Source organism: Pseudomonas sp. SBT1-2 (genome assembly GCF_028640875.1).
GTDB classification, from domain to species: Bacteria; Pseudomonadota; Gammaproteobacteria; order Pseudomonadales; family Pseudomonadaceae; genus Aquipseudomonas; species Aquipseudomonas chlororaphis_I.
The window spans coordinates 1-55692 of the sequence record NZ_JAQZAA010000052.1; the positions used below are offsets into that span (position 1 = coordinate 1).

Annotated in this window: 52 protein-coding genes (1 of these 52 only partly in view); 32 read left to right on the forward strand and 20 right to left on the reverse strand. The window is 62.5% G+C overall.

Annotated elements, in window-relative coordinates:
* The first annotated feature begins 144 nt into the window (after positions 1–144).
* Genes PVZ78_RS06310 through PVZ78_RS06320 form a run of 3 tightly spaced genes read left to right on the forward strand, consistent with a single transcriptional unit; the run spans position 145 to position 2864 of the window.
* Positions 145–693: an ankyrin repeat domain-containing protein gene (locus tag PVZ78_RS06310; protein WP_273828396.1), complete on the forward strand. Its 549-nt coding sequence runs from the start codon at positions 145–147 to the stop codon at positions 691–693.
* A 45-nt stretch (positions 694–738) separates the two neighbouring features.
* On the forward strand, positions 739–2106 hold the full coding sequence (radA, locus tag PVZ78_RS06315; protein ID WP_273828397.1) for a DNA repair protein RadA: 1368 nt from the start codon (positions 739–741) through the stop codon (positions 2104–2106).
* Positions 2107–2135: 29 nt separating this feature from the next.
* Positions 2136–2864: a hypothetical protein gene (locus PVZ78_RS06320; RefSeq protein WP_102678243.1), complete on the forward strand. Its 729-nt coding sequence runs from the start codon at positions 2136–2138 to the stop codon at positions 2862–2864.
* Positions 2865–2889: 25 nt separating this feature from the next.
* Here the strand turns inward: PVZ78_RS06320 and PVZ78_RS06325 are convergent, their stop codons facing one another.
* Positions 2890–3258 (reverse strand): PilZ domain-containing protein, encoded by a 369-nt coding sequence (locus PVZ78_RS06325; RefSeq protein ID WP_063433094.1) that lies wholly within the window; start codon positions 3256–3258, stop codon positions 2890–2892.
* A gap of 58 nt (positions 3259–3316) precedes the next feature.
* The gene (locus PVZ78_RS06330) at positions 3317–3778 is read right to left on the reverse strand and encodes a methyltransferase family protein (RefSeq protein WP_273828398.1); all 462 of its coding nucleotides are present in this window, start codon (positions 3776–3778) and stop codon (positions 3317–3319) included.
* Between the two features lie 210 nt (positions 3779–3988).
* Here PVZ78_RS06330 and PVZ78_RS06335 point away from each other — a divergent pair, with 210 nt between their 5' ends.
* The 3 genes from PVZ78_RS06335 (at position 3989) to yjiA (ending at position 7362) form a co-directional block, all read left to right on the forward strand.
* Positions 3989–6055, forward strand: coding sequence for a carbon starvation CstA family protein (locus PVZ78_RS06335; protein ID WP_025807569.1), 2067 nt, complete (start codon positions 3989–3991; stop codon positions 6053–6055).
* Positions 6056–6070: 15 nt separating this feature from the next.
* Positions 6071–6268 (forward strand): YbdD/YjiX family protein, encoded by a 198-nt coding sequence (locus PVZ78_RS06340; protein ID WP_007930039.1) that lies wholly within the window; start codon positions 6071–6073, stop codon positions 6266–6268.
* A 107-nt stretch (positions 6269–6375) separates the two neighbouring features.
* Entirely contained in the window at positions 6376–7362 is a 987-nt protein-coding gene (gene yjiA, locus PVZ78_RS06345) for a GTPase (protein ID WP_164487026.1), read from the forward strand.
* Between the two features lie 81 nt (positions 7363–7443).
* On the opposite strand, the gene PVZ78_RS06350 is transcribed toward yjiA, so the two are convergent.
* The 5 genes from PVZ78_RS06350 to PVZ78_RS06370 form a co-directional block, all read right to left on the reverse strand.
* Positions 7444–8154: a GntR family transcriptional regulator gene (locus PVZ78_RS06350; RefSeq protein WP_102677097.1), complete on the reverse strand. Its 711-nt coding sequence runs from the start codon at positions 8152–8154 to the stop codon at positions 7444–7446.
* Between the two features lie 44 nt (positions 8155–8198).
* On the reverse strand, positions 8199–8903 hold the full coding sequence (locus PVZ78_RS06355; protein WP_273828399.1) for a FadR/GntR family transcriptional regulator: 705 nt from the start codon (positions 8901–8903) through the stop codon (positions 8199–8201).
* A gap of 83 nt (positions 8904–8986) precedes the next feature.
* Entirely contained in the window at positions 8987–10300 is a 1314-nt protein-coding gene (locus PVZ78_RS06360) for a C4-dicarboxylate transporter DctA (protein WP_009050961.1), read from the reverse strand.
* Between the two features lie 354 nt (positions 10301–10654).
* Positions 10655–11908 carry a serine hydroxymethyltransferase gene (glyA, locus tag PVZ78_RS06365; protein WP_009050960.1) on the reverse strand — a complete coding sequence of 418 codons (1254 nt, stop codon included), beginning with the start codon at positions 11906–11908 and terminating at the stop codon, positions 10655–10657.
* A 187-nt stretch (positions 11909–12095) separates the two neighbouring features.
* Positions 12096–15935: a sensor domain-containing protein gene (locus PVZ78_RS06370; protein ID WP_009050959.1), complete on the reverse strand. Its 3840-nt coding sequence runs from the start codon at positions 15933–15935 to the stop codon at positions 12096–12098.
* Positions 15936–16220: 285 nt separating this feature from the next.
* Between PVZ78_RS06370 and ettA the strand changes: the two genes are divergently transcribed.
* The gene (gene ettA / locus PVZ78_RS06375) at positions 16221–17885 is read left to right on the forward strand and encodes an energy-dependent translational throttle protein EttA (protein WP_009050958.1); all 1665 of its coding nucleotides are present in this window, start codon (positions 16221–16223) and stop codon (positions 17883–17885) included.
* 372 nt (positions 17886–18257) lie between these two features.
* Complete coding sequence (gdhA, locus tag PVZ78_RS06380) at positions 18258–19595, forward strand: NADP-specific glutamate dehydrogenase (protein WP_053269973.1); 1338 nt, start codon at positions 18258–18260, stop codon at positions 19593–19595.
* Here the strand turns inward: gdhA and PVZ78_RS06385 are convergent.
* From PVZ78_RS06385 to PVZ78_RS06400, 4 genes are all read right to left on the reverse strand, one after another.
* Positions 19592–20086: a GreA/GreB family elongation factor gene (locus tag PVZ78_RS06385; RefSeq protein ID WP_009050956.1), complete on the reverse strand. Its 495-nt coding sequence runs from the start codon at positions 20084–20086 to the stop codon at positions 19592–19594. The two genes, gdhA and PVZ78_RS06385, sit on opposite strands and share 4 nt — an antisense overlap.
* Positions 20087–20158: 72 nt before the next feature.
* A complete protein-coding gene (locus PVZ78_RS06390; RefSeq protein ID WP_273828400.1) occupies positions 20159–20512 on the reverse strand; it encodes a hypothetical protein in 354 nt (117 codons plus the stop codon).
* Between the two features lie 94 nt (positions 20513–20606).
* The gene (locus PVZ78_RS06395) at positions 20607–22460 is read right to left on the reverse strand and encodes a DUF7840 domain-containing protein (RefSeq protein ID WP_028683438.1); all 1854 of its coding nucleotides are present in this window, start codon (positions 22458–22460) and stop codon (positions 20607–20609) included.
* Between the two features lie 94 nt (positions 22461–22554).
* The gene (locus tag PVZ78_RS06400) at positions 22555–23043 is read right to left on the reverse strand and encodes a DUF3015 domain-containing protein (RefSeq protein WP_007924760.1); all 489 of its coding nucleotides are present in this window, start codon (positions 23041–23043) and stop codon (positions 22555–22557) included.
* Positions 23044–23316: 273 nt separating this feature from the next.
* Here PVZ78_RS06400 and PVZ78_RS06405 point away from each other — a divergent pair, with 273 nt between their 5' ends.
* Positions 23317–25755, forward strand: a complete 2439-nt coding sequence (locus PVZ78_RS06405) for a Lon protease family protein (protein ID WP_009050953.1) — start codon at positions 23317–23319, stop codon at positions 25753–25755.
* Positions 25756–25965: 210 nt separating this feature from the next.
* Positions 25966–26277: a PA4575 family protein gene (locus tag PVZ78_RS06410; RefSeq protein WP_007924756.1), complete on the forward strand. Its 312-nt coding sequence runs from the start codon at positions 25966–25968 to the stop codon at positions 26275–26277.
* Positions 26278–26309: 32 nt separating this feature from the next.
* Here the strand turns inward: PVZ78_RS06410 and PVZ78_RS06415 are convergent, their stop codons facing one another.
* Positions 26310–28142 (reverse strand): hypothetical protein, encoded by a 1833-nt coding sequence (locus PVZ78_RS06415; protein ID WP_273828401.1) that lies wholly within the window; start codon positions 28140–28142, stop codon positions 26310–26312.
* Positions 28143–28302: 160 nt separating this feature from the next.
* Here PVZ78_RS06415 and PVZ78_RS06420 point away from each other — a divergent pair, with 160 nt between their 5' ends.
* The 3 genes from PVZ78_RS06420 to PVZ78_RS06430 all read left to right on the forward strand — a co-directional run bounded on the left by PVZ78_RS06420 (position 28303) and on the right by PVZ78_RS06430 (position 29976).
* Positions 28303–28791 (forward strand): TIGR00645 family protein, encoded by a 489-nt coding sequence (locus tag PVZ78_RS06420; RefSeq protein WP_007924753.1) that lies wholly within the window; start codon positions 28303–28305, stop codon positions 28789–28791.
* A 135-nt stretch (positions 28792–28926) separates the two neighbouring features.
* Entirely contained in the window at positions 28927–29229 is a 303-nt protein-coding gene (locus PVZ78_RS06425; protein WP_009050951.1) for a DUF6482 family protein, read from the forward strand.
* 129 nt (positions 29230–29358) lie between these two features.
* Entirely contained in the window at positions 29359–29976 is a 618-nt protein-coding gene (locus PVZ78_RS06430) for an FKBP-type peptidyl-prolyl cis-trans isomerase (protein WP_007924751.1), read from the forward strand.
* A gap of 98 nt (positions 29977–30074) precedes the next feature.
* On the opposite strand, the gene PVZ78_RS06435 is transcribed toward PVZ78_RS06430, so the two are convergent.
* From PVZ78_RS06435 to PVZ78_RS06445, 3 genes are all read right to left on the reverse strand, one after another.
* Complete coding sequence (locus tag PVZ78_RS06435; RefSeq protein WP_009045712.1) at positions 30075–30347, reverse strand: PA4570 family protein; 273 nt, start codon at positions 30345–30347, stop codon at positions 30075–30077.
* A 207-nt stretch (positions 30348–30554) separates the two neighbouring features.
* A complete protein-coding gene (locus tag PVZ78_RS06440; protein ID WP_007924748.1) occupies positions 30555–30896 on the reverse strand; it encodes a zinc ribbon domain-containing protein YjdM in 342 nt (113 codons plus the stop codon).
* A 146-nt stretch (positions 30897–31042) separates the two neighbouring features.
* Positions 31043–32011 (reverse strand): polyprenyl synthetase family protein, encoded by a 969-nt coding sequence (locus PVZ78_RS06445; protein ID WP_009045711.1) that lies wholly within the window; start codon positions 32009–32011, stop codon positions 31043–31045.
* A gap of 241 nt (positions 32012–32252) precedes the next feature.
* Here PVZ78_RS06445 and rplU point away from each other — a divergent pair, with 241 nt between their 5' ends.
* The 5 genes from rplU (at position 32253) to PVZ78_RS06470 (ending at position 36020) form a co-directional block, all read left to right on the forward strand.
* Positions 32253–32564, forward strand: a complete 312-nt coding sequence (gene rplU / locus PVZ78_RS06450) for a 50S ribosomal protein L21 (protein WP_007924746.1) — start codon at positions 32253–32255, stop codon at positions 32562–32564.
* Positions 32565–32599: 35 nt separating this feature from the next.
* Positions 32600–32857: a 50S ribosomal protein L27 gene (gene rpmA / locus PVZ78_RS06455; RefSeq protein WP_003228360.1), complete on the forward strand. Its 258-nt coding sequence runs from the start codon at positions 32600–32602 to the stop codon at positions 32855–32857.
* Between the two features lie 195 nt (positions 32858–33052).
* Entirely contained in the window at positions 33053–34276 is a 1224-nt protein-coding gene (gene cgtA, locus PVZ78_RS06460; protein WP_273828402.1) for an Obg family GTPase CgtA, read from the forward strand.
* A 150-nt stretch (positions 34277–34426) separates the two neighbouring features.
* Positions 34427–35545, forward strand: coding sequence for a glutamate 5-kinase (proB, locus tag PVZ78_RS06465; RefSeq protein ID WP_007924743.1), 1119 nt, complete (start codon positions 34427–34429; stop codon positions 35543–35545).
* 10 nt (positions 35546–35555) lie between these two features.
* The gene (locus tag PVZ78_RS06470; RefSeq protein ID WP_053280991.1) at positions 35556–36020 is read left to right on the forward strand and encodes a CreA family protein; all 465 of its coding nucleotides are present in this window, start codon (positions 35556–35558) and stop codon (positions 36018–36020) included.
* A 154-nt stretch (positions 36021–36174) separates the two neighbouring features.
* Here PVZ78_RS06470 and rpsT read toward each other — a convergent pair whose 3' ends face one another.
* Positions 36175–36453 (reverse strand): 30S ribosomal protein S20, encoded by a 279-nt coding sequence (gene rpsT, locus PVZ78_RS06475; RefSeq protein WP_009050949.1) that lies wholly within the window; start codon positions 36451–36453, stop codon positions 36175–36177.
* Positions 36454–36706: 253 nt separating this feature from the next.
* Here rpsT and murJ point away from each other — a divergent pair, with 253 nt between their 5' ends.
* From murJ to ispH, 6 genes are all read left to right on the forward strand, one after another.
* Positions 36707–38245 carry a murein biosynthesis integral membrane protein MurJ gene (gene murJ, locus PVZ78_RS06480; protein WP_009050948.1) on the forward strand — a complete coding sequence of 513 codons (1539 nt, stop codon included), beginning with the start codon at positions 36707–36709 and terminating at the stop codon, positions 38243–38245.
* A gap of 129 nt (positions 38246–38374) precedes the next feature.
* Positions 38375–39319, forward strand: coding sequence for a bifunctional riboflavin kinase/FAD synthetase (gene ribF / locus PVZ78_RS06485; protein WP_016703694.1), 945 nt, complete (start codon positions 38375–38377; stop codon positions 39317–39319).
* A 13-nt stretch (positions 39320–39332) separates the two neighbouring features.
* The gene (gene ileS / locus PVZ78_RS06490) at positions 39333–42164 is read left to right on the forward strand and encodes an isoleucine--tRNA ligase (RefSeq protein ID WP_016703693.1); all 2832 of its coding nucleotides are present in this window, start codon (positions 39333–39335) and stop codon (positions 42162–42164) included.
* Positions 42157–42669, forward strand: a complete 513-nt coding sequence (gene lspA, locus PVZ78_RS06495) for a signal peptidase II (protein WP_009045705.1) — start codon at positions 42157–42159, stop codon at positions 42667–42669. Before ileS ends, lspA begins: the two co-directional genes overlap by 8 nt.
* 7 nt (positions 42670–42676) lie before the next feature.
* Complete coding sequence (gene fkpB / locus PVZ78_RS06500; protein ID WP_172833189.1) at positions 42677–43114, forward strand: FKBP-type peptidyl-prolyl cis-trans isomerase; 438 nt, start codon at positions 42677–42679, stop codon at positions 43112–43114.
* A gap of 139 nt (positions 43115–43253) precedes the next feature.
* Positions 43254–44201 (forward strand): 4-hydroxy-3-methylbut-2-enyl diphosphate reductase, encoded by a 948-nt coding sequence (ispH, locus tag PVZ78_RS06505; protein ID WP_023969416.1) that lies wholly within the window; start codon positions 43254–43256, stop codon positions 44199–44201.
* Here the strand turns inward: ispH and PVZ78_RS06510 are convergent, their stop codons facing one another.
* Entirely contained in the window at positions 44202–44726 is a 525-nt protein-coding gene (locus tag PVZ78_RS06510) for a GspH/FimT family pseudopilin (RefSeq protein WP_273828403.1), read from the reverse strand.
* A 133-nt stretch (positions 44727–44859) separates the two neighbouring features.
* On the opposite strand from PVZ78_RS06510, the gene PVZ78_RS06515 reads away from it, so the two are divergent.
* From PVZ78_RS06515 to thiO, 7 genes are read left to right on the forward strand one after another with little or no spacing between them, the layout of a single operon-like run.
* Positions 44860–45330 carry a GspH/FimT family pseudopilin gene (locus PVZ78_RS06515; RefSeq protein ID WP_273828404.1) on the forward strand — a complete coding sequence of 157 codons (471 nt, stop codon included), beginning with the start codon at positions 44860–44862 and terminating at the stop codon, positions 45328–45330.
* On the forward strand, positions 45327–45782 hold the full coding sequence (gene pilV, locus PVZ78_RS06520) for a type IV pilus modification protein PilV (protein ID WP_273828405.1): 456 nt from the start codon (positions 45327–45329) through the stop codon (positions 45780–45782). The genes PVZ78_RS06515 and pilV overlap by 4 nt, the downstream gene beginning before the upstream one ends.
* Positions 45779–46489 (forward strand): PilW family protein, encoded by a 711-nt coding sequence (locus tag PVZ78_RS06525; protein ID WP_273828406.1) that lies wholly within the window; start codon positions 45779–45781, stop codon positions 46487–46489. The genes pilV and PVZ78_RS06525 overlap by 4 nt, the downstream gene beginning before the upstream one ends.
* Before the next feature lie 11 nt (positions 46490–46500).
* Entirely contained in the window at positions 46501–46977 is a 477-nt protein-coding gene (locus tag PVZ78_RS06530; RefSeq protein WP_231999306.1) for a pilus assembly PilX family protein, read from the forward strand.
* Complete coding sequence (locus tag PVZ78_RS06535) at positions 46964–50032, forward strand: pilus assembly protein (protein WP_273828407.1); 3069 nt, start codon at positions 46964–46966, stop codon at positions 50030–50032. Before PVZ78_RS06530 ends, PVZ78_RS06535 begins: the two co-directional genes overlap by 14 nt.
* Positions 50033–50045: 13 nt before the next feature.
* Positions 50046–50447 carry a type IV pilin protein gene (locus tag PVZ78_RS06540; protein WP_038575642.1) on the forward strand — a complete coding sequence of 134 codons (402 nt, stop codon included), beginning with the start codon at positions 50046–50048 and terminating at the stop codon, positions 50445–50447.
* 54 nt (positions 50448–50501) lie between these two features.
* On the forward strand, positions 50502–51602 hold the full coding sequence (gene thiO / locus PVZ78_RS06545; RefSeq protein WP_273828408.1) for a glycine oxidase ThiO: 1101 nt from the start codon (positions 50502–50504) through the stop codon (positions 51600–51602).
* Here the strand turns inward: thiO and PVZ78_RS06550 are convergent.
* From PVZ78_RS06550 to PVZ78_RS06560, 3 genes are all read right to left on the reverse strand, one after another.
* Positions 51599–52927: a sigma-54-dependent transcriptional regulator gene (locus PVZ78_RS06550; protein ID WP_273828409.1), complete on the reverse strand. Its 1329-nt coding sequence runs from the start codon at positions 52925–52927 to the stop codon at positions 51599–51601. The two genes, thiO and PVZ78_RS06550, sit on opposite strands and share 4 nt — an antisense overlap.
* Positions 52928–53200: 273 nt before the next feature.
* Positions 53201–53434, reverse strand: a complete 234-nt coding sequence (locus PVZ78_RS06555) for a PP0621 family protein (RefSeq protein WP_007924721.1) — start codon at positions 53432–53434, stop codon at positions 53201–53203.
* A gap of 134 nt (positions 53435–53568) precedes the next feature.
* Positions 53569–54591: an outer membrane protein assembly factor BamD gene (locus PVZ78_RS06560; protein WP_009050934.1), complete on the reverse strand. Its 1023-nt coding sequence runs from the start codon at positions 54589–54591 to the stop codon at positions 53569–53571.
* 152 nt (positions 54592–54743) lie between these two features.
* On the opposite strand from PVZ78_RS06560, the gene rluD reads away from it, so the two are divergent.
* On the forward strand, positions 54744–55692 hold the 5' portion of the coding sequence (gene rluD, locus PVZ78_RS06565; protein WP_009050933.1) for a 23S rRNA pseudouridine(1911/1915/1917) synthase RluD. 14 nt of this gene lie beyond the right edge of the window; 949 of the gene's 963 nt are visible here — the first part of the coding sequence; the start codon lies at positions 54744–54746; its stop codon lies off the right edge, out of view.

Consider the following 55692-nt stretch of genomic DNA (forward strand, 5'->3'; position numbering starts at 1 on the left):
GGAGCGAGGCTTGCCCGCGATGGGCCGCGCAGCGGCCCCAATACCGGTGACTGCGTTCTCCCTGACGAACGTATTTGCCCGAGCCGAAGTCATCGCGGGCAAGCCTCGCTCCTACAGGTTTTTGTAAGGCAAGGGAGTCGCACCATGCGCTTGTTCATTTCGCTGATGCTGGCCGCCTGCTCGCTGGGCGCTTATGCGGAGCAACCGGTCCCCACGGACCCGGCGGCGGTCAAGGCCCAGTTACAGAATTACTACTTCGATGCGGCCCGTCGCGGCGACGTCGAGATGCTCGATACCTTTATCGAGGCCGGTTATTCCCTCGATACCCAGGACGAGAAGGGCTACACCGCCCTGATCCTTGCGGCGTATCACGGCCAGGGGCCGGCGGTGGAGCGTTTGCTGGCCGCCGGTGCCGATGCCTGTACCCAGGATAAAAGAGGCAACACGGCGCTGATGGGCGCTATTTTCAAGGGTGAAGTGAAGATCGCCCGGCGCCTGCTGGCCACCGACTGCAACCCCGACCAGCGCAACGGTGCCGGCCAGACCGCGGCGATGTACGCCGGGCTGTTCAAGCGGGTGGAGCTGCTCGATGCCCTGGCGACCAAGGGCGCCGACCTGAATGCCGAAGATCCGTTGGGCAACAGCGCCGCGCGTCTGGCCGACGGCGAAATCCACACGGCCGCGCCGCGCTGATCCGCTCCAGCTGAGCTATCATCGCGGTTTTTGCCGGGGGATCAGATGGCCAAGGCCAAGCGCATGTACGGCTGCACCGAGTGCGGCGCAACCTTTCCCAAGTGGGCCGGCCAGTGCGGTGAATGCGGAGCCTGGAACACCCTGACCGAAACCATGGTGGAAAGCGGCGGCGCCGCGGCCCCTAGCGGTCGCACCGGCTGGGCCGGCCAGCAGGCGCAGATCAAGACCCTGGCCGAGGTCAGCGTCGAGGAGATACCGCGCTTTTCCACGGCTTCCGGCGAACTGGACCGGGTGCTCGGCGGGGGCCTGGTCGACGGTTCGGTGGTGCTGATCGGCGGCGACCCGGGGATCGGCAAGTCGACCATTCTGCTACAGACCCTGTGCAACATCGCCACGCGCATGGCGGCGCTCTACGTCACCGGCGAAGAATCGCAGCAACAGGTGGCGATGCGCGCCCGGCGCCTGGGCCTGCCCCAGGACCAACTGCGGGTGATGACCGAAACCTGTATCGAAACCATCATCGCCACGGCCCGGCTGGAGAAGCCCAAGGTCATGGTGATCGACTCGATCCAGACCATTTTCACCGAGCAACTGCAATCGGCCCCCGGCGGTGTTTCCCAGGTGCGCGAAAGCGCGGCGCTGTTGGTGCGTTATGCCAAGCAGAGCGGCACGGCGATCTTCCTGGTGGGCCACGTGACCAAGGAGGGCGCGCTGGCCGGGCCGCGGGTCCTCGAGCATATGGTCGACACCGTGCTGTATTTCGAAGGTGAGTCCGACGGTCGCCTGCGCTTGCTGCGGGCGGTGAAGAACCGCTTCGGTGCGGTCAACGAGCTGGGCGTGTTCGGCATGACCGATCGCGGCCTGAAAGAGGTTTCCAACCCTTCGGCGATCTTTCTCTCCCGTGCCCAGGAAGAAGTCCCGGGCAGCGTGGTCATGGCCACTTGGGAAGGCACCCGGCCGATGCTGGTGGAAGTCCAGGCGCTGGTGGATGACAGCCACCTGGCCAATCCGCGGCGGGTCACCCTGGGCCTGGACCAGAACCGCCTGGCGATGCTGCTGGCGGTGCTGCATCGCCATGGCGGCATCCCGACCCACGATCAGGACGTGTTCCTCAACGTGGTCGGCGGGGTCAAGGTGCTGGAAACCGCGTCCGACCTGGCGCTGATGGCGGCGGTGATGTCCAGCCTGCGCAACCGGCCCTTGCCCCACGACTTGCTGGTGTTTGGCGAAGTCGGCCTGTCCGGCGAAGTGCGCCCGGTGCCGAGCGGCCAGGAGCGTCTCAAGGAAGCGGCCAAACATGGTTTCAAACGGGCCATCGTGCCCAAGGGCAATGCTCCGAAAGAGCCGCCACAGGGCCTGCGGATCATTGCGGTAACGCGTCTGGAGCAGGCGCTGGATGCGCTGTTCGAATAACCCCTTGTGCCACTGAAAGGATGCAGTTCATGCGGATGACAGGAGCGGGCCTGGGTGCCCTCGGTTTTGCGTTGTTGTGGGGCAGCGGCCTGGCTGTAGCCAGCCAGGAGGATGCGCCGCACGGATATCGGATCGCCCAGGAGTTGCTGGTCGGCGACGGCACGGTGCTCGAGGTGCTGGAAGACCGACGCATCACCGCGCAATTGCACGCGCAGAGTTGGGGCAGCGGCCTGGACGAAGAAACCTTCGACGAGTCGACGGACAGCGAACACCAGCCGCAACTGGAGGCCCGGGTACGCCTGGTATCGGAGGTCGGCGAAGTGCTTGCCGAGCAGTCCCTGGGCTATCCGCTGGCGAAGGTGGAAAAGGCGCCGCTCAGCGGCCTGCCATACCCGGCGTTTTTCCTCACCGTCGATCAGACGGCGCCGCTGGGCAGCTACAGCGGTCCGGCCACGCAGCTCCTGGCGCCGACGCAAAGCCGGCTGGAGCCGGTCCAGTATCGGGACGAAAGCGGGGAGCAGCGCCCGCTGGGGTTGGCCCAGACCGGCAAGGCGGCCTGGCAGATCCTTCCAGCGGCGGTGGGCGCTACCGAGGCGATTGCCCAGGTGTCTTCGGCGCCTGCGAGCGAGGGGGACGATTTTGTGACCACCTACCGGATCTATCGCTGGGTGGACGGGCAGTGGGCCGCCGCCAGTCGGCAACAGCCCGGTTATTGGGATATGGAAAGCGAATTCCCCGAGCCCTCGGCGTTCCCCTGAGCGGCTGGCGGGAACAGGCGGGCGCTCAGACTTCGAGCAGTGCGCCCAGCTCGCGCTCCAGTTCCTGCGGGTCGGCGAGGTTGAGTTCGATCAGTCGGCGCAGATGCTCGATCGATTCCAGGTCTATATGCAGGCAGACGAAGCCCAACTGGCCATGATCGTCGTGCGCCAGTTGCACGTCCATGCGCACTTCGGCGTCATCGCTCAAATGGATATCGGCCTCGAACGGCTGGCTTTCGTCCCCCAGCCAGGGATCGGGACGCTGGATCAGCATGCCCTTGAGCGAAAGATCGACCAACTGCACGGGCCAGCGATGAGGGCCCTGGCTCAGTTCGGTGCGGGCATCGAAGGCGATGCGTTTGAAACGACGACGATCGGAATGGTGTTCGCTCATGAGCAGCCCCTCTGCATGGTGAAATGACTATAGACCAGAGCCGGGTGCGCTCCCATCGCTACAGCCAGCGGCGCACCTTGCGGCAATAGTCACGGTAGCGGTCGCCGAACAACTCCAGCAGGCGGATCTCGTCCGGCCGGATCACCGTCAGGTTCATCAGGTAAATCAGCGGCGGCAACAGCAGCCACGGCCACAGGCTGCCCAGCAACAGGGCGATGGCGCAGTAACCCAGGGTGTCGCCGAGATTGATGGGGTTGCGCGAGATCGCGAACGGGCCATCGCACAGCAGGCGCCGGGGTTCGCCGAGATTGCTGCTGGTGGTGTGCCGTTGCCTGAGACGCCACATCGCCCAGAACGACAGGCCCTGGCCGCCGATAATCAACAGCAGGGCCAGGGTGCGCAGCCAGCCGTTGACCGGGACCGGCAAGGGCACAGCGTCGGCAAGCAACAGCGCCACCGCCAGGAACAGCAGATACAACAGCGGCGGTGACAGCAGCGGTCCATCGGGCGGCGAGGACATGGGCACTCCAGACGACGAGTCCTTTAAGGTGCGACCGCTTTTTCGCCCGGGTGGTTCAGTGCTGCCAGGAGCGGTTGCACCGCGGCGGTGCAAAACCTGGGAAAAAACTCAAAAGGACGCTCTAGACCAACGTGGGGGGTGGTCTTTGAGGCCAGTAGCGCTAAACTCCGGGTGGCTGTCTTTCTTGTCCACCCTGGCTGGAATAATAAAATGAAAAATAATAATAGCCCGCTACGCCACTTACCCTGGCTGGTGCTGGCAATCGTAGGAGCGTGCGCCCTCGGCGTAGTGGCATTGCGCCGAGGCGAGGCGATCAACGCCTTGTGGATCGTGGTCGCTGCCGTGGCCATCTATCTGGTCGCATACCGTTACTACAGCCTGTTCATCGCTAACAACGTGATGCAGCTCGATGCGCGCCGGGCCACCCCCGCCGTGCTCAACAACGACGGTCTGGACTATGTTCCGACCAACAAACACATTCTCTTCGGTCACCACTTCGCGGCCATCGCCGGCGCGGGCCCGCTGGTGGGTCCGGTACTGGCGGCGCAGATGGGCTATCTGCCCGGCACGCTCTGGCTGATTGCCGGGGTGGTGCTGGCGGGGGCGGTGCAGGACTTCATGGTCCTGTTCATGTCCACCCGGCGCAACGGCCGTTCCCTGGGCGACATGGTCCGTGAGGAAATGGGCCGGATCCCGGGGACCATCGCACTGTTCGGCTGCTTCCTGATCATGATCATCATCCTCGCGGTGCTGGCGCTGATCGTGGTCAAGGCCCTGGCCGAAAGCCCGTGGGGCATCTTCACGGTGATGGCGACCATCCCGATCGCGATGTTCATGGGCGTCTACATGCGCTACATCCGCCCGGGCCGCATCGGTGAAATCTCCATCATCGGCGTGCTCCTGCTGCTGGGCTCGATCTGGCTGGGGGGCCAGATTGCCGCGGACCCCGTGTGGTCCAAGGCCTTCACCTTCACCGGCGTGCAGATCACCTGGATGCTGATCGGCTACGGTTTCGTCGCCGCGGTGCTGCCGGTCTGGCTGATCCTGGCGCCTCGCGACTACCTGTCGACCTTCCTCAAGATCGGTACCATCATCGCCCTGGCGATCGGCATCCTGATCACCATGCCCGAGCTGAAAATGCCGGCGCTGACCCAGTTCACCGACGGCACCGGTCCGGTCTGGAAAGGCGGCCTGTTCCCGTTCCTGTTCATCACCATCGCCTGTGGCGCGGTGTCCGGCTTCCACGCGCTGATCTCTTCCGGGACCACGCCGAAGCTGCTGGATAACGAAACCAACGCCCGTTACATCGGTTACGGCGGCATGCTGATGGAGTCCTTCGTGGCCATCATGGCGATGGTCGCCGCTTCGGTGATCGAGCCTGGCGTGTACTTCGCCATGAACAGCCCGGCGGCCATCGTCGGCGGTGACGTGGTGGCTGTGGCGCAGACGGTCAGCAGCTGGGGCTTCGCCATTACTCCGGACGCCCTGCAAGCAGTGGCCAAGGACATCGGTGAAACCACCATCCTGGCCCGTGCCGGCGGTGCGCCGACCCTGGCGGTCGGTATCGCGCAGATCCTGCACACGGTGCTGCCGGGCGAGAACACCATGGCGTTCTGGTACCACTTCGCGATCCTGTTCGAAGCGCTGTTCATCCTGACCGCGGTGGACGCCGGTACCCGTGCCGGTCGTTTCATGCTGCAGGACCTGCTGGGCTCCTTCGTGCCAGCCCTGAAGCGCACCGAGTCCTGGACCGCCAACCTGATCGCCACCGCTGGCTGCGTGGCCCTCTGGGGTTACCTGCTGTACCAGGGCGTGATTGATCCGCTGGGTGGCATCAACACCTTGTGGCCGCTGTTCGGTATCTCTAACCAGATGCTGGCGGGTATCGCGCTGATGCTCGGCACCGTGGTACTGATCAAGATGAAGCGTCAACGCTACATCTGGGTGACCTTGCTGCCAGCCACCTGGCTGCTGATCTGCACCACCACCGCGGGCCTCATCAAGCTGTTCGACGCCAACCCGGCAGTCGGTTTCCTGGCCCTGGCCAAGAAGTACAGCGATGCCCTGGCCAATGGTCAGATCCTTGCACCGGCCAAGGACATCACGCAGATGCAGCACGTGATCTTCAATGCCTACACCAACGCCACGCTGACGGTGCTGTTCCTGCTGGTGGTATTCAGCATCCTGTTCTACGCACTCAAGGTGGGTATCTCCGCCTGGGGTAAAAAAGAACGCACGGATAAAGAATCGCCATTCCATGCACTGCCGGATGCGTAATCGAGGATTGCAATCGTGTTCAATGACCTGAGTCGCCTCGGTAAATACCTCGGTCAGGCCGCGCGCCTGATGGTCGGCATGCCCGACTACGACAACTACGTCGAGCATATGCAGACCAAGCACCCGGACAAACCGGTGATGTCGTACGAGGCGTTCTTCCGGGAACGCCAGGAAGCGCGGTACGGCGGCAAGGCCGGGCCGAAATGCTGTTGAAGCACGACCATTGAGCAACACCCCACTGTAGGAGCCCGGCTTGCCGGCGGTAGCGATCTTCAGGACGCTATCGCCGGAAAGCCTGGCTCCTACAGTCTTTTCTGCCCATGGGAGATTTCGTTTTGTTAGCCCCAATCCCCGTCACCGTTCTCAGCGGTTTCCTCGGCGCCGGCAAGACCACCTTGCTGCGTCACCTGCTCAAGGCCGAGCACGGCCTGAAAATCGCCGTGATCGAAAACGAATTCAGCGATGCCGGCATCGACACCCAGTTGCTGGGCGACGAGCCGGTGCAAGTGATGACGCTGTCCAATGGCTGCGTCTGCTGCACCATCCACACCGATCTGACCAAGGCGCTGTACCTGCTGCTCGAGCGGCTGGACAGCGGCGAGATCGCCTTCGACCGGCTGGTGATCGAATGCACCGGGCTGGCCGACCCCGCGCCCGTGGCCCAGACCTTCTTCATCGACGAAGAATTGCGCGAGCGTTACATCCTCGACGGCATCATCACCCTGGTGGACGCCAAGCATGCCGAGCACCACCTGACCCAGACCATTGCCCAGGCCCAGATCGGCTTCGCCGACCGCCTGTTGGTGAGCAAGCGCGACCTGGTGGACGAGCCCACTTTCAATGCGTTGAGCGAACGCCTGACCCGGATCAACCGCCGTGCGCCGATCCGTGTGGTCGAGCATGGCCGCATCGACCTGGCCGAGCTGCTGGATGTGCGTGGCTTCAATCTGAATGCCGACCTGGGGGGCGGTGTCAGCCTGCGCCCGGTGAGCAAGGCGCCTTCCATCGATCGTATTTCCAGCCTGGTGCTGCGCACCGATGCGCCGCTGGATATCGACAGGCTCAGCGAGTTCATGAACGAACTGCTGGAAGAACACGGCAAGCAGCTGCTGCGCTACAAGGGCGTGCTGAACATCGCCGGCGAGCCGCGGCGCCTGGTGTTCCAGGGCGTGCTCAAGCTGTACGGTTTCGACTGGGATACCGAGTGGGCCGAGGGCGAGGCGCGGGAGAGTGTGATTGTGTTTATTGCCGACGATCTGCCGGAAGAGAAGATCCGTGCCGGGTTCGCCCGGATGGCGGCGCAGTAGTTTCGTTACAGCGTTGTTGTGAGGTCATCGCGAACACGCTCGCTCCGGTCTGCAGGAGCGAGCGTGCTCGTGAAACGCAGATTACTGTGAGGCCGCGCTGGCCTTGAGCAACCTTTCCTCCAGGTGATCCAGATGCCCGGTCATCAACCCGACCGCGACCTTTACGTCACCGTCTTCGATGGCATCGACAATCGCCGCGTGCTCCTGCCAGGCGCAATGGCTGCAGGTGCGGCTTTCATGGTGGGCGATCGCCAGTGACGTCAGCGGCACCAGGCTGCCGAGGAAATGCGCCAGCGGCGTGTTGCCGGCCACTTCGGCCAATTGCAGGTGGAACTCACCGGACAGGCGGATCGCCGGGCCACGCAAGCCACGGTCGATGCAATCGCGCTCAGCGGCGATCAATTCCCGCAGGCGCTTGAGGTTGCGCGGTGCCGGTTGCTGGCAGGCGAGCCTGACCAGGGTGATTTCCGTCAGGCGGCGGGCGTGCAGGATCTGCCGCGTCTGTTCGTGGTCCGGTGCCGCCACCTGAGGCCGGTGGTTGGGCCGCAGGATAATCACCTGCTGGTGGGACAAGCGCGCCAGGACCTGGCGAATGATGCTGCGGCTGACCCCGAACACTTCGCCGAGGCTGTCCTCGGTGAAACGGCTGGCGGGGGCGATGCGTTGTTCGAGAATGGCATCGAAAATCTGCGGATAGACATCGTCGACCAGCAGCTTTTTCTCGCCGGTGCGGCGCCGTGGCAGGGCACCGGGGAGGGGGAATGCAAGTTTGTTCAAGGCGTAGCTGGCCATGGCCTGTCTCCAGTCCGGTTACCGATACGAAAGTGTTGTGCGGCTTAGTTGCCCAGATGGTCGTCCGGGATGTTCAGCTCGATGCCCATGCGCTGGCCTTCCTTGAGGATGTGCCGGCGCATTTCGGCACTGGCCAATGCGCTGTTCTTGTTGCGGATCGCCCGGACCACCGCTTCGTTTTCTTCCAGGCGTTCGGCCAGGTGCTCCGGCGAGTTGCGCAGGATTTCCGCGCTCTGCTTCAGGGCATTGCTGGTTTGATGCACCACGTTCTGGAAGATCGGGTTGGAGGTCAGGGTGAACAGTTCTTCATGGAAGGCGATGTAGGCGTTCATCCCGGCTTCGCTGTCGTTGGCCTCCAGGGCTTCGCGCATGTCCATCAGGGTCAGGCGCAGCTGGCCCACTTCCTTGCTGCTGATGGATTGCGCCACCAGGCCGACGATGAAGGGTTCGAGGGTGTAGCGCAGTTGCAGCACGTCCTCGAGGCTGGCACCCGCCACGCCGCTGTCGCTGGCCGGTTGTTCGTTGAGGCTGGCCTCCAGGACCACCACGCCTTTGCCGGGCATGGAACGCACCAGACCCAGGGTTTCCAGAACAGTCACCGCCTCGCGCAGGCTCGGGCGGCTGATGCCCAGCTGCTCGGCCAATTCACGTTGCCCCGGCAGCATGTCGCCGGAGCGCCATTGGCCACGGGCCAAGGCCGCGCGCAGCTTTTCTACCACTGAATTTACAACCGTTGACGAGGTGATCACTGTTCACTCCCTGGTATATGGCGGATGAGGCCCATGGCAGGCGCTGATTGTTGTGCCTGCCGGCGACAGGCACAAGGCATGCCTCAGAACTCCTGCTGCTGCGCGCCGGGCAGCGGTTTTCGCGGTTGGAAACCATAGCCCTGCTGGCCGCTCAGGACTTTGTTGGCGCGTTGGATATCGATGTCTCTTTCCCAGCGGGCAATGGCCACGGTGGCGACGCAGTTGCCGATCAGGTTGGTCAGCGCCCGGCCGATGCCCATGAACCAGTCCACTGCCAGCACCAGCACCAGGCCCACCACTGGGATGGCCGGAATCGCCGTCAGGGTGGCGGCCAGGATCACCAGCGCCGAACCGGGAATCCCGTGGGCGCCTTTGGAGGTGATCAGCGACACCAGCAGGATGGTCAGCAAATCCGACATCGACAACGGCGTACCGGTGGCATTGGCGATGAAGACGATGGCCAGGGTCAGGTAGATCGAGAAACCGTCGAGGTTGAACGAGTAGCCCGTCGGGATGACCAGGCCGACCGTGGAGCTGCCGATGCCCAGGTGCTCCAGTTTGCGCATGATCTGTGGCAGTACGGCGTCGGAGGAGGCGGTGCCGAGGACGATCAGCAGCTCTTCGCGCAGGTATTTGAGGAAAGGCAACATGCGCAGGCCGGAACAGCGCATGACCACGCCGAGAATGATGGCCACGAACGCGAAGCAGGTCAGGTAGAACAGGCCCACCAGGCTGCCCAGGTGCTGCAGCGAGTCCAGGCCGTACTTGCTGGTGGTGAAGGCGATGGCGCCGAATACGCCGATCGGCGCCAGGCGCACGATCATGCCCATGATGCGGAAGATGATGTGGCTGAGTTCGTTGATCAGCCGCGAGATGCCGGAAGCCGCTTCGCCCACCAGGTTCAACGCGCTGCCGAACAGCACGGAGAACAGCAGCACCTGCAGGATATTGTTTTCGGCGAAGGCGCCCAGGACCGAGTTGGGGATCAGCCCCATCAGGAACTCAGAGGTGCCATGCATGTGCTGGCTGCGCTGGGCGATGTCGCCCATGTCGGCGGCGGACAGCTGCTCCAGGTGGATATTGGCGCCGCTGCCGATGCCGGTGGTGAAGGCGAAGACCAGGCCGATCACCAGGGCGATGGTGGTCAGGACTTCGAAGTAGATGACGGATTTGAGCCCGATGCGTCCGACCTTTTTCAGGTCGCCGGCGCCGGAGATGCCGCTGACCACCACACAGAAGACGATCAGGCCGATCAGCATCTTGATCAGCTTGATAAAGGCATCGCCCAGTGGCTTGAGTTGCGAGGAGTATTCGGGAAGTGTCAGTCCGCACACGATGCCGAGCATCAGTCCGAGGACTACCTGGAGGAAAATCGAACGCGAGCACCATCTGAGCATGAGGGGAATCCTGGTCGGTGTCCCGGCTGCCGTGCGCGGAGCGCATCAGATTCGGGACTTAATTATTGTGGTCTTACCGGTATGTCCAGTGCAGGCGCAGTCTATGCCCGATTTTCCCGCGAATACAAGGGCAGATCCGAAAATTGGCATGACCGGTCTGACCAGTGGTGCTGGTCCTGTAGCCGCTGCCGCAGGCTGCGATAAGGCCGAAGGCCTTCCTGCGATCTTCAAAGTGTCACGGCCGTGCCGGCCGATCGCAGCCTGTGGCAGCGGCTACAGGTCCCGGGCCAGACAATTCGCGGACGAAAAAAAGCCCGGCGCGAAGGCCGGGCTTTTCATGCAACGCTCTGCGAATCAGGCGCCGTATACCGGCAGCTTCTTGCAGATGGCTTTGACTTTCTCACGAACGGCGTCGATCACCGCTTCGTTGTTCAGGTCGGCCAGGATGTCGCAGATCCAGCCAGCCAGTTCCTTGCACTCGGCTTCCTTGAAGCCGCGAGTGGTCACGGCCGGAGTACCGAAGCGCAGGCCGGAGGTGACGAACGGGGAGCGTGGGTCGTTTGGCACGGAGTTCTTGTTCACGGTGATGAAGGCCTTGCCCAGAGCGGCATCGGCATCTTTACCGGAGATTTCCTGCTTGATCAGCGACAGCAGGAACAGGTGGTTCTGAGTACCGCCGGAAACCACGTCGAAACCGCGCTCGATGAACACGCCGGCCATGGCCTGGGCGTTCTTCACCACTTGTTGCTGGTAGGCCTTGAACTCAGGCTGCAGCGCTTCCTTGAAGCAGATCGCCTTGGCCGCGATCACGTGCTCCAGCGGGCCGCCCTGGGCGCCCGGGAATACCGCGGAGTTCAGCTTCTTCTCGATGTCGGCGTTGGCGCGAGCCAGGATCAGGCCGCCACGTGGACCGCGCAGGGTCTTGTGGGTGGTGGTGGTGACCACGTCGGCGAAAGGCACCGGGTTCGGATAGACGCCAGCGGCGACCAGACCGGCTACGTGAGCCATGTCGACGAACAGGTAAGCACCGACCTTGTCGGCGATTTCGCGGAAGCGTGGGAAGTCCAGGACCTGCGAGTAGGCAGAGAAACCGGCCACGATCATTTTCGGCTTGTGCTCGACCGCCAGGCGCTCGACTTCGTCGTAGTCGATCAGGCCGTTGGCATCGATGCCGTACTGGATGGCGTTGTACAGCTTGCCGGAGGAGGAAACGCTGGCGCCGTGGGTCAGGTGACCGCCGTGGGCCAGGCTCATGCCCAGGATGGTGTCGCCAGCCGACAGCAGCGCCAGGTAAACGGCGGCGTTGGCTTGCGAGCCAGCGTGCGGCTGGACGTTGGCGTAGTCGGCGCCGAACAGTTCCTTGGCGCGGTCGATGGCCAGTTGCTCAACCACGTCGACGTATTCGCAGCCGCCGTAGTAACGCTTGCCTGGGTAACCTTCGGCGTACTTGTTGGTCAGTACCGAGCCTTGAGCTTCCATCACCGCAGGGCTGGTGTAGTTTTCCGAAGCGATCAGCTCAATGTGCTCTTCCTGGCGCTGGGCTTCTTGCTCCATGGCGGCAAAGAGATCGGCGTCGTACTTGGCAATAGTCAAATCACGGCTGAACATGGCGGTCCTCAAGGATCGGGGCAGAAAAGGGGGGCATTCTAACCCAACGGGTTTTAGATGGCATATGAAAGGACATCATGTCGCACGCAAATCAGTTTCAAGCTTCAAGCTAGAAGCCTCAAGCTAGAAGCCTGCAGGCGAACGGCTTCTATCTTGCCGCTCGTCGCTTGAAGCTTGCCGCTGCTTTTTAGTCGAACATGAACAGCGCGTCGTTGCTGAACTGCCCTTCGAAGCTGTTGGCCGGCATCGGCCGGCCGAACAGGTAGCCCTGGACTTCGTCACAGCCGTGCTCACGCAGGAAGTCCAGCTGCTCATGGGTTTCCACGCCCTCGGCGATCACCGCCAGGTTCAGGCTGTGGGCCATGGCGATGATGGCGCGGGCGATCTGCGCGTCCTGCTCGCCGGACGGCAGGCCGTCGACGAAGGTGCGGTCGATCTTCAAGACATCGATGGGGAACTGCTTGAGGTAGTTCAGCGATGAATAGCCGGTGCCGAAGTCGTCGACCGCGATGCTCAGGCCGAGGTTCTTCAGGCCGTCGAGGATCTGCATCGCTTCGCTGACTTCGCGCATCAGGATACTTTCGGTCAGTTCCAGCTCCAGGCAGGCCGGCGGCAGACCGGTGTCCTTGAGGATGGTGGCGATCCGCATGCCCAGCTGGCCGTCGGAGAACTGGCGGGCCGAGATGTTCACCGAGACCTTCGGCACCCGGACCTTGGCCTGGTGCCAGGCCTTGAGTTGGCGACAGGCTTCGCTGATCACCCAGTCGCCGACATCCACCACCAGCCCCAGCTCTTCGAGCACCGGGATGAAGTCTCCCGGCGGTACCAGCCCGCGCCGCGGATGGCGCCAGCGCAGCAGGGCCTCGGCACCGGTCAGGCGCTTGCCGTCGCCGCTGAACTGCGGCTGGTAGTAGAGGATGAATTCCTGCTGTTCCAGGGCGTGGCGCAGGTCGCTTTCCAGCTCCAGGCGTTCCAGGGCGCTGGCGTTCATGTCGGCCTGGTAGAACTGGAAGTTGTTCTTGCCGCGCTCCTTGGCGTGGTACATCGCGGTGTCGGCGTTTTTCATCAGCTGGCTCAGCTCGTTGCCGTCCTGCGGGCTGAGGGCGATGCCGATACTGGCGGTGACGAAGAACTCACGGCCTTCGAGCACGAACGGCTTCACCAGGCTGGCGAGAATCTGCTCGGCGACGTGGATCGCCCGGTTCAGGGCGATCTCGCGGCTGGTCCGCGGTTGCAGGAGCAAGGTGAACTCATCGCCACCCATGCGCGCCACGGTGTCGTCATCGTCGACGCAATCGAGCAGGCGGGTGGCCATTTCCTTGAGCATGCGGTCGCCCGCGGCGTGGCCCAGGGAGTCGTTGATCGGCTTGAAGCGGTCCAGGTCGAGGAACATCAGCACCACCCAGGACTTTTGCCGCTCCGCCGACTGCAGGGCGGTGTGCAGGCGGTCCTGGAACAGCGTGCGGTTGGGCAGGTGGGTCAGGGCGTCGTAGTAGGCCAGGCGGTGAATGCGCTGCTCGCTGGCCTTGCGTTCGCTGATGTCGGTGAAGAAGCACACATAGCTGGCCAGGTCGCCTTCGTCATCGAGCACCGCGGTGATGCCGACCCAGGCCGGATAGTGCTCGCCGTTACGGCGCTTGAGCCAGACTTCGCCTTCCCAGGTGCTGTGCTGGTGCAGCTGCTTGAGCACATAGCGCAGGTGGGCTTCCTGCTGTTCGTCGACGGTGAGCATGTTCGGCAACTGGTCGAGCACCTGGGACACCGCGTAGCCGCTGACCCGGCTGAACGCCTCGTTGGCCTGGACGATGTAGCCCGCCGGATCGGTGATCAGGATCGCCGAGGTCGAGTGCTCGAATACCGTGGCTGCCATGCGCAGGTCTTTTTCCGCGCGGCGCTGCTGGCTGATATCGCGGCCGACCCCGAGCACGCCTTCGAAGGCACCGTGTTCGTCCCACACCAGCACCAGGCGCAGCTCGATCGGAATCTTGCGCCCGTCGGCCCGCAGGCAGTCGAACAGGAACAACTGGGTCTGCACCTGGTTGCGCAATCGCGCCAGTTGCTCGGGTTTGTCCAGGGCCTTGCTGACCCGCTCCATCAGGGCATAGATGCCGGTCAGCTGTTGCGGGTTGGCGATGGTCGATTGCCAGCCGTTCTGGAAGATCCACTCGGCGTCATAGCCCAGTACCGACTGCACCGAGGGGCTGACATAGTTGAGGGCCATCTGGCTGTCGGTGGAGAAAATCACGTCGCTGATGCTTTCGGCGAGCATGCGATAGCGCCGTTCGCTGTCGCGCAGGGATTCGCTGGCCTCGATCTGGTCGGTGATGTCCTTGGCCACGCCGATGATGCGCGTGACCTGGTCGTACTTGTCCCGCGCCAGGGCCTGTTCGCGGATGTCGAAACAGCGCCATTGGCCGCTGCGGTGGCGAAAGCGCAAATGGCACTGCAGCAATTGCAGGTAGCCGGCATGCCGCTGTTCCTGGCGCAGGCGGTGATAGAGGTCGGCGTCTTCCGGGTGCAGGAGGATTTCCCAGAAGTACTCGCCCATCTGGTGCAGTTCGGTCTTGTTGTAGCCGAGGGTCTGGCCCAGGTGGTGGTTGCTGAAGATCATCCGCTGGCTGATGACGTCCTGCACATAAAGGTGGTCCGGCACAGTGCGCACCACGTCCGACCAGAAGCCCTCGCGCTCCAGCAGCGACAGCTCGATGAGCTTGCGGCTGGTGATGTCGCTGATGCTGAGGATCACCGCCCGGTAGTCGGCCGGGTCTTCCGGCAGGCGCAGCACCAGCCACAAGTGCTGGTCATGGCCCTGGGCGTCGCTGAGGCGGATTTCCAGCTCCAGCTGTTTGTGCTGGTTGATCACGGTTTCCAGCAGCTGGTTGCCGATGGCGCTGCTGTGGAGCGGGCTGCCTTCGATCAGCAGTTTCCAGGCCTGCTCGCAGGAGTCGACGTTGAGCAGCCGCAAGGCTACCTGATTGACCTCGGTGACGCGCAGTTCTTCCAGCAGCAGCTGGCGCTGCTGTGGGTTGTGCTCCAGCCAGGCCTTGAGCTGTTCGCTGTCGTGCAGTTGCGCCTTGTCGAGAAATGCCGGCAGCCCGGAGATATCCAGGACGCAGAGGGCGACCCCGGTGCCTTCGAAAATGTCCTGGTAGCGCCGGCGTCCTTCGTGCAGCTGACGCTGGCGGCGGCGCATGTTCAGCAGCGCAATCACCGGCAGCAGGGAGAACGCCAGCCCCAGCAGGCACTTGGCGATAAACGCCGGCAACAGTTGCTCGATCACCGCGCGATCGTCGAACAGGCCGCGCAATTGCCAGTCGCTGTTGCCCAGCGGCGCGACCAGCACGCTGTTGGCTATGTCGTCGGTGGTCACCGGGGTGCTGCTGCCGTCGTCGCGACTGAGGGCTTTCTGGTTCAGGCGGTTTTCAATGACCCAGGTCGGTTGGAAACCCTGGTCGGGGCTGGGGCTCAGGGACTGGGCGAAGGAGGGAGCCAGGCGCAGCACCCAGTAACTCTTGAGTGCACCGCTGGGCTGGTGCAGCAGCAGTTGGACCAGCGCGCCGTGGCTGGCATTGCTGTAGTAGTAGCGCTGGCCCCGGCTGCGGCTGGTCAGCTCGGCGAGCCAGGCGGCGTCCTGGCCGTCGGCGTCGCTGTCACTGATGAGCTGGCCCTTGGCATCCAGCAGCGCGATGCTTTGCAGGTCGGGCAGGGACAGTTGCAGCTTCTTCAGCAGCAGTTGCTGCTGTTCGGCATTCTGGGGTGGCTCGATGATCGGCAGCAGGTTAAGGGCGATCTGCGCATTGAGCGCCAGGTTGAGGCTGATGTGTTCGGCCAGGTCGGCGTTGTAGTCGATTGCGTGTTGACGCTGGTCTTTGCGGGTCTGTTGCAGTTGGTCGAGCAGTTGCCAGAACAGCAGGGCGAGCAGCAACAGGACCAGGGTCGCCAGCACGCCTTTCAGGGTACCGCGCAGGGGCGAGCCGGACGCAGGCGCAGTTGCGCGCAGGGAAGAGGGCGGAGTGGCATTGGACAAACTGTGATCCTGCGGTTTGGCTGGACTGGCGCGACGTGCACTATAAGCCGGACGCCCGAAGGGCGGCTAGCATGCCTTGAGTTGTGGCAAAGTGCCAGCCCTGGCTGGCTGGACCTTGCCCGGCCATTGAGGTAGCTTTGCCGGTTACGCGGGAGCGCTCCAGCTCCAGACAATCAGGCTTTTTCCGTACGCAGGCATTGATCGCGATCAAATGCCGGCGCCGCGCATGGCCTGGCCCGGGCTTCGCCCGCTCTTCATTCATCAGTCACTGACGCTAGGTTCATCATGGCTCAATACGTCTTCACCATGCATCGGCTGGGAAAAGTTGTTCCGCCGAAGCGGGAAATCCTGAAAAACATTTCTCTGTCGTTCTTCCCGGGCGCCAAGATCGGCGTGCTGGGCCTCAACGGTTCGGGTAAGTCCACCCTGCTGAAAATCATGGCGGGCGTCGACACCGAGTTCGAGGGCGAAGCCCGTCCAATGCCCGAGCTGAACATCGGCTACCTGCCCCAGGAGCCTCAGCTGGACCCGGCCAAGACCGTGCGTGAAGTGGTCGAGGAAGCGGTCAGCGTGATCAAGGACGCCCAGGCACGCCTGGACGAGGTCTACGCGGCCTACGCCGATCCGGATGCCGACTTCGACAAGCTGGCCGCCGAGCAGGCCAAGCTCGAAGCGATCCTGCAGGCCAGTGATGGCCACAACCTGGAGCGCCAGCTGGAAGTCGCCGCCGATGCGCTGCGCCTGCCGGCCTGGGACGCCAAGGTCGAACACCTGTCCGGTGGTGAAAAACGTCGCGTGGCCCTGTGCCGCCTGCTGCTGTCCGCCCCGGACATGCTGCTGCTCGACGAACCGACCAACCACCTGGACGCCGATTCCGTGGCCTGGCTGGAGCACTTCCTCCACGACTTCCCGGGCACCGTGGTTGCGATCACGCACGACCGTTACTTCCTGGACAACGTCGCCGGCTGGATCCTCGAGCTCGACCGCGGCGCCGGCATTCCTTACGAGGGCAACTATTCGGGCTGGCTGGAAGCCAAGTCCGATCGTCTGGCCCAGGAGTCCAAGCAGCAGTCGGCCCATGAAAAGGCTATGAAGGAAGAACTGGAGTGGGTGCGCAAAGGCGCCAAGGCTCGCCAGTCGAAATCCAAGGCCCGTCTGGCCCGCTTCGAAGAAATGCAATCGCAGGAATTCCAGAAGCGCAGCGAAACCAACGAGATCTACATCCCGGCCGGTCCGCGCCTGGGCGACAAGGTCATCGAGTTCAAGAACGTCACCAAGGGCTACGGCGATCGCGTGCTGATCGACAACCTGTCGTTCTCCATGCCCAAAGGCGCCATCGTCGGCGTGATCGGCGGTAACGGTGCGGGTAAATCCACCCTGTTCCGCATGCTGATGGGCAAGGAAACGCCGGACTCGGGCAGCATCGAAGTCGGTGAAACCGTGCAACTGGCTTGCGTCGACCAGAGCCGCGAGGACCTGGACGGCAGCAAGACCGTGTTCCAGCAGATCTCCGACGGCTCCGACCAGATTCGCATCGGCAGCTACGAGATCCCGTCGCGTACCTACGTCGGTCGTTTCAACTTCAAGGGCGGCGACCAGCAGAAGTTCGTCAAGGACCTGTCCGGTGGTGAGCGTGGTCGTCTGCACCTGGCCCTGACCCTGAAGGAGGGCGGCAACGTCCTGCTGCTCGACGAACCGTCCAACGACCTCGACGTCGAAACCCTGCGTTCCCTGGAAGAAGCCCTGCTGGACTTCCCGGGCGCCGCCATTGTGATCTCCCACGACCGGTGGTTCCTTGACCGTGTCGCGACCCACATCCTGGCGTACGAAGACGACTCGCAAGCGGTGTTCTTCGAAGGCAACTACACCGAGTACGAAGCCGATCGCAAGAAGCGCCTCGGCGACGCTGCAGCCCAACCGCACCGCGTGCGTTACAAGAAACTGGCCTGACCCGGGTCGGTTGCTTGAAAGAAACGGAGCCTTCGGGCTCCGTTTTTTTTGCGCGTGTTTCCAGGTGGAGCCTGCGGCTCTTATCGCGAGCAAGCTCGCTCCTACAGGGGCTGTGTCGTTCTTGTAGGAGCGAGCTTGCTCGCGATGCGCCCTGACTGGCACCGCCAATTTTCGAGCTGCCCATCGTGGGGCGAGGCCTGTGGTTTCGATCCCTTGAATGGTGCGTAAAAGGCCGAAAACAGCCAAATATTTATATCTATTGCACCATTTAAATTCATAACTGCGACATTTTGCTCTGTCATGGTGCTGTTCGAGTTGCTAAAGTCCCGGGCAAATCTCCGTTAACGACAATAAATTTGCCGAGACTTTCCCATGATCGAATCCGTCGAAGACTTCCTCGCCCGCCTGAAAAAGCGCGACCCGGACCAGCCTGAATTCCACCAGGCGGTGGAAGAGGTGCTGCGCAGCCTGTGGCCATTCCTGGAGGCCAATCCGCATTACCTGACCTCGGGCATTCTCGAGCGTATCTGCGAGCCGGAGCGGGCGGTGGTGTTCCGTGTGTCGTGGGTCGACGATCAGGGCAAGGTCCAGGTCAATCGCGGGTTCCGCATCCAGATGAACAGCGCCATCGGCCCGTACAAGGGCGGTTTGCGTTTCCACCCTTCGGTTAATCTGGGGGTGCTGAAATTCCTCGCCTTCGAGCAGACCTTCAAGAACTCCCTGACCTCGCTGCCCATGGGCGGCGGCAAGGGTGGTTCGGACTTCGATCCGAAGGGCAAGAGCGACGCCGAGGTGATGCGCTTCTGCCAGGCCTTCATGAGCGAGCTGTATCGCCATATCGGTTCGGATGTGGACGTACCGGCGGGGGATATTGGCGTGGGCGCTCGGGAAATCGGCTTCCTGTTCGGCCAGTACAAGCGCCTGAGCAACCAGTTCACCTCGGTGCTGACCGGCAAGGGCATGAGTTACGGCGGCAGCCTGATCCGCCCGGAGGCTACCGGCTTCGGTTGCGTGTACTTCGCCGAAGAAATGCTCAAGCGCCGTGACGATCGGGTGGAAGGCAAGCGCGTGGCGATTTCCGGTTCCGGCAATGTGGCGCAATACGCGGCGCGCAAGGTCATGGACCTGGGCGGCAAGGTGATCTCCCTGTCGGACTCCGAAGGCACGCTGTACTGCGAGGCCGGGCTGACCGAGGAGCAATGGCAGGCGGTGCTGGAGCTGAAGAACGTCAAGCGCGGGCGCATCAGCGAGCTGGCGACGCAGTTCAATCTCGAATTCCTCGTCGGCCAGCACCCTTGGGCGCTGCCTTGCGATATCGCGCTGCCGTGCGCCACCCAGAACGAACTGGACGCCGAGTCGGCGCGCGCGCTGCTGCGCAATGGCTGCATGTGCGTGGCTGAAGGGGCGAACATGCCGACCACCCTGGAGGCTGTGGATATCTTTATCGAGGCCGGCATTCTGTTCGCCCCGGGCAAGGCCTCGAACGCCGGGGGCGTGGCGGTCAGCGGGCTGGAGATGTCGCAGAACGCCATGCGCCTGCTGTGGAGCGCCGGCGAGGTGGACAGCAAGCTGCACGGCATCATGCAGTCGATCCACCACGCCTGCGTGCATTACGGCGAAGAAAACGGCCGGATCAACTACGTCAAGGGGGCGAACATCGCCGGCTTCGTCAAGGTCGCCGATGCCATGCTGGCCCAGGGCGTGGTTTAAGCCGGGTCGATGCGGATCACCTCGATCAATTGATCGCCCGCCGGGCGCTGCCACAGCACTTCATCGCCAAGCTGGGTGCCCAGCAGCGCGCGGCCGAGCGGCGAGCCCCAATTGATCAGGCCCTTGGCGACATCGGCCTGATCCTCTCCCACCAGTTGCACACACTGCTCGGTACCGTGCTCGTCGGCGAAGATGACCCGGCTGCCGATCTGCACTTTCGACCGCGATGTCGCCTGGGGAACCACCTGGGCGCTTTGCAGGCGCTGGTTGAAGTAGCGCAGGTCGCGTTCGATATCGGCCAGTTGCTGTGGGTCCGCCTGGTCGCCCAGTGCCGACTGTTGGTTGTGCCGGGTTTGCAGGAACGCGACCTTGGCTTGCAGTTCGCTCAGGCCCTGTGGGGTGACGTAGTTGGGCTGCGCGCTGATCTGCCGCTCCACGGGCTGGTCGGCCTGGGCGGCAGTCAGTTCCTCATTGACGAAGGCTCGGCTCATGGGAGTTTTCCCGTAATGAAGGTTTGGGCCATGGTCGCAGCCTTTTGGTTTCGGGCCATGTCTGAAAGCGACTTACTGCGAGCGATAGGCTCGCGCGGCGTCGCGGTCTTTTTCCTCTTGCCAGGCGCGTTCGCGTTCGTCCCAGTGACGCTGCCGATAGTCATTGCGATCCTGGTTTTCCAGCATGGCCTGGCACTGGCGAAAACCATCGCTCCAGCCCTCGGCGTATTGCGGGTCCTTGAGGTAGCGCGGCACGTTCTTGCGAAATTCGCCGTTGATCGCCCCGGCGGCCTGGCGACCGCTGGCGCAGCCGTCATCGAAGCCGTCGGCGAAGGCCGGTGGATAACCCTGCTTGAGCAACTGTTCGTGGGTCGTCTCACAACCGCTCAGCAACGCCAGCCATGCCACCACCGCATACCGCCACATCTCTGACTCCCACGCCGCTCAACGGCTCATAGAGAAAGTCTAGAAGGGGATTCGTCAGTGGTTTGTGAAAGCGCGGTGAGAATGCGACCGGGGGTCAGTAGTGGTACCACTTCAGCTCCAGCATCACCTCGTTTTCCGCCGTGGCCAGGTGGCTGAACTCGCGCTGGGCGCTCAGGCGCAGGCCCAGGTTGCGTGATAGCTCCCATTGCTGGTTGAGGCTCAAGCTGCGGCGTACCTCACCGTTGGTGAAGTAGTCGCCCTTGGCTTCGACGCTGAAATTGCCCAGCGGGTTTTTCCACAGCAGGCCGGTGTTGAAGCCGGCCGCCGGAGTGATGAAACCGGCGAAATCGGCGTTGTGCTCGACGCGCACGGTGCCCAGGGCGAAGCCGAGCATGTTCTCGCTGAGCTGCCAGGTGCCGCCACCGCCACCGTTGACATGGCTGACCAGGGTTTCATCGTCGTGTTTGCCCGGCACTCGCTCCAGGCCGCCGGTGACCTGCCAGGACCAGGGTTGCAGCAGTTCGTTGCGCGGCGTCAGTGAACGAATGGTCGCCAGGTCCAGTTGCTGCAGCTGCCAATTGTTGCCTTCGTACTGGCGCAGCTTCATCTGCAGGATTTCGATCTGTGCGCCCAGGGGGAAACCTTCGGCATTGTCGTTGAGGTCGTGATAGGCCATGCGCAGCCCGTATTCGCCAAAAGCCTGGTCGCCGCGGGTGCCCACGCCGACCTGCCAGGTGCGCGATTCATGGCCGTCTTCCGGCAGGCCTGGGCGTTCGATGGACAGTTCGGGCGGCGGGTTGCGGTTGATCGCCCGCAACAGTTCGAAACTGCGCTGCGCCCGTTGCGGATCGCGCTCCTGACCGTTGGCCCGGTAGCGCTCGAGGCGATAGGCCGCATCGATGATCAGTGCCTGGCGGTCCCGTGGCAGGGCCTTGAAGGCCGGCTCCTGCAGCTGTTGCTGGTCGGCGCTGACCTTCAGCACCCATTGTTGCTCGTCGTTGCTCAGCGGCTTGGCGCGCTCCAGCAGCTCACGTTCGCGGGACGGGCGGTACTCGATTTTCTCCACCAGGCCGGCTTCCTTCACCGCCTTGACGGTGTCGGTGGGAATCGCCGTCAGCGGGAATTGCCCGGTCAGGCGCAGGCTGGGGCGCGCCACTTGCAGCAGCTCGAGCAAACGGTAAGAGCAGTTCTCGTCGAAGAAGAAGTAGTCGAACTTGATCTGCTTCAGTTCCCAGACATGCTCGACCATGCGTTCGGTTTCCGCCTGGGTCAGGTTCAGCCGGTACTCCCACAAGTCGCGGTTTTCCAGGCTGCGGTATTCCGAGAGCTTCTCCTGGTAGGGCACCAGGGCGAACAGCCCGGGATAGCCGCCCATCAGGCCTTTCCAGGCATAGAGAATGCTGTTGTCCGAGCCTTCGATATAGGCGCCGAAATTGATCGCGTAGCTGAGCAGGGCGGTGTGGTTGCTTTGCACATCGGCCTGGTCGATGCGCAGCAGGGTATGGCCGAACATCGACGACGGGCTGTTCAGGTAGGCCGCCGGGAAAATCATTACCGTGCTGTGGGGGGAGACGTCCTTGAACCACTGGTTGAACTCATTGCAGTCCACCGTCGGCAGATCGCTCAGGCTCAGTTGGGCCTTGAGCCAGCGGGTGCGGGCGGGGTACACGCATTGAGCATGCTGGTTGCCGCTGCTGGCGGGGGCGTAGAGCGCGTTCAGCGTGGCCTTGAGTTCGGCGTCGGGGTGTTCGGCGCCGTCGCTGGCGAGGAAAAACTTCGGGTCGCTGACATAACTGCGCCAGCCTCCGAGCTTGGCGGTTTCGTAGTGGCCAAGGGAAATCCAGAACGGATCGTTGGCCAGTTGCTGCAAACGTGAGTGGTCGATTTGTGGCGCGGCGGACAGCGGGGCGCAGACACAGAGCGCCAGGGAGGCAAGGCGTTTGAGCATGGTGGGCAACTTGAGTCGGAAAAAACAAAGACCCGGGAGGGGTCATGTCCGAAAAACAAAAGCCCGCTCCCCGAAAAGAGCGGGCGGGTCGAGATTAAGCCGGGGTGGCGTATTTGGCCAGGCGTGCATCGCTTTTCAGCACGGCCAGGGTGTTGGTGTGCACATCTTCCGCGGTCACGTCGGCTTTGCTGAAGATCTGCTGGAAGTGCTCGTGGGTGACGGCGGCGAAGTGCGCGCGGTCTTCGGGAGCGACGCCCAGAACCACGGCGTAGGTGGTCAGCGCTTCGCCTTCACCTTTGGCCATGTCTTCGGAGAGCTCATTCATCATGCCATTCATGGCAAACCAGGACTTGCCGCCGTAAGTCAGCGCGCTGTTGGTCGAGCAGCCGTTGGTGCCGGAAGTCATACCGAAGGTCGCGTTACCGGAGGTGCCGTTGGTGGTGGAGGCCAGGAAGTGAGCCGGAGTGCCGCGCTGTCCTTCGAACAGCAGGTTGCCCCACCCACAATCCGGACCGCCTGGCGCTTGGGCCATTGCATTGATGGAAACAGCGGTGAAGAGAGTACCGAGAAGAATCCGTTTCATAGCTTTGTTCTCTTTGTGTGCAAACCAATGGACAAGGGTTCTGGCCCATGTCGGCGCCAGTGGGCCGGTTATTAGTCCAGCCGCGCAGCTTGGAGTTTAGGCAGATTCCAAGGGTTCCGTGTTTTTTTGCATGACATTCCTTGAAATAGACGGTTTTTATGCTGTCCGCGTGGCGCCTGGGATCTGTCCGCGCTTTCGCTGCCTCGCGCCTTGCCAGCCGCTGTACCCGGCGCCAGAATGCCCCATCTGCCCCGCCTGATGTAAGGAAGCCCGATGCCTGATCCTGTTGCTGCCAGCTTGCGTCTAGCGCCCGAAGCGCTGACCCGTCCGTTTTCCGCTGAACAGTTCAGCTTCTCGACCACCAATGATTTGGAGCCCTTTCGCGGTGTGCTTGGCCAGGAACGTGCGGTCGAAGCCTTGCAGTTCGGTGTGGCCATGCCACGCCCCGGTTACAACGTCTTTGTCATGGGCGAGCCCGGCACTGGTCGCTTCTCTTTCGTCAAACGCTACCTGAAGGCTGAGGGCAAACGCCTGCAGACCCCGTCCGACTGGGTCTACGTCAACAATTTCGATGAGCCGCGCGAGCCGCGCGCGCTGGAGCTGCCTTCGGGGGCCGCGGGGGCGTTCATCAGTGACATCAACGGCCTGATCGACAACCTGCTGGCGACCTTTCCGGCGGTCTTCGAGCATCCCTCCTATCAACAGAAGAAAAGCGCCATCGACCGCGCGTTCAACCAGCGTTACGACCGTGCCCTCGATGTGATCGAGCGCCTGGCGCTGGAGAAGGACGTCGCGCTGTACCGCGACAGCAGCAATATTGCCTTCACCCCTATGCTCGACGGCAAGGCGCTGGACGAGGCAGAGTTCGCGCAACTGCCCGAGGCCGATCGCGAGCGTTTCCACGAGGACATTTCCGCCCTGGAGGAGCGCCTCAACGAAGAACTGGCGAGCCTGCCGCAGTGGAAGCGCGAGTCGAGCAACCAGCTGCGTCACCTCAACGAAGAAACCATCACCCTGGCCTTGCAGCCATTGCTGGCGCCGCTGTCCGAGAAGTACGCGGAAAATGCCGGCGTGTGTGGCTACCTGCAAGCCATGCAGGTGTACCTGCTCAAGACCGTGGTCGAGCAACTGGTGGACGACAGCAAGACCGACGCCGTGGCCCGCAAGCTGCTGGAAGAACAGTATGGTCCGAGCCTGGTGGTCGGCCATCCGGCCAGTGGCGGCGCGCCGGTGGTGTTCGAGCCGCACCCGACCTACGACAACCTGTTTGGCCGCATCGAATACAGCACCGACCAGGGCGCGCTCTACACCACTTACCGGCAGTTGCGTCCGGGTGCCCTGCATCGGGCCAACGGCGGTTTCCTGATTCTCGAAGCCGAGAAGATGCTCAGCGAACCCTTTGTCTGGGATGCCCTCAAGCGGGCCCTGCAATCGCGCAAGCTGAAGATGGAATCGCCGCTGGGCGAACTGGGGCGCCTGGCCACCGTGACCCTGACCCCGCAACACATCCCGCTGCAGGTCAAGGTCGTGATCATCGGTGCTCGCCAGCTGTACTACACGCTGCAGGACCTGGATCCGGACTTCCAGGAAATGTTCCGCGTGCTGGTGGACTTCGACGAAGACATCCCGATGGTGGACGAAAGCCTCGAACAGTTCGCCCAGCTGCTGAAAACTCGCACCTCCGAAGAAGGCATGGCGCCGCTGACCGCGGACGCGGTGGCACGCCTGGCGACCTATAGCGCCCGGCTGGCGGAACACCAGGGGCGCTTGTCGGCGCGTATTGGCGATCTATTCCAGCTGGTCAGCGAGGCGGACTTCATCCGTCACCTGGCCTCGGACGAGATGACCGATGCCGGGCATATCGAACGGGCGCTCAAAGCCAAGGCCACCCGTACCGGGCGGGTCTCGGCGCGGATTCTCGACGACATGCTGGCGGGGATCATTCTGATCGACACCGATGGCGCGGCCGTGGGCAAGTGCAACGGCCTGACCGTACTGGAAGTGGGCGACTCGGCCTTTGGTATTCCGGCGCGGATTTCCGCCACGGTGTATCCGGGGGGCAGCGGTATCGTCGACATCGAGCGCGAGGTCAATCTCGGCCAGCCGATTCACTCCAAGGGCGTGATGATTCTCACCGGCTACCTGGGCAGCCGTTACGCGCAGGAATTCCCCCTGGCGATCTCGGCGAGCATCGCGCTGGAGCAATCCTACGGTTATGTCGATGGTGACAGTGCGTCGCTGGGCGAGGCGTGCACGCTGATCTCGGCTTTGTCGAAAACCCCGCTCAAGCAATGTTTTGCCATTACCGGGTCGATCAACCAGTTCGGCGAAGTGCAGGCGGTTGGCGGGGTCAACGAGAAGATCGAAGGCTTCTTCCGCCTCTGCGAAGCGCGGGGCCTGACGGGTGAGCAGGGCGCGATCATTCCTCACGCCAATGTCGCCACCCTGATGCTCGACGAGAAGGTACTGGCAGCGGTCCGCGCCGGGAAATTCCACGTGTATGCCGTGCGCCAGGCTGACGAGGCCCTGAGCCTGCTGGTCGGCGAGCCCGCGGGCGAGCCGGATGCGGATGGCCAGTTCCCGGAAGGCAGTGTCAACGCGCGGGTGGTGGAGCGTCTGCGGGTTATCGCGGAAATGATCAGCGAGGACGATCTCAAGGAAGCGGAAAAAGAGCAGGCACAAGAAGCATTGGCGCAAACCAAGCCGGCATGAGCTATGCCGCGGCGAGGGCTCGGCCTTCGTCGCGGCGCCGGTCCGCTGGCGTCAATTTTCTCGAATAGACCATTCGGCGCCTGTTCAGCCGGTCAACTTTGCTTCTCAGTCTTTTCTTCCTATTCTCAGGGCAGGAGAACGACAGTCGTCACTGGATCGAAACAGTCTTCACATGAGGGCTGAATACCGGATCTACCGAGGGTCGCCGCCATGTCGCGCAACCTCTGCCTTACCCGCCAGTGTCTTGGCCTGGTCACCCGTATCGAGTGCAGTATCCGCCCGCTGGCGGGAGATAACGGAATGTGGACCCTACTGTTCGCGGCCGGAATGGCCGGTGAACAACCTTCGGCCATCAAGGCCCAGGGACCTTTCTGCGGTCCCAGCGTGGCCGAATCCATCCTTGATTCCATCGTCGAAAGCCTGACCACCCACGGCTATGAGCTGGCCGACGATCCGCAGATCTGGTGCCTGCACCTTCAGGCGCAACTACGGCAGATCAATGGCGAACGCTGCCGCCATTGACGCGATCTCCCTTTAATCCCTACCGCTGAGTCCTACTCGGCGGGTGGTGGATTCTCCAGCTTGTCGAGCTTGACCTCAAAGCCATATTCGACGGTATTGAGTTCGCTGCGCTGGTAGGTTTCCAGCTCGGTGGGCTGCCCATAGAAGTAATGCACGTCGAACGAGGCCGAACCTTTTGCTGGCGCCTCATGGCTGACCGCAAGAATCTCCTTCAGGTACTGACCGCTGCTGTCCTTGGCGTAGAAGCGCCAGGCCTCGGCCGGGAACAGGCGCTGGTCGACGATCAGCGCATTGCCTCGCAGTTCAAGCCCTTTGGGCAACTGGCTGACGGGCAGGGCCTTCTTCTCGATGCTGGCCAGAAACAGTGGGATCGCACCGACGGCGTAAGCCGGGGTTTCCGGGAACAGGGTCAGGTCGTAAGTGATCGAGCTACGCAGCGGGTCGACCTCGACCGCCTCCGAGGGCAGTTCGATGGGCTCGCCGCGTTTGCCGTTTTCGTTCTGGGTGAAGAAGGTCACCGGGCTGTCGCTGGTAGAGAAGGAGGTGCCCAGCAATTCGTCATTGAAGGTTTTCGGATGGTCGAACTCGATCCGCGCCGCGCTGGCGTCCTCGGTGGATTGGTGAATGACCACGCTTTTTTTCAGGGTGTCTTCGTCGAGGTTGGCGCCCTTGAGGTAGTTCGGTGCCTGGTCGTCATACACCACTACCGGCATGGGCAGGGGCTGGATCTTGCTGTCGGTGGTCAGAGGGTCGAAGCGCCGCACCGGCAGGTTGAACTCTTTACGGGTGACGGTGGCTCCAGAGAAATCCAGCACGTTGACTTCGAGCTTGTCGATCAGGCCGTTGAAATACACCTTGGTGTAATGGCTGTGCTGCTCGCGCTCGAAGGTTTTGCGCTCCTCTTCAAGCTGCTGCTCGAACGCCTGACTCCAGGCCTTCTGCTTCTGCATTTCGGCGAGCTGCTTGGCGTAGAAGGCGATCTGTTGGCTGTTCTCGTTGATCGAACCGGAGCGCGAAAGGATCTGGCCGGTAGTGTCGCGTGCCTGCACCAGCAACGGGTTGAGCGGCGTCTCGCTGAGCCCGGGCGGCAGTGGGGCGCTGTTGGTCAACTCGATTTCGGCGCTGTTCTTGTCCAGGGACAGCAGTTTCACGCTGACATTCTTGTCGCTGCGTTGCTTGCCGACATCGGCCTTGTCCAGTTCGAAGGTGAGCACCTGGTGTGGCGCGATCACTTCGGCCTTGCCTTGCAACGTCACGGGTTGGGGCTGGTTCTTGTTTTCGACTTCCACGCCTTTGATGAACGGGTAGGTCACCGTCAGGTCATCCGGATTGGTCAGGTTGGAACTGGAGGGGCTCAACTGGATGCCGGGATCGGTTTCCGACCATTCGGGCTGGAAGGCGATGACCTTGCCGTTGCTCAGGGTTACGGATTGCCATTCCAGGCCGTGGGGGAAGGGGAATTGCGCCGGCATGTTGAAGCTGAAGGGGAACACCGGCTGCAGATCGGTCAGGTAGTCGGAGTTGGAGGTCTTGCGCAGTACGAACAGACCATTGAGGTAGGTGTCGACCAGGGCCTGCGGGCTGGGGTAGTGCTTGAGCAGGGCCAGGGCGTCATCGCCGTATTCGGTCTCGATGGGCTTGCTCTTGAGCCGCAGTTGCGCTCGCTCGAGCAGTAACAGCGAACCGCCCAGGTCAGCGATGGCGTCCTTGAGCTTGGGATCCTGGATGGCGTCCAGGGATTGTTCGAACTGTGCGGTTTTCTGTTCCAGGCTGACTTGCTGCTTCTCGTCGCTGGGCGAGCAGCCGCTGCTGAGCAGTACCGCGATACACAGGCCGGTACCCGCCAAAGGCAATCGCAAATCCATTCTCCAGGCTTCCTGTCCGATGTCATTGAGCTGTTCAAGTGCTTGCGACACTAGCAGAAAAACGCTTTGGCAGACGCGCAGGCAATGGATTTCGTTGCGGTTTATGGGCTTTTGGCCGGCTGATATACTCGCCGCCGTTTTCAGACCTGTGTGAGATTCAATGGAACGTTTTATCGAGAATGCAATGTACGCCTCGCGCTGGCTGCTGGCGCCGATCTACTTTGGCCTGTCATTGGGGCTGCTCGCCCTGGCTTTGAAGTTCTTCCAGGAAGTCTTTCACGTCATCCCCAACGTGTTCTCCATGGCCGAGTCGGATCTGATCCTGGTGCTGCTGTCGTTGATCGACATGGCACTGGTCGGCGGCCTGCTGGTGATGGTGATGATCTCCGGCTACGAGAACTTCGTGTCTCAGCTGGACATCGACGAGGACAAGGAAAAGCTCAACTGGCTGGGCAAGATGGACTCCTCCTCGCTGAAGATGAAGGTGGCCGCGTCCATCGTGGCGATCTCCTCGATCCATCTGCTGCGGGTATTCATGGACGCGAAGAACATCGAGCCGCAGTACCTGATGTGGTACGTGATCATCCACATGACCTTCGTGATTTCGGCTTTCGCCATGGGCTATCTGGACAAGCTGACCAAGCACTGATCGCCTGACCACCGCTGTAGCCGCGCCGCCCGGCCGTTGTGAAACGGACGGGCGGCGTCGTTTGTGGCTTGTGCTTTTACCGGCCGAGGCATATCCCTGTAGAGGTCACGGGTTTGAACTGCGCGAGGTGCACCCATGAACCTGCACGAGTTGAATGCTTATGCCGTCGCCGGAAAAATCGATGAGCTGAACCTGATCTCCCTCGAAGGCGGCATCTATCTGCTCGAGGCGCGGATGCACGGGACGGCCTATCCGTTGAGCGACGCCCACGGGCAGATGTTGCATCTGCGTTCGGTGGAACATGCCCGGGAAGTGCTGCATGCCTTTCCCAAGCTGCCCTTCAACCTGATCCACGCTTCAGTGCATGACGAGATGTGCGGCCTCTCGGCCAATACCGATGACAGCCTGCGGGTGCCCCTCGCCGTCCGCTCGGCCTGACAGGCGGGGACGCGCGTTCATCACCGTGGCATCTGTGCTAGTCTGCTCGCCCTTTTGGTTCCGGGCGTCCCGGGATGCGCTGTGTACGCACGGCGGATTTCCGAGCCGTCCGCACAGCGGAGCAGTGTCATGTCCGAAGTAAATCTGTCCACCGACGAAACCCGCGTCAGCTACGGTATCGGCCGTCAGCTGGGCGACCAGCTGCGTGACAACCCGCCACCGGGCGTGAGCCTGGACGCCATCCTGGCGGGCCTGACCGACGCGTTCGCCGGCAAGCCTAGCCGTGTAGGCCAGGAAGAAATGTCCGCCAGCTTCAAGGTGATCCGCGAAATCATGCAGGCCGAAGCCGCTGCCAAGGCTGAAGCCGCTGCTGGCGCGGGCCTGGCTTTCCTGGCTGAAAACGCCAAGCGCGAAGGCATCACCACTCTGGCCTCCGGCCTGCAGTTCGAAGTGCTGACCCAGGGCGAAGGCGCCAAGCCATCCCGTGAAGACAGCGTGCGTACCCACTACCACGGCACCCTGATCGACGGCACTGTGTTCGACAGCTCCTACGAGCGCGGCCAGCCTGCGGAATTCCCGGTCGGCGGCGTGATCGCTGGCTGGACCGAGGCGCTGCAACTGATGAATGCCGGTAGCAAATGGCGTCTGTACGTGCCGAGCGAGCTGGCTTACGGCGCGCAAGGCGTTGGCAGCATCCCGCCGCACAGCGTTCTGGTGTTTGACGTCGAGCTGCTCGACGTTCTGTAAGCCTCAGCTGCCGGGCTGAGCGTGCTCGCGATCCATACGCCGTGTGTGCGGTGTACGGATCGCGCGCAGGTTCGCCTTGGCAGAGGGTTTAGGTGGGGTCATAGACGTATTTTTGCGCTCAGGCCTTGCCCTTCGGCTGTTCCGGCAGGGCGCAAGGCCCGTGCATAGCAGAACAGAAACAGGTTGCGCACCAGCTCCTTGAGCACCACCGGCTCGCTGGAACTCAGGCCATTGAGGTCCAGGTCGCCCTGGTCCTGTAGTTCGTTCAAGGCTTCTTCTTCCAGTACCGCACAGACTTCCCCGGTTTCCCGATGCAGGATTCGCAGGTAAGGGTGTGGGCGGTCCAGCCATGCGTCGATCAAATAAGTCATGAGTCTCATCTCCTTGATGGGTTTCAATGAGAATAATTCTTATTCAGTGAATAGCAAGTACCTATTGGCGGTTTCTGCTTTTTTCTGTATGGAAATTGTTGTGAGTCAAAAGGGCTGGCCTTTTGATAGGTGGCGGGAGAGGCGGGGAATCAGGCGGGAGCGGGGAGGGCTTCACCCCGTGGCTGGCACGGGGCGATAGCCGGAATATCAGACCTTGCGGACGAACTCGGACTTGAGCTTCATCGGGCCGATACCGTCGATCTTGCAGTCGATGTCGTGGTCGCCATCGCACAGGCGGATGTTCTTGACCTTGGTGCCGACCTTGACCACCAGCGAGGTGCCCTTGACCTTGAGGTCCTTGATCACGGTGATGGTGTCGCCGTCTTGCAGGACATTGCCGACCGAGTCTTTTTTCACGGTTTCATCGGATGCGGCCTCGGCTTCGCCGTTGGCGGACCATTCGTGGGCGCATTCCGGGCAGACCAACTGGGCGCCGTCTTCATAGGTGTATTCGGAATTGCATTTTGGGCAGGGTGGCAACGTGCTCACTAAGACTCCTCGGATTCAGGAAGGCTAAAAAAGCGCACATTATATAGGGTTTTGCCCGGGGAAGGGGTATCGCGGGGGATTGGGCGAGAAAGCATCGCGAGCCAGCCCGCTCCTGCGCAGGGCTGGAGCGGGCTGGCGATCGAATCTTAGTGGGTGCGGGCTACAGCGAATTCGCTCAGTTCCACCAGCGCGTCGCGGTATTCGCTCGGCGGCAGGGCTTCCAGGCAGGCGATGGCGCGAGCGACATAGTCGCGGGCCAGTTGCGCGGTGTAGTCCAGGGAGCCGGAGGCTTCCACGGCCGCGCGGATGCTTTCCAGGTCTTCGATACCGCCTTTCTGGATCGCCTGGCGCACCAGGGCAGCCTGTTCCGGCGTGCCTTCGCGCATGGTGTAGATCAGCGGCAGGGTCGGCTTGCCTTCGGCCAGGTCGTCGCCGACGTTCTTGCCCAGGGTTTCCGCGTCGCCGCGGTAGTCGAGCAGGTCGTCCACCAGTTGGAAGGCCACGCCCAGGTGATCGCCGAAGGTGCGCAGGGCTTCGCTCTGCTCTTCGGTGGCGCCGGCCAGGGCGGCGGCGCTGTGGGTCGAGGCTTCGAAGAGCATCGCGGTCTTGCCGCGGATGACTTCCATGTAGGTTTCTTCGGTGGTGCTGGCGTCACGGACTTTCGACAGCTGCAGCACTTCGCCTTCGGCGATGATGCGGGTGGCTTGCGAAAGGATCTTCATCACCGGCATCGAGCCCAGCTCGACCATCATCTCGAAGGAGCGCGAGTACAGGAAGTCGCCCACCAGCACGCTCGGGGCATTGCCCCACATGGCGTTGGCGGTCGAGCGGCCACGGCGCATGCCGGACATGTCGACCACGTCGTCATGCAGCAGGGTGGCGGTGTGCAGGAACTCGATGGTGGCGGCCAGCAGGCGCAGGTCGTCGCCTTCGCGACCCAGGGCCTTGCCACACAGCAGCACCAATAAAGGACGCAGGCGTTTACCCCCGGCCGAGGTAATGTAGTCGCCGATTTTCGATACCAGCGGCACTCGGGAGGTCAGCTGCTTCTTGATGATGCCGTCGACGGCGCTAAAATCGTCCGCCACCGCGCGGTAGAAAGCTTGGGGTTGCATCAGCGACAGGTGCTCCAGAAGGGTTGCGCGGCATGCTAGGACCCACGTCCGGGGCTGTCAAGGCGCGATGGACGGCCCCTTGCATCGCCAAGACAGCTTGCGTACAATCGCGCACCCTGAACTTCCTGGGCAGCACCTGCCTTACGCAATTGCACTTGGGCCGTTCCAGCCCCATGCAGCCATGCCAGCCAATACCTCTTCTTATAAAGAGCTGGGTGAGCAGGATTATCGGAGAAATACCATGTACGCAGTAATCGTTACCGGCGGTAAGCAATACAAGGTCGCTGAAGGTGAATACCTGAAGATCGAAAAACTGGAAATCGCCACTGGCGAATCCGTGACTTTTGACCGCGTTCTGTTGGTTGCCAATGGCGACGACGTGAACATCGGCGCACCTGTTGTTGCTGGCGCAACCGTCAAGGCTGAAGTGATCTCCCAAGGTCGTCACGATAAAGTCCGCATCATCAAGTTCCGTCGCCGTAAGCACCACATGAAGCGTATGGGCCACCGCCAGTGGTTCACCGAGATCAAAATCACCGGTATTCAGGCTTAATTTCAGCCTAATTCCTCACTAGGAGAATTGAACTCATGGCACACAAAAAAGCTGGTGGTAGTACCCGTAACGGTCGCGACTCAGAAGCCAAACGCCTTGGCGTGAAGATGTATGGCGGCCAGGTCATCAAGGCCGGCAACATCATCGTGCGTCAGCGCGGCACCCAATTCCACGCTGGCTACGGCGTTGGCATGGGTAAAGATCACACCCTCTTCGCGAAAATCGAAGGCGTGATCAAGTTTGAAGTAAAAGGCGCCTTCGGTCGTCGTTACGTGAGCGTTGTCGCGGCTTAATTGCGCGATCGCTGGAAAAGCCCTGTCTTGCGACGGGGCTTTTTCGTTTGTGGGGTGAGTCTCTTGCAAAACTGTTTGTATGGGCTGCCAGCGCTGGATGTTACGGCCGTTGATCGGGGTCGCTGCGCTCATTTTTGCAAGAGTCTTATGTCTTAGTGTTTTTCGGCTCGCCCGTGCGGCGAGAGGCGTTTTGTTATGAAGTTCGTTGATGAAGTTTCGATCCGAGTAAAAGCTGGCGACGGCGGCAATGGCTGCATGAGTTTCCGTCGGGAAAAGTTCATCGAAAACGGTGGTCCGAACGGTGGTGATGGTGGGGATGGCGGCTCGATCTACATGATCGCCGACGAAAACCTCAACACCCTGGTGGACTACCGCTACACCCGCCATTTCGATGCCGAGCGCGGCTCCAATGGCGGCAGTACCGATTGCACCGGCAAGAAAGGTGAGGATCTCGAGCTGCGCGTACCGGTCGGCACCACGGTGATCGACGCCGGTACCCAGGAAGTGATCGGTGACCTGACCAAGGCCGGTCAGCGTTTGCTGGTGGTGCAGGGCGGCTGGCACGGTCTGGGTAACACCCGTTTCAAATCCAGTACCAACCGCGCGCCGCGCCAGACCACTCCGGGCAAGCCGGGTGAGCAGCGTGATCTCAAGCTGGAGCTGAAAGTGCTGGCGGACGTCGGTCTGCTGGGCTTGCCGAATGCGGGTAAGAGCACCTTCATTCGCTCGGTGTCCGCGGCCAAGCCGAAAGTGGCCGACTATCCGTTCACGACCCTGGTGCCGAACCTGGGCGTGGTCAGTGTCGACCGCTGGAAAAGCTTCGTGATCGCCGACATCCCGGGCCTGATCGAGGGCGCTTCGGATGGTGCGGGCCTGGGTATCCGTTTCCTTAAGCACCTGGCGCGTACTCGCCTGCTGCTGCACCTCGTGGACATGGCGCCGCTGGATGAAAGCAGCCCGGCCGATGCTGCGGAAGTGATCGTCAACGAGCTGACCAAGTTCAGCCCGTCCCTGGCTGAGCGTGATCGCTGGCTGGTGCTGAACAAATGCGACCAGATCCTCGAGGAGGAGCATGAGGCGCGGGTCAAGGAGATCGTCGATCGCCTGGAGTGGACCGGTCCGGTGTACGTGATCTCGGCCATTTCCAAAGACGGTACCGAGCGCCTGGGCCGCGACATCATGCGTTATCTGGAAGATCGTGCCGATCGCCTGGCTGCCGACCCGGCTTATGCCGACGAGTTGGCTGAGCTCGATCAGCGCATCGAAGACGAGGCGCGTGCCCAGCTGCAGGCTCTGGACGACCAGCGTGCCCTGCGCCGCAGCGGCGTGAAGAGCGTGCATGACATCGGCGACGATGACTGGGACGAGGAAGATGTGGATGACGAAGATGGTCCGGAAATCATTTACGTCCGCGACTGATTCGTTGCAGTAAACTACAAGCGCCGCTCACTGAGCGGCGTTTTAGTATCCAGGAAACGTAGTATCAAGAAGCTTAGTATCAAGAAACGTAGCCACGAATAACTTATGGGCGCGCTCGGTCGCGTGGCTCTCAAGCTAAGGTTGAAGAAGATGCGGAGTAAGGTGACAGGTGCGCAGCGCTGGGTCGTGAAGATCGGCAGTGCACTGCTGACGGCGGACGGCAAAGGGCTGGATCGCGCGGCAATGGGCGTTTGGGTCGAGCAGATGGTGGCCTTGCATGAGGCTGGCGTCGAGCTGGTATTGGTTTCCTCCGGTGCGGTCGCGGCCGGCATGAGTCGCCTGGGCTGGACCGCACGACCGAGTGCGATGCATGAGCTGCAGGCGGCCGCGGCCATCGGCCAGATGGGTCTGGTGCAGGCCTGGGAATCGAGCTTTGCCGAGCACGGCCTGCACACTGCGCAGATCCTGCTGACCCATGACGACCTGTCCGACCGCAAGCGTTACCTGAACGCCCGCAGCACCTTGCGTGCGCTGGTCGAACTCAAGGTGATTCCGGTCATCAATGAAAACGACACCGTGGTTACCGATGAGATCCGCTTCGGTGACAACGACACCCTGGCGGCCCTGGTGGCCAACCTGGTCGAGGCCGATCTGCTGGTGATCCTCACTGACCGCGACGGCATGTTCGATGCGGACCCGCGTAACAACCCCGATGCCCAACTGATTTACGAGGCGCGCGCCGACGACCCGGCGCTGGATGCGGTGGCGGGCGGTACCGGTGGTGCGCTCGGGCGTGGTGGCATGCAGACCAAGCTGCGCGCGGCGCGCCTGGCGGCCCGTTCCGGGGCGCACACCATCATTGTCGGTGGGCGCCTGGAGCGGGTGCTGGATCGCCTCAAGGCGGGCGAGCGCCTGGGTACCTTGCTGTCGCCTGAGCGCGGCATGCTGGCGGCGCGCAAGCAATGGCTGGCTGGGCACCTGCAAACCCGTGGCACCCTGGTGCTGGATGATGGTGCGGTGTCGGCCCTGTCCCAAGGCAACAAGAGCTTGCTGCCGGTGGGGGTCAAGCTGGTGCAGGGCAGCTTCCGCCGTGGCGAGATGGTGGTGTGCGTGGCGCCGGACGGGCGTGAAATCGCTCGCGGCCTGGCCAACTACAGCGCCCTGGAGGCGCAAAAAATCATCGGTCAGTCTTCTGATGCGATTGTCGGTTTGCTGGGGTACATGGCCGAGCCCGAGTTGGTTCACCGTGACAACCTGATTCTGGTCTAAGGAAAAACCAATGCGTGTAGCAAAAGGGTTGTTGGGGTTGCTGCTGGCGATGCCGCTGCTGGCCTCCGCTGAAGAGATCGGCCAGGTGTCGACGGTGTTCAAGTTTGTCGGGCCCAATGACCGCATTGTGGTCGAGGCCTTTGATGATCCGAAGGTGGAGGGCGTGACCTGCTACCTGTCGCGCGCCAAGACCGGTGGCGTGAAGGGTGGGCTGGGGTTGGCGGAGGATCGTGCCGAGGCCTCCATCGCTTGTCGGCAGGTCGGCCCAATCAGCTTCAAGGGTGAGCTCAAGGATGGCGAGGAGGTATTCAAGGAGCGCACTTCGCTGGTGTTCAAGACCATGCAGGTGGTGCGTTTCCTCGACAAGAAGCGCAATACCCTAGTGTACCTGGTCTATAGCGATCGGTTGATCGAGGGTAGTCCGCAGAATGCGGTGACGGCGATTCCGATCCTGCCTTGGGCGCAGAACCCGTAAAGGCCTTCAGGGCTTGCTCCTGCAGGTTGTGTCATTCCTGCAGGGGCGGCCGGTCGGCGCTCGATTGCTGGTGATAGCGGTTCAGTACTCAAAGCAGCAAATCGCAGGTAATAAAAAACCGACCCTGGGGTCGGTTTTTTAACAAGCGTGTCGCTTAGGCTGCAGCAGCAAGCTTCAGAGCCTTGATGTGGCCATTCAGGCGGCCTTTATGGCGAGCAGCTTTGTTCTTGTGGATGATGCCTTTATCGGCCATGCGGTCGATAACTGGCACGGCCAGAACATAAGCAGCTTGCGCTTTTTCAGCGTCTTTTGCGTCGATGGCTTTAACTACATTCTTGATGTAGGTACGAACCATGGAACGCAGGCTGGCGTTGTGGCTGCGACGCTTCTCAGCCTGTTTTGCACGTTTTTTGGCGGAAGGTGAGTTGGCCACCGTCGAGCTCCTCGAAAGACTTTTTGGGAAATAGCAAACAAAATAGGCCGCGAATCATGCCGATGAGTTGAAGGCTTGTCAAGGGCAGCTGATGCGTTCCGCTGAGTGGTTGGATCTGAAGAGGCGGGATATTTATTTCCGGCGCTTGACCTGTAAACTCGCGAGCTTTGGCTCTGTGCTGTTGCGGCGCGGAGTATCGCACAAGTGGGCGCATTGTTCGCCTGCTGTTTATCTACAGGCAAAAAACCTTTCCATGAACCTGCTCAAGTCGTTGGCCGCTGTCAGCTCTATCACCATGCTTTCCCGGGTTCTGGGGTTCGTGCGCGATACCATCATTGCGCGTACGTTCGGCGCCGGAATGGCGACGGACGCCTTCTTCATCGCCTTCAAGCTGCCCAACCTGCTGCGCCGCATCTTCGCCGAGGGCGCCTTTTCCCAGGCCTTCGTGCCGATCCTGGCGGAATACAAAAGCCAGCAGGGAGAGGAAGCGACCCGTACCTTTATTGCCTATGTGTCCGGCCTGCTGACCCTGGTGCTGGCGCTGGTGACGGCGCTGGGGATCATCGCCGCGCCCTGGGTGATCTGGGCGACGGCGCCAGGTTTTGTCGACACTCCGGAAAAATTCACGCTGACCACCGATCTGTTGCGCGTGACCTTTCCTTATATATTGCTGATCTCGTTGTCCTCCCTGGCGGGGGCGATCCTCAATACCTGGAACCGCTTTTCGGTCCCGGCGTTCGTGCCGACGTTGCTGAACGTCGCCATGATCGTGTTCTCGGTATTCCTGACACCTTATTTCGATCCGCCGGTCATGGCCCTGGGTTGGGCGGTGCTGGCGGGTGGCCTGGCGCAGTTGCTGTATCAACTGCCGCACCTGAAAAAGATCGGCATGCTCGTGCTGCCGCGCCTGAATCTGCGCGACACCGGGGTCTGGCGGGTGCTGAAGCAGATGCTGCCGGCCATTCTCGGGGTCTCGGTAAGCCAGATTTCACTGATCATCAACACCATCTTCGCCTCGTTCCTGGTGGCCGGCTCGGTGTCCTGGATGTATTACGCCGATCGCCTGATGGAGCTGCCTTCGGGGGTTCTGGGGGTAGCACTGGGCACGATCCTGCTGCCGACACTGGCCAAGACTTACGCCAACAAGGACCGGCATGAATATTCGCGGATTCTCGATTGGGGCCTGCGCCTGTGCTTCATGCTGGTGCTGCCTTGTGCGTTGGCGCTGGGGATTCTGGCCGAGCCACTGACGGTCTCGCTGTTCCAGTACGGCCAGTTCAGCGCCTTCGATGCGTCGATGACCCAGCGGGCGCTGGTCGCGTATTCGGTCGGCTTGCTCGCGATCATTGTGATCAAGGTGCTGGCGCCAGGCTTCTACGCCCAGCAGAACATTCGTACCCCGGTAAAAATCGCGATTTTCACGCTGATCGTCACGCAACTGCTGAACCTGGCGTTCATCGGTCCGCTGAAGCATGCGGGCCTGGCGCTGGCGATCAGCGCCGGGGCCTGTATCAACGCCGGTCTGCTGTTCTATCAACTGCGCAAACAGCAGATGTTCCTGCCGCAGCCAGGGTGGGGCAAGTTTGCCCTCAAACTGGTCGTTGCGGTGAGCGTGATGTCGGCGGTGTTGTTGGGGCTGATGCAGTTCATGCCGGCCTGGGATCAGGGGCATATGCTTGCGCGTTTCCTGCGTCTGGGCGTGCTGGTGGTGGCCGGCGTAGTGGCCTATTTCGGCATGCTGGCCTTGTTCGGTTTCCGCCTGCGCGACTTCAATCGCAAGGCGTTGCACTGAGGTCCAGAGGCGCTTGAACGCCAGCGAGGCAGTGGTTTTGTCGGTTCGATCACTTTGGCGCGTGCTGTTGCCTGTCACCGGCCGTCGGGTGTGGTTATAATCGACCACTTTATGAGCAAGAAGCGCGTTATGCAGCTGGTCCGAGGCCTCCACAATCTGCGCCCCCAGCATCGGGGCTGTGTCGCCACTATTGGCAACTTCGACGGTGTTCACCGTGGCCACCAGGCTATCCTGGGCCGGCTGCGTGAGCGTGCGCTTGAGTTGGGCGTGCCCAGCTGCGTGGTGATATTCGAGCCGCAGCCGCGCGAATTCTTCGCTCCGGATACCGCTCCTGCCCGTCTGGCACGCTTGCGCGACAAGCTGCAGCTGCTGGCCGAGGAGGGCGTCGACCGGGTCTTGTGCCTGGCGTTCAACCAGCGCTTGAGCAAGCTCAGCGCCAGCGAGTTCGTCGAGACCATCCTGGTCGATGGCCTGGGTGTGCAGCATCTGGAAGTCGGCGACGATTTTCGCTTCGGTTGCGACCGGGTCGGTGACTTCGACTTCCTGCAAAAGGCCGGTATCACCCACGGTTTTACCGTCGAGGCCGCGCAGACTGTCGAGCTGGATGGCCTGCGCGTCAGCAGCACCCAGGTCCGCAATGCCCTGGCGGCTGCCGATTTCGTATTGGCCGAGCGTCTGCTCGGTCGCCCGTTCCGCATCGCCGGGCGGGTCCTGCACGGACAGAAGCTGGCGCGCCAATTAGGTACGCCAACCATCAATGTGCAGCTCAAGCGCCGCCGTGTACCGCTGTCCGGGGTGTACCTGGTCAATGTCGACATCGACGGCAAGACCTGGCCGGGCGTCGCCAACATTGGCGTGCGGCCGACGGTGGCAGGTGATGGCAAGGCCCACCTGGAAGTCCATCTTTTAGATTTTGCCGGCGATCTGTATGACCGGCGTTTGACGGTAGTTTTCCACCACAAGCTGCGTGAAGAGCAGCGTTTCGCCTCTCTGGAGGCGCTGAAGACGGCGATCAACGCGGATGTCGCCGCCGCCCGTGCCGAAGTTGCACGTACCCATAGCGCCAATCGCTAATGAAGAGCCTTAAATGACCGACTATAAAGCCACGCTAAACCTTCCGGACACCGCCTTCCCAATGAAGGCCGGCCTGCCTCAGCGCGAACCGCAGATTCTGCAGCGCTGGGACAGCATTGGCCTGTACGGTAAGTTGCGCGAAATTGGCAAGGATCGTCCGAAGTTCGTTCTTCACGACGGTCCGCCCTACGCCAACGGCTCGATTCACATCGGTCATGCGGTCAACAAGATTCTCAAGGACATGATCATCCGCTCGAAGACCCTGGCGGGCTTCGACGCGCCTTATGTTCCGGGCTGGGACTGCCATGGCCTGCCGATCGAGCACAAGGTCGAGGTGACCCACGGCAAGAACCTGTCCTCGGACAAGACCCGTGAGCTGTGTCGCGCCTACGCCACCGAGCAGATCGAAGGCCAGAAGGCCGAGTTCATCCGCCTGGGTGTGCTGGGCGACTGGGCCAATCCGTACAAGACCATGGATTTTGCCAACGAAGCCGGGGAAATCCGTGCCCTGGCGGAAATGGTCAAGGGCGGTTTCGTGTTCAAGGGCCTCAAGCCGGTGAACTGGTGTTTTGACTGCGGCTCGGCCCTGGCTGAAGCGGAAGTCGAGTACCAGGACAAGAAGTCCTCGACCATCGACGTGGCCTTCCCGATCGCCGATGCAGACAAGCTGGCCGCCGCTTTCGGCCTGGCCAAGCTGAGCAAGCCGGCTTCGATCGTGATCTGGACCACCACTCCGTGGACCATCCCGGCCAACCAGGCGCTGAACGTTCACCCTGAGTTCAACTACGCCCTGGTCGATGCTGGCGACAAGCTGCTGGTCCTGGCCGAAGAGCTGGTGGAGTCCTGCCTGGCCCGCTACAACCTGGAAGGCTCGGTGATCGCCACCGCCCCGGGTTCGGCGTTGGAGCTGATCAACTTCCGTCACCCGTTCTACGATCGCCTGTCGCCGGTGTACCTGGCTGACTACGTCGAGCTGGGCGCCGGTACCGGCGTGGTTCACTCGTCGCCAGCCTACGGCGAAGACGACTTCGTGACCTGCAAGCGTTACGGCATGGTCAACGACGACATCCTCAACCCCGTGCAGAGCAACGGCGTGTACGCCAGCTCGCTGGAGTTCTTCGGCGGCCAGTTCATCTGGAAGGCCAACCCGGCCATCGTCGACAAGCTGACCGAAGTCGGTGCGCTGCTGCACACCGAAACCATCAGCCACAGCTACATGCATTGCTGGCGCCACAAGACCCCGCTGATCTACCGCGCCACCGCGCAGTGGTTCGTCGGCATGGACAAGCAGCCAACCAGCGGCAACACCCTGCGCCAGCGCGCGTTGCAGGCCATCGAAGAGACTCAGTTCGTTCCGGCCTGGGGCCAGGCGCGCCTGCATTCGATGATCGCCAACCGTCCGGACTGGTGCATCTCCCGTCAGCGCAACTGGGGCGTGCCGATCCCGTTCTTCCTGCACAAGGAAAGCGGCGAGCTGCACCCACGTACTGTCGAGCTGATGGAAGAAGTGGCCAAACGTGTCGAGCACGAAGGCATCGAAGCCTGGTTCAAGATGGACGCGGCCGAGTTGCTGGGCGATGAAGCCTCGCAATACGACAAGATCAGCGACACCCTGGACGTCTGGTTCGACTCCGGTACCACGCACTGGCACGTACTGCGCGGCTCGCACCCGATGGGCCACGCCAGCGGCCCGCGTGCCGACCTGTACCTGGAAGGTTCCGACCAGCACCGCGGCTGGTTCCACTCGTCCCTGCTGACCGGCTGCGCGATCGATGGCAATGCGCCGTATCGCGAACTGCTGACCCACGGTTTCACCGTCGACGAGAACGGTCGCAAGATGTCCAAGTCCCTGGGCAACGTCATCGCGCCGCAGAAGGTCAACGACACCCTGGGCGCCGACATCATGCGCCTGTGGGTCTCGGCCACCGACTACTCCGGTGAAATGGCGGTTTCCGACCAGATCCTGCAGCGCAGCGCCGACGCCTACCGGCGTATCCGCAACACCGCGCGCTTCCTGCTTTCCAACCTGAGCGGCTTCAACCCGGCCACCGATATCCTGCCGGCCGAAGAAATGCTCGCCCTGGACCGTTGGGCCGTGGACCGTACCCTGCTGCTGCAGCGCGAGCTGGAACTGCATTACGGCGAATACCGCTTCTGGAACGTCTACTCCAAGGTGCACAACTTCTGTGTGCAGGAGCTGGGCGGTTTCTACCTGGACATCATCAAGGACCGCCAGTACACCACCGGCGCCAACAGCAAGGCTCGTCGTTCGTGCCAGACCGCGCTGTTCCACATCTCCGAAGCGCTGGTGCGCTGGATCGCGCCGATCCTCGCCTTCACCGCCGACGAGCTGTGGCAGTACCTGCCGGGCGAGCGCAACGAGTCGGTGATGCTCAACACCTGGTACCAGGGCCTCAGCGAGCTGCCGGAAGGCTTCGAGCTGGACCGTGCCTACTGGGAGCGGATCATGGCGGTCAAGGTCGCGGTCAACAAGGAAATGGAGATCCAGCGCGCGGCCAAGGCCGTCGGTGGCAACCTGCAAGCCGAAGTGACCCTGTATGCCGAAGAGGCGCTGAGCGCCGACCTGGCCAAGCTGAGCAACGAGCTGCGTTTCGTGCTGATCACCTCCACTGCCAGCGTCGCGCCTTTCGCGCAGGCACCGGCGGATGCGGTGGAAACCGAAGTCGCCGGCCTCAAGCTGAAAGTGGTCAAGTCGAGCTTCGCCAAGTGCGCCCGTTGCTGGCACTGCCGTGAAGATGTCGGCGTGCACCCTGAGCACCCGGAAATCTGCGGTCGCTGCGTCGACAACATCAGCGGCGAAGGCGAGGTTCGTCACTATGCCTAATGCCACGGGCCGTTTCGGCCGTCTGGGCTGGCTGTGGTTGAGCGTGCTGGTCCTGGTCATCGACCAGGCCAGCAAGCTGCACTTCGAAAGCTCGCTGTCGATGTACCAGCAGATCGTGGTGATCCCGGATTACTTCAGCTGGACCCTGGCCTACAACACCGGCGCGGCGTTCAGCTTCCTGGCGGACAGCTCGGGCTGGCAGCGCTGGTTGTTCGCCCTGATTGCGGTGGTGGTCAGCGCGGTGCTGGTGGTCTGGCTCAAGCGCCTGGGGCGCAACGAAACCTGGCTGGCGGTCGCCCTGGCCCTGGTGCTGGGTGGCGCGCTGGGCAACCTGTACGACCGCATCGCCCTGGGCCATGTGATCGATTTCATCCTGGTGCATTGGCAGAACCGCTGGTACTTCCCGGCGTTCAACTTCGCCGACAGCGCCATCAGCGTGGGTGCGGTGATGCTTGCGCTGGATATGTTCAAAAGCAAGAAAACCGGAGAAGCCGTTCATGACTGAACAGGTATTGGCTGAACAACGCATCGGCCAGAACACGGAAGTCACTTTGCATTTCGCATTGCGCCTGGAGAACGGCGACACGGTGGACAGCACCTTCGACAAGGCCCCGGCGACCTTCAAGGTCGGTGACGGCAACCTGTTGCCAGGTTTTGAAGCGGCCCTGTTCGGTTTCAAGGCGGGCGACAAGCGTAACCTGACCATCGAACCGGAAAACGCCTTTGGCCAGCCGAACCCGCAAAATGTGCAGATCATCCCGCGTTCGCAGTTCCAGGATATGGAGCTGTCCGAAGGCCTGCTGGTGATCTTCAACGATGCGGCCAATACCGAGCTGCCAGGTGTGGTCAAAGCCTTTGACGATGCCCAGGTGACGGTTGACTTCAACCATCCGTTGGCCGGTAAAACCTTGACCTTTGATGTCGAAATCATCGACGTTAAAGCGCTGTAACTAACGAACCCGGCCTGCTGTAGGAGCGAGCTTGCTCGCGAAGTTCTTCAACGATAACGCTGGCATTCTGAATGACCGCGGTGTCTTTGAGTTCTTCGCGAGCAAGCTCGCTCCTACAGCGCAAGACACGAGGCACAGCATGCAAATCAAACTCGCCAACCCCCGTGGCTTCTGCGCTGGCGTGGACCGCGCGATCGAAATCGTCAATCGCGCCCTGGAGGTCTTCGGGCCGCCGATCTACGTGCGTCATGAAGTGGTGCACAACAAATTTGTCGTCGAAGACCTGCGCGCCCGCGGAGCGATCTTTGTCGAGGAGCTGGACCAGGTGCCGGATGACGTCATCGTGATCTTCAGCGCCCACGGCGTTTCCCAGGCCGTGCGCAGCGAAGCGGCGGGCCGTGGCCTGAAAGTCTTCGATGCGACCTGCCCGCTGGTGACCAAGGTGCATATCGAAGTGGCGCGCTACAGCCGCGACGGTCGCGAGTGCATCCTGATCGGCCATGCCGGCCACCCGGAAGTCGAAGGCACCATGGGCCAGTACGACGCCAGCAATGGCGGCGCGATCTACCTGGTGGAAGACGAGAAAGACGTCGCCGAACTGCAGGTGCGCAATCCTGAAAAGCTGGCGTTCGTGACCCAGACCACCTTGTCGATGGACGACACCAGCCGGGTCATCGACGCCCTGCGTGAGCGTTTCCCGGCCATTGGCGGGCCACGCAAGGACGATATCTGCTACGCCACGCAGAACCGTCAGGACGCGGTCAAGCAACTGGCCGACGAGTGCGATGTGGTGCTGGTGGTGGGCAGCCCGAACAGCTCCAACTCCAACCGCCTGCGTGAACTGGCCGAGCGCATGGCCACCCCGGCATACCTGATCGACGGTGCCGAGGATATGCAGCGCAGCTGGTTCGACGGCGTCGAGCGCATCGGCATCACCGCCGGGGCTTCGGCTCCCGAGGTGCTGGTGCGGGGCGTGATCGAGCAATTGCACGCCTGGGGTGCCACCGGCGCCGACGAACTGGCCGGCCGCGAAGAAAACATCACCTTCTCCATGCCCAAAGAGCTGCGCGTTCGTTCGCTGCTCTGATCAGCCCTGGCTGTCGCATAACGCCTGCGCGGCCTTGTCGCTGCGCAGGCTGACCCGCCCGCTGCGGGAAAGCACCACCTGATGCTGGCTCGTTCCCGGATCGGCCCCGCAGATGTGCAGCGTCCCGGCCTGAAAGGCCCCGCTGGGCAGCAGCGGATCGCCCAGGCCACTGAAACGCACGAACTGCTGCACCGGGCGATTGCCGACAATCGCCACCCGGGTGTCTCCCCGGCGTTCGAGCAGCACCGGGTTATCGCCGTCCTGCGAGCCCTCGCCACTGATATCCAGAATGATCCGCCAACCCTGGCTCCAGTCGTCGTTCAACCCGTGAATGACGATTCGCTGCTGGCGCAGGATGGCTTCGGTGCGCGCATTGCGGATGCCGCTGGCAAGCATCTGTGCGGCATCCAGCCGGCGAGTCGACTGGAACAACTCCCCGAATGAGGTGGTGGCGAACAGCATCAACAGGCTGGCAAGCGCCAGCCCCACGATTATTTCGATCAGGCCAAAACCCTTTTGCGGCATGGTTCTCCCTCCATGGAGTGCGGCAGGCCCGGACAATCCTTGCCCGGCCATTGAGCAAAACCGCGAACCTTCGGTCTATGAAGGTTCGAAGTGCTAGAGCCAGTTATAGCCGCTGGCCGCTCAAGGGGATGGCATGCGTTACCGCACAGAAGGGTTCACGCTGATCGAATTGCTGGTCGCCCTGGCAGTTTCGGCGATTTTGTTGACCCTGGTGGTTCCGGCATTCAGTCAGATGGCGCAGCGCGCCAAGGCCGACAGCGACATCAGCGAACTGCTGCGCAGCTTGAATTACGCGCGTCTGGAGGCGATCGACCGTGGCTTGCCCATTCATCTGCGCCCGGCCGCCGTGGATTCGGACTGGAGCCGGGGGCTGTCGATTTATCAAGGCGACGGGCCGGCGACGAATGTATTGCGGGTTGTTCCCGCGGTCAGTCGCGGCGCCCGGCTGACGCTAACCTCTGAATTCGACAGCATCGGATTCAACGCGCTGGGTGGCATATCGGCAGCGGTCCCGCCGGTCATGACCTATGTGCTGGGCGGGCAACACAGGACGATCACGCTGTGCCTGAACGGACGGATAGCGGTAAACGGGGAGTGCCAATGACGGGCAGGAGCGTGCAGGCCGGGATAACGCTGATCGAGGTGCTGGTGGCGGTGCTGATTCTCGGCGTGGGCCTGCTCGGTGCGGCGGCGGTCCAGCTCAATGCCCTGCGTTATACCGACAGTGCATTGATGACCAGCCAGGCCAGCTTCATCGCCTATGACATGCTCGATCGCATCCGCGCCAACAGCGCCGCGGACTACACCGTGGCGGCGCCCGATACCGGCAATTTCAGCGTGGTTCGGGACCAGGACCTGTATGACTTCAAGCGCAATGTCGAGAGCTTTGGCGGGCCGACCGCCGAGGGCCATATCAGCCTCAAGCAGGGTGTGTTCACCATCAGCATCACCTGGGATGACTCCCGCGCCGCCCATGTCTCAGACCCGCCTGCTGAAGGCTCCCGCAGTTTTGTCGTGAGCAGCCGGGTGGCGGTGGATCCGGGGGATAAGCGATGAGATGCGGGAACAGCGGTTTCGGCCTGATCGAAATGTTGGTGGCGCTGGCGTTGAGCCTGATTGTGGCCTTGGGTGTGACGCAGATTTTCATCTCGGCCAAAAACACCTACCTCAGCCAGAGCGCCTCGGCCGGCCTGCAAGAGGACGCGCGTTTCGTGCTGAGCAAGATGATCCAGGAAATACGCATGGTCGGCATGTTCGGCTGCCTGCAGAGCATCGCCGATTCCAGCACCGCCTCGGACTTCGCCGGCCATGCACAGACACCGATCCGCTGGGACAACGCCAACCACCGGCTGACGCTGGTCACGGCCGATATCGGCGACAGCGGCGGCGCCCCGACCTGGACCGTGCTGACCGATTGCCGCAACAGCGCCACCGCCTACACCGGCGCCCGCAAGGCCCCCACGGGGCAGCAGGCGTTTGCGGTGCGGCGCCTGGTGTACAGCCTGAAGAACGATCAACTGCTGATGGGCACCGGCACCGGCTCCAGTCAGGCGGTGCTGGTGAACAATGTCAGCGCTTTCGATGTGTCGTTCGGCATCGCCAGTACCGCTACGGATGTCGCGGCCTCTCGCTACAGTCGCGATCCAGGCGACCCGGCGCGGATCCGCAGCGTGCGCTTGAGCCTGACCCTGAGCGATCCCCAGGCACGCGTGCGGCCGCAGACGTTCAATGTGGTGGCCGCCTTGCGCAATCGTCTGTTGTGAGTGAGCTGCCGATGACTTCGTATCGAACGGCTCCCGGGGCGCAGCGCGGCATGGCGCTGCTGATGAGCCTGGTGTTCCTGTTGCTGCTGACCTTGATTGGCATTTCGTCGATGCAGAACGCCACGTTGCAGGAAAAGATGTCCGGCGGCCTGTGGCTGCGCAACCAGTCGTTCCAGGCGGCGGAGATGGCCCTGCGCATCGGTGAGAGCGCGGTGCAGCAGGACAGTTATTCGCTGCCGGTCTGTACCGGCGGCCAGTGCGCGCCGCCCGGCGAGTCCGCGGTCATCAGCGCCGCGGGCCACAACGGCCATTCGGGCGTGACCTGGATCGCCACCGGTAACGGCTTTTACGGGGTGCAGAACATCGGTACGGCGCTGGGGGCGGTCAATGTGCCGAGCAACACTTCCGCAACCCTGTACCGGGTGACCGCCGTCGGGCTGGCCGGCCATTCTCGCAGTGTGCTGGAGAGCATCTATGCCAAGTACTGAAGCCCGGGCGCTGCTGGCTGGCGCTTTGCTGAGCCTCTACCTGAGTGCCCCGGCCTACGGTTTCACCCCGGCCCAGGCGCCCTTGGCGAATGCGGCGGCGGTGGCGCCGAATGTAATGCTGCTGCTCGACGATTCGCAGAGCATGAACAGCATCGTCTATGCCCCTGGCTTCGATCCCGGGCTGGCGCGGGCGCCGCTCAGCCCCTGCCGGATGCAGGCCGGCGAATGCCTGCCCGGAGCCAGTCCGAGCGCGGATTCGATGGCCCTTTCAACGCTGAGCCAGGCGGGCTGCGCCAGCGGTTATGTCGGGTTCTACCGCGACAATGCCCGGCCACAGTGCCTCAAGCTGCCAGATCCGGCTGGGCGCGGCAGCACCCGTTATTCGGCCGCCTATTTGGCCTATCTGCTTGCCCTGGCCGACGGCCGCGACCGGGATTTCACCGATGGCTCGATTCCCGCTCAGGACCGGATGGCCCTGGTCCGTGAGGCCGCCAGCGAGCTGGTGGCTGACAACCGCGCGCTGCGCATCGGCCTGGCGAGCTTCAACCCGCCAGCAGGCGGCGATCTGGCGCCGGGCGGGCGTATCGTGCGCGCCATCAGCGATCTGGCACCAGTCAGCGACCAGGTCAGCCAGGCTCAGGCCGACGCAAACTACCAGGCATTGCTGTCCGCCATCGGCGGGCTCAGGGCCTCGGCCGAGGCGCCGCTGGCGGAAACCTATTACGAGATCAGTCGTTATTTTCGGGGCCTGACGCCTTACTACAACAGCTCTCCGTCCACCTATGGCAGCCCGATCCAGTACCGCTGCCAGCGCAATTACGGCCTGGTGGTGACCGATGGCCTGCCCAGTTACGACCACAGTTTTCCCTCCCGTGAACCCCAGGGGGCGGCCAGCCTGCCAGATTGGGATGGAGTGCCCAATGACGGCATTGATCCTGGCGGCAACGAGGAGGGCAGCAGCCTGTATCTGGATGACATCGCCAAGCTGGCGGTGGATATCGACATGCGCGCAGCGGGCCTGGATATCGCGGGGAAAAGCTGGGATTCGACGGGTTTCGCGCAACAGCACATGAACACCTACACCATCGGTCTCAACGCGCAGTACCCCATGCTGGCGGATGCGGCGAACTATGGCCGGGGCAAGTTCTACCCGGTGACTGACAAGCTGGGGCTCGACGCGGCACTGGCCTCGGCTCTGGGCGAGGTTTCGGCTTCCGCGGCCCAGGCGGGGAGCACCACGGCGGGTGCCGCCGGGCTGGCCAGCGGTTCGAGTTATTTCCAGGCGTCTTATGACCCCGGCGATTGGCACGGCACCATCAGGGCGTACGGCATCAGCCCCGCCGGCGCGGTCGATACCAGCACGCCGCTATGGAGCACGGACTCGACCCTGGTTCCCGATGCATCGCCGGGAATCTTCCAGGCCTGGAACAGCGCCACTCGGACCGCCGTTGCCTTGCGCCATGACCAGCTGTCCGGCGCGCAGCAGGCCGCGCTCGCTCAGGATCTGCCGCCTGGCATCAGCGCAGCCGATCTCTTGGCCTGGAGCCAGGGGGCTAACCGGGCAGGGCTCAAGGTGCGTAACCGATTGCTGGGGGATATCGTCAACTCGCCGCTGGTCATGGCGGCGCCGACCGCCCAGGACGCCGCCGATCTGCAGGGCGACAGCGGCTACAGCGCCTACCTGGCGAGCAAGGCCCAAGGCATGACCTCGAGTCTGCTGGTCAACGCCAATGACGGCCTGCTTTCGCTGATCGACCCGGAGAATGGCCGGCGCCGCTACGCCTATATGCCCTCCAGTGCCTTGCCGCTGCTGCATCACATCGCCGATCCCGGTTATGCCAATGGCGATCGTCATCGGTTCCTGGCCGATGGTCCGGTGGCGGTAGTCGATGCCCAGCTCGACACGGCCTGGGCAACCCTGGCGCTGGCGGGCACGGGGGCCGGCGGCAAGGTGTTTTACGCGGTGCAGCTGTATGGCCAGGCCGGCAATACGCCCCAGGCGCTGTGGGAAATCGCCGCGCCTGGGGTAGCCGATATCAGCCACCCATTCAATGATCTGGGTTATGCCTACGCTCGCCCGGAAGTGGCACGCTTGGCCGACGGGCGCTGGGCGGCCTTCATCGGCAATGGTTATGGCAGCCATTCTGGGGTGGCCGCCTTGTATGTGGTGGATATTCGCGACGGCTCGCTGATCAGGAAAATCCTGGTCGACGGCAATGGGCAGGAGAACGGCTTGTCCTCGGTGAAGTTGCAGGTGGACAGCCAGAATGTGGTCCAGGCGGCCTATGGTGGCGACCTCCAGGGCCATCTGTGGAAGTTCGATTTGAGCGGTCCGGCGCCGGACAGTTGGGGGCTGGCCTTTGGCGGCGCTCCGTTATTCAGCGCTCCGGGTGGCGCGACTCAGCCGATCACCGCGCAGCCGTTGCTGGTGGATCATCCCGAGGGCGGCAAGCTGGTGCTGTTTGGCACCGGCAAACTCAGTGAGCTGGCCGACAAGCGCAGCAAGGACGTCCAGGGCTTCTATGCGGTCTGGGATGCCCCAGGCGGGGCGGGGCGGATCACCTTGGCTGACCTGCAGGCGCAAGCGATCACCGGGCTGTTTGCCGGCAGCGCGGGTTCCTATATCACCAGCACCCAGGCGGACGTCAGTTATCCGGCCGAGCAGGGCTGGTACCTGCCGCTGGGGGAGGCGTCGAGCGGTGAGCGGGTCATCAACCCGGCCACGCTGGTGGCGGGTCGCATTGTCTTCAGCACCGCTGCCGTCGAGGCGAGCGACCCTTGTTCCAGCGCGGGCAACGGCAAATTGGTCGAGCTGGACGCATTCAGCGGTAAGATGCTCGACGACGCGGTGCTCGACACCAATGGCGACGAAGTGGTCGATGGCCTGGACACGCCTTCCAGCGGTGTCATTTTCACCGGCGGCATTCCTGCGTTGAGTGCGGTGCTTAACCGCGCTACCCGCAAAATTGTCAGCGATTCCGGCGGCGGTATTGCCTCCCTGGTCGAGAAACCGGGCGGTGGCAGCCGCCGCATCATGTGGCGACAAATACAGTAAGTGAGAGTGAGGCATGCGTAGATCCAACCAAGGTTTTACCCTGATCGAAATCATGATCGTGATTGCGATCATCGGGCTCGTCGTCACCCTGAGCCTTCCCAGCATCACCGAGTACGTGAAGAAAACCCATCGCACGCAAATCGCCGGCCTGCTGTCGGAGCAGGCGCAGAGCCTTGAGCGTTTCCACTCCAAGGGCGGTGTCTACAGCAACGCTCCGGGCCTCAGTGCCGGCAACGATGACTACAGCATCACGCCAGTGTTGGCCGACCAGAGCTTCACCCTGACCGCGACACCGAAAATCGAGAGCATGATGGCCGGCGACAAGTGCGGCGAGTTCACCCTTAGCCACACCGGTGCCATGGGCAACAACAATATGGCCGACGGGGTGACCAGCAAAGACTGCTGGGGACGCTGAGCAACCTTGTCGGGTGCTGGCGGCGCCCGGTGTTTTTACTTCCTGGACTGGACTATGGCAAAGCAACAGCAAGTGGTGATTGTCGGCGGTGGAGTGATCGGCCTGCTGACCGCGTTCAACCTGGCGTCCGCCGGGCAGCAAGTGGTGCTGCTCGAGCGCTCGAATGTCGGCCAGGAGTCCTCCTGGGCCGGCGGCGGGATCGTCTCGCCGCTGTACCCCTGGCGCTACAGCCCGGCGGTCACGGCGCTGGCGCATTGGTCGCAGGACTTTTATCCACAGCTGGCCGAGCGCCTGTTCGCCACCACCGGTGTCGATCCTGAAGTGCATACCACCGGCCTGTACTGGCTGGACCTGGACGACGAAGCCGAAGCGCTGGCCTGGGCCCGGCGCGAACAGCGGCCATTGAGCGCTGTGGATATCTCAGTGGCCCATGACGCGGTGCCGGTGCTCGGCGGCGGTTTTTCGCGGGCGATCTACATGGCCGACGTGGCCAACGTGCGCAATCCGCGGCTGGTCAAGTCGCTGAAGGCCGCGCTGTCGGCGTTGCCGGCGGTGACCATTCACGAGCACTGCGAAGTCAGCGGGTTTATCCGCGAAGGTGAGCGAGTTCTCGGGGTACAGACCTCCCTGGGCGAAATCCGTGGCGACCAGGTGGTGCTGGCGGCAGGGGCCTGGAGCGGCGAATTGCTCAAGAGCCTGGACCTGGCATTGCCGGTGGAACCAGTCAAAGGCCAAATGATCCTCTACAAATGCGCCTCGGACTTTCTTTCCAGCATGGTCCTGGCCAAAGGGCGTTACGCGATTCCCCGGCGCGACGGCCACATCCTGATCGGCAGCACCCTGGAGCACGAAGGCTTCGACAAGACCCCGACCTTATCGGCCCTGGAAAGCCTGAAGGCTTCGGCCATCGAGTTGATCCCGGCGCTGGCGCAGGCCGAGGTGGTGGGGCATTGGGCGGGCTTGCGTCCGGGTTCGCCCGAGGGCATTCCCTATATCGGCCCGGTCCCGGGGCTGGAGGGGCTGTGGCTGAACTGCGGGCATTACCGCAACGGTTTGGTCCTGGCGCCCGCGTCCTGCCAGCTGTTCGCCGACCTGATGCTGGGCCGGGAGCCGATCATCGACCCGGCGCCTTATGCGCCCAGTGGGCGCATCTAATCCAGGCCGAGTTTCTTCAGCCTGTAGCGCATCGAACGAAACGACAGGCTCAAGCGCTGGGCCGCCGCCGTGCGGTTCCAGCGGGTGTGCTCCAGGGCCTGGAGGATCAGCCGGCGCTCGACTTCCTGCAGATAACCTTCAAGGTCGATCACCTGTGCCGGGCCGGGCGCGATGGCCGGGTGTGCGCCGTTTGGTGTCAGTTGCAGGTCGCGTGCTTCGATCTGCCGGTTCTCGCACAGGGTGTGCGCCCGTTCGAGCAGGTTCTCCAGCTCGCGCACGTTGCCGGGAAAGTCGTAGCCCTGGAGTGCCAGCAGCGCGCCTGGCTGGAGCCGCGCCAACTGTTGGCCGTTGCCCTGTGCCAGGCGCTCGAGGATGGCTGTGGCCAAGGGTTCGATATCAGCCTTGCGCGCCCGTAGCGGTGGCACCGCCAGCTCGATCACGTTGAGGCGGTAGTAGAGGTCCTGACGAAAACGCCCGGCACACACTTCCGCCTGCAGTGCCTTGTGGGTGGCGCAGAGAATGCGCACATCGACCTGGACCTCCTGCTGCCCGCCGACACAGCGCACCGCCTTCTCCTGGAGCGCACGGAGCAATTTGACCTGCATTGCCAGTGGCAGATCGGCCACCTCATCGAGAAACAGGGTGCCGCCGTGCGCTGCCTGGAACAGGCCGGGTTTGTCTTCGACGGCACCGCTGAAGCTGCCTTTGCGATGGCCGAAAAACTCGCTCTCCATCAGTTCCGGCGGAATAGCCCCGCAGTTGATCGGCACGAAGCCCTGGCTGGCCCGTGGTCCCTGGTCGTGAATCGCACGGGCGGCCAGTTCCTTGCCGCTGCCGGACTCTCCGCTGATATAGACCGAGGCCTGACTCTGGGCCAGTTTGTGGATCTGTCCACGCAGTTTGTGCATGGCGGTCGAATTGCCCAGCAAGGGGCCAGTAACAGGCTTCGGTGGTATCGATTTGGGCAGGGCGCCGTTCAGTAGCTCGCGCAAGCGGGCCAGGGCCACGGGTTTGCTCAGGAAGTCGATGGCGCCGGCCTTCAGGACCCGGACCGCGGTTTCCTGGCGGGCGCAGGTGCTGAGTATGGCCAGTGGCACTTGCAGCCGGTGGCGCTGGATATGCTCGAGTAATTCCAGCCCCGTGCCGTCGGGCAGATACAGGTCGCTCAGGCACAGGTCGAAACCTTCCCGGGCCAGCCAGTGACGCGCTTCACCCAGGGTGCGGGCGCTACGGGTATGGCGCTGCATCCGGCCGAGGCTGATTTCCAGATATTCGCGAATGCCTGGATCGTCATCGACGATCAGGACTTTTTGCTGTGGGCTCATGCTGCTTACTGCCTCATCCGTGAGCGAAAGAGGTGCGAGAGCACCCGCCATCCTGGCGTGTCGTGAAGTCTAGGCAGGCTTGAGGTCGTTGGCCCTGCTCAGGGCCGGGTTGTTTGGCCGGGTTCAGGATGATGTGCAGGGCATATGCCCGGTTTGCCGAGGGTTGCCGGCCGGATATGAGACGAGGGTGGGCTGGAGGCTTTTTTGTAGCGAATTATTCAGCGGTGCAAACAACGCGCTTTCGACGTCATCTGCACCACTGCCGGTCGAGGCTCAGCGATCGCGGGAGATCGGGCCTTGCTCCAGGTGGGCCTGGCTGCAATACCACTGTTGCTCGAGGCTCAGCGCCCGGTCACGGGGCAGGTGCACGCCGCAATGGGCGCAGCGCACCATGGGCGTGGTGCTGGGTTCGCGGGGAGCAGCGGTGCCGGAGGCGGGCTGCTTGAATTTGCGCCAGAGCCATACCGCAGCGGCAATCAGGGCGATCCAGAACAGTAAACGAAGCATGGTAGCCAGCTATGTGAGTGAGGAACCGGCAGTTTAGCCAAGGTCATGCCGGGCGCACAGTGCAATCAGCGCTGAAATCCGCGGACAAAAAAAGGGAGACTCGAAAGTCTCCCTTTTGGCTAACCGCGGCGGTGTCAGTCGAACACGCCGAAGGTCATGTAGCTGAACCACGAGCGATCGCTGTTGTTGCCTTCGGCTTCGTGCTGTTCTTCTTCGACAGCGTCGCCATTGGCGTCTTTAGGCTTGAGCTCGGCCGGAATCGCGTCCTTGGCGTCCTGGTATTGCTTCATCACGTCCTGGTTGGCGCGGGTTTCTCCCGGCGGCAGCGGTGGACGGGACTCGATCAGGCCCAGGGTGGCCTTGCTCAGCCAGGAGCGGTTGTCCGCCTCGGCGACCCGTGGCACGAACTGGCCGTCGACCAGGCTCGGGTGATCGGGGTAGTTGAGCTTCAGGGTTTCCAGGCTGGTGGCGGCCAGTTCGTCCAGGTGCAGACGCTGGTAAGCCTCGGTCATCACCGCCAGGCCATCGGCCACCGACGGGGTTTCCTGGAAGTTTTCCACCACGTAACGGCCACGGTTGGCGGCGGCTACATAGGCCTGACGGGTCAGGTAGTAGTCGGCCACATGGATTTCGTAGGAGGCCAGCAGGTTGCGCAGGTAGATCATGCGCTGCTTGGCGTCCGGCGCGTAGCGGCTGTTCGGGAAGCGGCTGGTGAGCTGGGCGAACTCGTTGTAGGAGTCGCGCGCGGCACCCGGGTCACGCTTGGTCATGTCCAGCGGCAGGAAGCGCGCCAGCAGGCCGACGTCCTGGTCGAAGGAGGTCAGGCCCTTGAGGTAGTAGGCGTAGTCCACGTTCGGGTGTTGTGGATGCAGGCGGATGAAACGCTCGGCGGCGGACTTGGCAGCTTCCGGCTCGGCGTTCTTGTAGTTGGCATAGATCAGTTCGAGTTGTGCCTGATCCGCGTAGCGGCCGAACGGATAACGCGACTCCAGGGCCTTGAGCTTGGCGGTGGCGCTGGTATAGCTGTTGTTGTCCAGGTCGGTCTGCGCCTGCTGGTACAGCTCGACCTCGCTCAGGTTTTCGTCAACGACTTCCTTCGATGAGCAAGCAGCGGTCAGTGCGAGGATGGCGATCAGCAGCAGGTGTTTCACTTGCATGGCGGCTTGCGTCCCTATGACGGCCGCTGTCTTGGGCGGGGCCGTCCTGTTATGATGAGCGCCCCGTTGAAAAAGCCTCGGGGCAAAAGACGCCGTATTTAACCACAAGCGCGCAGCCGAAACCAAAGGCTGTGCCGACGCCTAGTCTGAGCATGTCCGATAAAATTGAACTTCGCGCAGAGGTGCCGTCCGAACTGGGCGGCCAACGCCTCGATCAAGTCGCCGCCCAATTATTCGCTGAGCACTCGCGCTCGCGCCTTTCCGCCTGGATCAAAGACGGCCGCCTGACTGTGGATGGAGCGGTTATCCGCCCGCGAGACATCGTCCATGGCGGCGCGGTTCTTGAGCTGACCGCCGAGCAGGAAGCTCAGGGAGAATGGATCGCTCAGGACATCGAATTGGATATCGTCTATGAAGACGACGATATCCTGGTCATCAACAAGCCTGCCGGCCTGGTGGTCCACCCCGCCGCCGGTCACGCCGATGGCACGCTGCTCAATGCACTGCTGCACCATGTCCCGGACATCATCAACGTGCCGCGCGCCGGCATCGTCCATCGCCTGGACAAGGACACCACCGGTCTGATGGTGGTGGCCAAGACCATCCAGGCGCAGACCCAGCTGGTTGCCCAGTTGCAGAGCCGCAGCGTCAGCCGCATCTATGAATGCATCGTGATCGGTGTGGTCACCGCCGGTGGCAAGATCAATGCGCCGATCGGCCGGCATGGCCAGCAGCGCCAGCGCATGGCCGTGATGGAAGGTGGCAAGCAGGCCGTCAGCCATTATCGCGTGCTCGAGCGTTTCCGTTCCCACACCCATGTGCGGGTCAAGCTGGAAACCGGCCGTACCCACCAGATTCGCGTGCACATGGCGCACATCAACTTCCCGTTGGTCGGCGATCCGGCCTACGGCGGCCGCTTCCGCATTCCGCCGGCGGCGAGCCCGACCATGGTCGAATCCCTGAAACACTTCCCGCGTCAGGCGCTGCATGCGCGTTTCCTGGAGCTGGATCATCCAACCACCGGTGAACGCATGAGCTGGGAGTCGCCGCTGCCGGAAGACTTCGTCTGGCTGCTGACCCTGCTCAAGCAGGACCGCGAGG

What these genes read in the sequence shown, in the direction of transcription:
- PVZ78_RS06310 (WP_273828396.1), top strand. Translation starts at nt 145, where the DNA reads ATGCGCTTGTTCATTTCGCTGATGCTGGCCGCCTGCTCGCTGGGCGCT.
- radA (WP_273828397.1), top strand. Translation starts at nt 739, where the DNA reads ATGGCCAAGGCCAAGCGCATGTACGGCTGCACCGAGTGCGGCGCAACC.
- PVZ78_RS06320 (WP_102678243.1), top strand. Translation starts at nt 2,136, where the DNA reads ATGCGGATGACAGGAGCGGGCCTGGGTGCCCTCGGTTTTGCGTTGTTG.
- PVZ78_RS06325 (WP_063433094.1), bottom strand. Translation starts at nt 3,258, where the DNA reads ATGAGCGAACACCATTCCGATCGTCGTCGTTTCAAACGCATCGCCTTC.
- PVZ78_RS06330 (WP_273828398.1), bottom strand. Translation starts at nt 3,778, where the DNA reads ATGTCCTCGCCGCCCGATGGACCGCTGCTGTCACCGCCGCTGTTGTAT.
- PVZ78_RS06335 (WP_025807569.1), top strand. Translation starts at nt 3,989, where the DNA reads ATGAAAAATAATAATAGCCCGCTACGCCACTTACCCTGGCTGGTGCTG.
- yjiA (WP_164487026.1), top strand. Translation starts at nt 6,376, where the DNA reads ATGGGAGATTTCGTTTTGTTAGCCCCAATCCCCGTCACCGTTCTCAGC.
- PVZ78_RS06350 (WP_102677097.1), bottom strand. Translation starts at nt 8,154, where the DNA reads ATGGCCAGCTACGCCTTGAACAAACTTGCATTCCCCCTCCCCGGTGCC.
- PVZ78_RS06360 (WP_009050961.1), bottom strand. Translation starts at nt 10,300, where the DNA reads ATGCTCAGATGGTGCTCGCGTTCGATTTTCCTCCAGGTAGTCCTCGGA.
- glyA (WP_009050960.1), bottom strand. Translation starts at nt 11,908, where the DNA reads ATGTTCAGCCGTGATTTGACTATTGCCAAGTACGACGCCGATCTCTTT.
- ettA (WP_009050958.1), top strand. Translation starts at nt 16,221, where the DNA reads ATGGCTCAATACGTCTTCACCATGCATCGGCTGGGAAAAGTTGTTCCG.
- gdhA (WP_053269973.1), top strand. Translation starts at nt 18,258, where the DNA reads ATGATCGAATCCGTCGAAGACTTCCTCGCCCGCCTGAAAAAGCGCGAC.
- PVZ78_RS06385 (WP_009050956.1), bottom strand. Translation starts at nt 20,086, where the DNA reads ATGAGCCGAGCCTTCGTCAATGAGGAACTGACTGCCGCCCAGGCCGAC.
- PVZ78_RS06390 (WP_273828400.1), bottom strand. Translation starts at nt 20,512, where the DNA reads ATGTGGCGGTATGCGGTGGTGGCATGGCTGGCGTTGCTGAGCGGTTGT.
- PVZ78_RS06395 (WP_028683438.1), bottom strand. Translation starts at nt 22,460, where the DNA reads ATGCTCAAACGCCTTGCCTCCCTGGCGCTCTGTGTCTGCGCCCCGCTG.
- PVZ78_RS06400 (WP_007924760.1), bottom strand. Translation starts at nt 23,043, where the DNA reads ATGAAACGGATTCTTCTCGGTACTCTCTTCACCGCTGTTTCCATCAAT.
- PVZ78_RS06405 (WP_009050953.1), top strand. Translation starts at nt 23,317, where the DNA reads ATGCCTGATCCTGTTGCTGCCAGCTTGCGTCTAGCGCCCGAAGCGCTG.
- PVZ78_RS06410 (WP_007924756.1), top strand. Translation starts at nt 25,966, where the DNA reads ATGTCGCGCAACCTCTGCCTTACCCGCCAGTGTCTTGGCCTGGTCACC.
- PVZ78_RS06415 (WP_273828401.1), bottom strand. Translation starts at nt 28,142, where the DNA reads ATGGATTTGCGATTGCCTTTGGCGGGTACCGGCCTGTGTATCGCGGTA.
- PVZ78_RS06420 (WP_007924753.1), top strand. Translation starts at nt 28,303, where the DNA reads ATGGAACGTTTTATCGAGAATGCAATGTACGCCTCGCGCTGGCTGCTG.
- PVZ78_RS06425 (WP_009050951.1), top strand. Translation starts at nt 28,927, where the DNA reads ATGAACCTGCACGAGTTGAATGCTTATGCCGTCGCCGGAAAAATCGAT.
- PVZ78_RS06430 (WP_007924751.1), top strand. Translation starts at nt 29,359, where the DNA reads ATGTCCGAAGTAAATCTGTCCACCGACGAAACCCGCGTCAGCTACGGT.
- PVZ78_RS06435 (WP_009045712.1), bottom strand. Translation starts at nt 30,347, where the DNA reads ATGACTTATTTGATCGACGCATGGCTGGACCGCCCACACCCTTACCTG.
- PVZ78_RS06445 (WP_009045711.1), bottom strand. Translation starts at nt 32,011, where the DNA reads ATGCAACCCCAAGCTTTCTACCGCGCGGTGGCGGACGATTTTAGCGCC.
- rplU (WP_007924746.1), top strand. Translation starts at nt 32,253, where the DNA reads ATGTACGCAGTAATCGTTACCGGCGGTAAGCAATACAAGGTCGCTGAA.
- rpmA (WP_003228360.1), top strand. Translation starts at nt 32,600, where the DNA reads ATGGCACACAAAAAAGCTGGTGGTAGTACCCGTAACGGTCGCGACTCA.
- cgtA (WP_273828402.1), top strand. Translation starts at nt 33,053, where the DNA reads ATGAAGTTCGTTGATGAAGTTTCGATCCGAGTAAAAGCTGGCGACGGC.
- proB (WP_007924743.1), top strand. Translation starts at nt 34,427, where the DNA reads ATGCGGAGTAAGGTGACAGGTGCGCAGCGCTGGGTCGTGAAGATCGGC.
- PVZ78_RS06470 (WP_053280991.1), top strand. Translation starts at nt 35,556, where the DNA reads ATGCGTGTAGCAAAAGGGTTGTTGGGGTTGCTGCTGGCGATGCCGCTG.
- murJ (WP_009050948.1), top strand. Translation starts at nt 36,707, where the DNA reads ATGAACCTGCTCAAGTCGTTGGCCGCTGTCAGCTCTATCACCATGCTT.
- ribF (WP_016703694.1), top strand. Translation starts at nt 38,375, where the DNA reads ATGCAGCTGGTCCGAGGCCTCCACAATCTGCGCCCCCAGCATCGGGGC.
- ileS (WP_016703693.1), top strand. Translation starts at nt 39,333, where the DNA reads ATGACCGACTATAAAGCCACGCTAAACCTTCCGGACACCGCCTTCCCA.
- lspA (WP_009045705.1), top strand. Translation starts at nt 42,157, where the DNA reads ATGCCTAATGCCACGGGCCGTTTCGGCCGTCTGGGCTGGCTGTGGTTG.
- ispH (WP_023969416.1), top strand. Translation starts at nt 43,254, where the DNA reads ATGCAAATCAAACTCGCCAACCCCCGTGGCTTCTGCGCTGGCGTGGAC.
- PVZ78_RS06510 (WP_273828403.1), bottom strand. Translation starts at nt 44,726, where the DNA reads ATGCCGCAAAAGGGTTTTGGCCTGATCGAAATAATCGTGGGGCTGGCG.
- PVZ78_RS06515 (WP_273828404.1), top strand. Translation starts at nt 44,860, where the DNA reads ATGCGTTACCGCACAGAAGGGTTCACGCTGATCGAATTGCTGGTCGCC.
- pilV (WP_273828405.1), top strand. Translation starts at nt 45,327, where the DNA reads ATGACGGGCAGGAGCGTGCAGGCCGGGATAACGCTGATCGAGGTGCTG.
- PVZ78_RS06525 (WP_273828406.1), top strand. Translation starts at nt 45,779, where the DNA reads ATGAGATGCGGGAACAGCGGTTTCGGCCTGATCGAAATGTTGGTGGCG.
- PVZ78_RS06530 (WP_231999306.1), top strand. Translation starts at nt 46,501, where the DNA reads ATGACTTCGTATCGAACGGCTCCCGGGGCGCAGCGCGGCATGGCGCTG.
- PVZ78_RS06535 (WP_273828407.1), top strand. Translation starts at nt 46,964, where the DNA reads ATGCCAAGTACTGAAGCCCGGGCGCTGCTGGCTGGCGCTTTGCTGAGC.
- PVZ78_RS06540 (WP_038575642.1), top strand. Translation starts at nt 50,046, where the DNA reads ATGCGTAGATCCAACCAAGGTTTTACCCTGATCGAAATCATGATCGTG.
- thiO (WP_273828408.1), top strand. Translation starts at nt 50,502, where the DNA reads ATGGCAAAGCAACAGCAAGTGGTGATTGTCGGCGGTGGAGTGATCGGC.
- PVZ78_RS06550 (WP_273828409.1), bottom strand. Translation starts at nt 52,927, where the DNA reads ATGAGCCCACAGCAAAAAGTCCTGATCGTCGATGACGATCCAGGCATT.
- PVZ78_RS06555 (WP_007924721.1), bottom strand. Translation starts at nt 53,434, where the DNA reads ATGCTTCGTTTACTGTTCTGGATCGCCCTGATTGCCGCTGCGGTATGG.
- PVZ78_RS06560 (WP_009050934.1), bottom strand. Translation starts at nt 54,591, where the DNA reads ATGCAAGTGAAACACCTGCTGCTGATCGCCATCCTCGCACTGACCGCT.